The sequence below is a fragment of the Bradyrhizobium nanningense genome, assembly GCF_004114535.1.
Taxonomy (GTDB): domain Bacteria; phylum Pseudomonadota; class Alphaproteobacteria; order Rhizobiales; family Xanthobacteraceae; genus Bradyrhizobium; species Bradyrhizobium nanningense.
The window spans coordinates 113,370-167,922 of the sequence record NZ_LBJC01000032.1; the positions used below are offsets into that span (position 1 = coordinate 113,370).

The window sequence follows — 54,553 nt, forward strand, 5'->3', positions numbered from 1 at the left end:
ATGCTCTATGCTGTCCCATGGCTGAGTTGTCCCAAACCACATCGCCCGATCTCAGCGGCTTTCCGGTCGCACCTGGTGACATTCATGCTGCCGCCGACACCATTCGCGGCGCCGTCGTCGAGACCCCCTGCAGCTACAGCCGCACGCTGAGCAGCATCTGCGGCTGCGAGATCTGGCTCAAATTCGAGAACCTTCAGTTCACCTCCTCCTTCAAGGAGCGCGGCGCGCTCAACCGCCTCACCGCGCTGACACCGGAGGAGCGTGCGCGCGGCGTCATCGCCATGTCCGCCGGAAACCACGCGCAGGGCGTCGCCTACCACGCCAAGCGGCTCGGCATTCCCGCCACCATCGTCATGCCGGTTGGCACGCCCATGGTGAAGGTCGAAAACACCAGGCATCACGGTGCGGAAGTGGTCGTCACCGGCGCGACGCTGGAGGAGGCGGCCGCGTTCGCGCGTAGCCACGGCGAAGCCAAGGGCATGATCTTCGTCCACCCTTACGACGATCCGCTCGTGATTGCGGGGCAGGGCACCGTCGGCCTGGAGATGATGAGAGCGGTGCCGGAGCTCGATACGCTGGTCGTGCCGATCGGTGGCGGTGGCCTGATCAGCGGCATCGCCATCGCCGCGAAATCGATCAAGCCGTCACTGCGAATCCTCGGCGTCGAGGCCTGGCTCTATCCCTCGATGTACAACGCCATCCATGACGGCAACCTGCCGGCGCGCGGCGATACGCTCGCCGAAGGCATCGCGGTGAAATCGCCCGGCAAGATCACCACCGAGATCGTGCGCCGCCTCGTCGACGACATTGCGCTGGTGAACGAAGCCGAGCTCGAGCGCGCGGTCGCGACCCTGATCTCGATCGAGAAGACGGTGGTCGAGGGCGCCGGCGCCGCCGGCCTTGCCGCGCTGATGTCCGATCCGACCCGCTTTGCCGGCCAGAAGGTCGGTCTCGTCCTGAGCGGCGGCAACATCGACACGCGGCTGATCGCATCCGTCCTCACGCGCGAGCTCGCGCGCGAAGGGCGGCTGACCCAGCTCTCGCTCGATATCCCTGACAGACCCGGGCAGTTGGCGGCGGTGGCCGCACTGCTCGCCGAAGCCGGCGCCAACATCATCGAAGTTTCGCACCAGCGGACCTTTTCCGACCTGCCGGCCAAGGCGACGCTGCTGCAGCTCGTCATCGAGACCCGCGATGCCGCGCATCTCGACGAGGTGATGGCCAGGCTCAGCGCATCCGGATTGAGCGCGCGCTGCACGTGAGTGGCCCGCTGAAACGCCAGCGCTATTCCGGAAGGCCTGCAACGCGCAGGGCATCGCCAAGCGAGGAGGCGAGCGCCGGCGCGCAATTGACGCCCTGAAATTGGCGGCCATAGCGAAACGTCGGGTGTAGCTCCAGCACCCGCGCGGCTGCCGCCTTCGCCTCCTGCAGTCGTCCAAGCTTTGCCAGCGCCGCAGCCAATTGCACATAGGTGATGCTGTGGCGAGGATTGGCCTGAACCGAGCGGTAAGCGGCGCGGCACGCCTCCTCATATCGGCCGCGATGGAAGTGCCCGAGAGCCTGGGCGTCGAATGCGGCGAAAGCCCAGGGATCGAACGGGCTGAGCCGCAGGCCTTGTTCGCTCCATTCGATGGCGCGGTCGGAATCTCCGCCCCAGCCAAGCACGACGCTGCCGAGGATGTAGGTCAGCGCCGATGATGGGCTGATGGCGAGCGCAGCCTCGAACGCGGTGAATGCTGCGGAGCGATCGTGCCCGTCCATGCCGATCGAAAAACCCGCCAGCGTGAGGGCAAGCGCATCATCCTGGCCATGAGCGATCGCCGAGCGCGCGTGGCGGATCGAGGCCTCGCGATTGGCCTCATGCAAACCGGCTCGAAGAAACAAGCAATGATGGCACATCGCCGCATTGCCGTGCGCGAGCGCGTACGCAGGTTCGAGCGCGATCGCACGTTCGAGCAGCACGAGCGCCTGGGTGACTTGAGCCGGCATGCCGGAATCGACGTCCGGCTGAGCGCGCAGGACGAGATCATAGGCGTCCATGCTGTCCGGCCTCTTGCGCTTGACCCTGTTGATCTCGGCGCGCCGCAGGCTGGGCGCGATGGCGCCGACGGTCGACAATGCGATGTCATCCTGGAGGGCGAAGACGTCCTCGGACCGGCGGTCAAATCGCTCGGCCCATACGTGCACTCCAGTCGACGCGTCGATCAACTGGCCGGTGATGCGGACCATTGTGCCTGTCTTGCGGACGCTGCCTTCCAGCACGTAGCGTACGCCAAGCTCGCGGCCGACCTGCTTCACGTCCACCGCGCGGCCTTTGTAGGCGAAGGTGGAATTCCGCGCGATCACGAACAGCCAATTGATGCGTGAGAGTCCGGTGATGATGTCATCGACCATGCCGTCGGCAAAATAGTCCTGGTCCACATCGCCGCTCAGGTTCGTGAAGGGCAGCACTGCGATCGACGGCCTGTCGGGCAAAGTCAGCAACGGCGCTTGCAGTGTTGCAGTTGCGCGATCCGGATCGGACGTCGTCACGGTGGGGCCGACATAGCGATAGCCGCGGCGCGGCAGCGTTTCGATCCAATGCGCCTCGCCGGAGATGTCGGCCAGCATGCGCCGCACCGCCGCGATCTGGACGGTGAGATTGCTGTCCTCGATGGCCTGGGCGGGCCAGGCCGCCTCGATCAAGGCATCTTTCGAAACCGGCACACCAGCTTGCCGGACGAGGAGGGCCAGAAGCAGCACGGCGCGCTGGCCGAGCCCGGTCGGCTCAGCACCGTGGAACAGGATCCCCGCCTCGCCATCGAGCCGAAAGGGACCAAATTCAAGGATCGCGGCCATTGCCGAAGAAGGGCACATTTCGCAGGTTTTTTGCAATGTTTTCCGAGCCGTTTCACGACTTTCCAGCTGGACTGGACCACCATCGCGAGAGCGGTGAGGAGCGCTGCAACAAGCGATGGAGGGATACATGACCGCGAAACACGTCATCCGCAGGCCCGGCGAGACCAAGGGGGTCATGCTGCGCGGCGAGCCAATGGCCTTCCTGGTGACCGGCGGGGACACCAGGCATACCAGCATGTTCGACTGGACGATTCCGGCAGGATTCGCCACCGGCCGGCACGTTCATCGTGCGCAGGAAGAGACCTTCTACATGTTAGAGGGCGAATGTGAATGGCACGTCGGGGAGGAGGTTGTCCGAGCAACTCCAGGGACCTTCCTCTTCATTCCTCCGGGCGTAGCTCACAACATCACCAACGTGAGCGAGAAGCCCGCGCGCGTGCTTATGACCGTATCGCCGCCGGGACACGAGCATTACTTCGAGGAACTGGCCAAACTGACGGCAAGCGGACCGCCGGATGCGAAGGCCATCAGCGAGCTACGCGCCCGCTTTGATACCGACCAACTCTCGGCATTGACGACAACGGCTTGAGGCAGACGGCGCGATGGCGGACCGACTTCACGGTCGGTCCGGCGCGCCGGCTTGCGTTGGCTACCGCGGTGCCAAGCCCGCCAGATGCGCGATCAGCCGGTCGATCTCGGCTTCCGTATTGTAATAATGCGGTGATGCCCGCACGATATGCGGCAATGCGCGAAGCTCGGCATCGATGCGCGTGCTCGACGGATCTGAATCTCCGATCGCGATGCCGGCTGAAGCGGCGCTGGCGACAATCGCGTCCGCCTCGTGCCCGTCCATCGTGAAGCTGACAATGGCGCCCGGCGCGCGTCCGAGGTCGCGAATGGTGATGCCGGGAAGGGTCGCAAGGCCGCTGCGAAGGCGGCCGGCGAGCATGCGGCAGCGTTGTTCGATCGGGGCAATGCCGATCTCGAGCGCGTAGTCGACAGCCGCGCCCAACCCCAGCCGGGCCGCGTAATTGTTCTCCCAGGTCTCGAAGCGGCGGGCATCGTCCCGAAGTTGATAGGCGTCTCGCGAGACCCAGGGGGCGGCAAAATGGTCGATCATCGGCGGCTCGAGTTTCTGCAGCAGCGCCCGGCGGACGTAGAGAAAGCCGGTGCCGCGCGGGCCGCGCAGGAATTTGCGACCCGTGGCCGAGAGCATGTCGCAGCCGATGGCCTTGACGTCGACGTCCATCTGGCCGACCGCCTGGCAGGCGTCGAGCAGATAGGCAATGCCGTGCGCCCGCGCGATCTTGCCGATCGCCGCTGCCGGATTGACCAGCCCGCCATTGGTTGGAACCCAGGTGATCGCAATCAGTTTCACCCGCTCATCGATCATCCGTTCGATCGCGTCGACGTCGAGCTCGCCGCTGGCATCGCTCGGCACCACGTCGATGATCGCGCCGGTTCGTTTGGCGACCTGAAGGAAGGCGACATAATTGGCGGCGTATTCCGCCTCGGCGGTCAGGATCCGGTCGCCCTTGCGGAACGGCAGCGAATAGAAAGCCATCTGCCAGGCAACCGTCGCGTTCTCCACCAGCGCGATCTCGTCGGGCGCGGCATTCAGCAGACGCGCCACCGAGTCATAGACCGCGTCGAGCCGGTCGGCTTCGAGATCGGCGGCCGCATAGCCGCCGATCTCGCATTCCAGATCGATGTGCCCCTTCATCGCCGCGACAACCGGCGCCGGCATCAGGGCAGAGCCTGCGTTGTGGAGATATGCGAGCCGGGCGGCAGCTGGCGTGTCGGCGCGTATTCGGTCGAGGTCGATCACTGACGCCCTCCGCTTCTTGCGATCTGGTCCATGAATTAGGCGCATTGCCGAGCGCGAGCAAGATCGCCTGCTTGGCCTCAGATACAGAGGCTGAGCAGCTTGATGTGACAGCTGCTTGACTTTGGCTTGCTCGCGGGCGCGGCCTCGCGTTTCACGGCGACGACGGGCTCCTTGTCTTTCTTCTTGCCCTTGCCCTTCGGCTCGTAATCGCCCGCGATCACCATGGCCCAATAGGTGCGCTTGCCGCTGGCATTCTTGGCGCTGGCGATGCCGACGCGGGAGGCGTTGTGCAGCAACAGGTTCTTGCGGTGCCCGGACGAGTCGATCCACTGTCCGAGCGTCTTCTCGAAATTGTCGTAGCCGTAGGCGATGTTCTCGGCGGCGCGGCCCGCGCCGGCCGGCGCGACGCGGCGGTTGAAGGGGCCGAGTGCATCGTGGCTGAGGTCGTCCTTGGCGGCCATCGCGCGGGCCTGGTCCATGGCGATGCGGTCGAGAGTGGCATCGCGGACGACGCGGACTTCACCGTGCTTGAGGCGGAAGCTGGAGATCAGCTCGGCCGGCGAGTCCGCCATCGCAGGCGCAGCCATGAGCAGCAGGAAGCCCGCGACCAGGCCGCCCACGACACGACACATCATCATCCCCCGAATGCCCATGATCCCGCCACGCCCGAATGATCCGATCGCTTCTCTGTCGCCAATGTGGACGCTTCAAGGCGCTAGCTTGCCGGCAGGTCCGCCTCGAAGTTGAAGCGGTCGCGCAGGTTTTTCCGCTGTTCCAGGATGTCCTTGAGGAAGGCGCGGTCCTGGTCGTTCTTCATCATCGGCTCGATCAAGTCGAGTTGGTTCATGGCAACCAGTTGCAGGATCTCAGTCCGCGGCTTGCCGCTGGTGTCGCGCGGCAGCGCGTGCACGACCTGGATGTGTTCCGGCGGCTTCGGGCCCTTGGCGGCGGCGAGCTCGTTCCGCAGCTCGCCCTCGAGTGCGGTCTGATCGGCTTCGACGAAGGCGTAGAGCCCGACGCCGGAGCGGCGGTCGGCAAAGGCGACGATGGCGGTGTCGCGCACGGCCGGATTCTTGCGGATCAACGCGGTCAGCACCGGGGCATCATTGACCAGCCGGCGGCCGCCGCCTTCGCGATCGGTGAAGTTGAACAGGCCGCGCGTGATCGCTCGATAGACCTTCTTGCCGGTGGCGAGCCAGAGGCTCGCCGCGAACGACTTCTTGGCGAGGATCTTTCGCTCGCGGGGCGTCAGCGCTTCCGGAGCATAGGAGCGCTTGTGCTTGAGCAGGTGCCGAAGATCTTCGTACGCGAGGATGCGATAGAGCCGGCCGCGGCGGTCGAAGCAGGCCGCGAGCTGGAAGTCGGTCACATAGGCGCGGCCGTCGCGGCCGACCAGCCAGTTCTGCTCCTTGGCGAGATCGTTGTGGCAGATGCCGGCGCGGCGCAGCCGGCGTAGCATCGCTTTGGCCGAACGGAAATAAGCGAGGTCGTCATGGGGCTTTGCCAGATGCAGCGCCGCGCCGTCGACGAATCCGCGCACCAGCGCGCGCTGTCCGGCCCAGAGCAGCTCGGGGCCGACATCGAGGCCTTTGGCGCGCGCCAGAGCGTGCTTCTCGCGGGCGAACAGATGCCGCGCCAGCAGGAACGACCACCACGGCACTTCGTCGAGCCGGCGCAGCACGGCGTCGACCTCGCCGGTCCCGCTCCGAAAGCGGCCGCGCTCGACGGTCGAGAACACATCGCGCTTGAGCAGCACGCCCTCGGTCCAGCGCGCCGACAGCTCTGCCGCGTCGTCTTTCGGGAGGCTCATCGAAAGCTCACGCGGCCGCGGCAATGTGCAGGTGATCGGCGATCCAGCGATCGAGATCGGCGAGCGCCCGTGCGCTCAGCGCCTGCTTCTTGGCCACCGTTTTCTCGTTGCCGCGCAGGCGCGTGCCGTCGGGCTTCTTGGTCGGCACGGTCGCGAGCGGCGGGAATAGGCCGAAATTGATGTTCATCGGCTGGAACGAGCGTGTGCCCGGCTCGATGGTCTCGATATGGCCGCCGGTGATGTGGCCGAGCAGCGATCCGAGCGCCGTCGTGCCCGGCGGGCTGACAAGCATCTCGCCGCGCGCGTCCGCTGCGGCATAGAGACCGGCGATCAACCCGACGCTGGCCGATTCCACATAGCCCTCGCAGCCCGTCATCTGGCCGGCAAAGCGCAGCCGCGGCTGGGCACGCAGGCGCAACTGACTGTCGAGCAGTTTTGGCGAGTTCAGGAAGGTGTTGCGATGCAGGCCGCCGAGGCGGGCGAATTCGGCGTTCTCCAGTCCCGGAATGGTGCGGAAGATGCGCTGCTGCTCGCCGTATTTCAGCTTCGTCTGGAAGCCGACGATGTTGTAGAGCGTGCCGAGCTTGTTGTCCTGGCGCAGCTGCACGATCGCGTAGGCCTTGGTGACGGGATCATGCGGGTTGGTGAGACCGACCGGCTTCATGGGACCGTGGCGCAGCGTCTCCGGGCCGCGCTCCGCCATCACCTCGATCGGCAGGCAGCCGTCGAAATAGGGCGTGTTGGTCTCCCACTCCTTGAACTCGGTCTTCTCACCCGCGATCAGCGCGGCGACAAAGCCGTCATACTGCTCCTTGGTCATGGGACAGTTGATGTAGTCGGCGCCAGTGCCTCCAGGGCCGACCTTGTCGTAGCGCGACTGGAACCAGGCCACCGACATGTCGATGGACTCGCGGTGCACGATCGGTGCGATCGCGTCGAAGAAGGCGAGCGCGTTCTCGTCGGTCAGCGCGCGGATGGCCTCGGCCAATGGAGCGGAGGTGAGGGGACCGGTGGCAACGATCACGTTGCTCCACTCGGCGGGCGGCAGGCCTGAAACCTCGCCGCGGGCGATCTCGATCAGGGGATGGTCGTTGAGAGCCTTGGTCACCGCCGCCGAGAAGCCGTCGCGGTCGACTGCGAGCGCGCCGCCGGCAGGCACCTGGTTGGCGTCGGCCGCGCGCATGATCAGAGAATCGAGCCGGCGCATCTCCGCATGCAGCAGGCCGACGGCGTTGTTGGCGGCATCGTCCGAGCGGAACGAATTGGAGCAGACGAGCTCGGCGAGCCCGTCGGTGCGGTGCGCCTCTGTCATGCGGGTCGGCCGCATCTCATGCAGCACCACGGGCACGCCGGCTTTGGCCACCTGCCAGGCGGCTTCCGAGCCGGCGAGGCCGGCGCCGATTACGTGCACGATGTTCGATTGGGGTCCTGTCATGGGGCGGACAGGTAGCGCTTTTCGGTGAAGAGTGGAATCGCCGAGATCGAGTTTTCTGCCATCAGAAACGACAACGCCCGCACGGAGCGGGCGCTATCGGGTTCGTTCCGGTGGAGGGCTGAACGATATCAGCCCTGATACTGACCGGCGGCAACGCGCGGGATGTCCGAGCGATCGAGGCCGATATCGGCCAGTTCGCGATCGCTGAGCTGGGACAGCTCGGCAACATTGCGCTGATAGTCCCGGAAGGCCTGGATCATGCGGATGAGCGAGAGCAGCATAGGTAGTCTCCTGTAGTTCGATTCAGCCCTTGCCCGGGCCTCATCGTTGAAATGAATATAGTTGAGGGTGGTGCAGTGCGAAAGTTCCGATGTTGCGATGCAGCTAAGCGATGGACGCATAACGGAGGTAACGGACGATTAACCGGAAGGCGCTCCTGTCCGAAGCTTGCACCAAGGGATCGAAGTCTGTCGAGAAACATCCGTGAAATCACGGAGTTAAGGATGCTCCATTGATCTCGATCATCACGGAAATAAGTTGCCTGCAAGGACCCGGCCAGCCCAGTGAATAGCTTCCTGACCCAAGTCTTGCCTGCGTGAGTCGCATAGGTAAAATGAATCAATATTCAATTTATGAGATGAGTCGAGGCATGCCTCGGCTCAGGCCGGTCAGGCGCGCAGGTATTGGCAAGGGAAGCATGCGCAGTGGGCAGCCAGGATGATTCTGGACAGAACCCGGCCCGATAAGGCTTAAGGAGCGCGCGCGAGCTGGGTGGCGAAATAGGCGACGGTCTTGGAATAGACCTCGCTCTTGTTCCACTGCTTGAGCACCTCGAAATTCGGACTGCCAGGCTGCCAGTCCTTGCCCTTCTGCCAGCCATAGCCGGCGAGATAATTGGCGGTGGAGGCGAGCACATCGGGCGCGTTGTGCAGGAGATCGCGCTTACCGTTGCCGTCGAAGTCGACGGCGTATTTCATCCAGGATGACGGCATGAACTGGGTCTGGCCAAGCTCACCGGCCCAGGCGCCCTTCATCTCTGCTGGCGTAAGATCGCCGCGCTGGACGATGCGCAGCGCATCCATCAGCTCGGCGCGAAACTGCTCGGCGCGACGACAATCATAGGCCAGCGTCGCGAGCGAGCGGATCGTGGTGAACTTTCCGGTGTTGACGCCGAAATCCGTCTCCAGGCCCCAGATCGCGACCAGCACCTCGCCGGGAACGCCATAGGCCTGCTCGATGCGCGACAGCACGGAGCCGTATTGCTTCATCATGTTGGAGCCGCGCTGCAGGCGCGGCGGCACCATCCGGCCGGAAAACTCCTCAAAGGTCTGGGTGAAGACCTTTTGCGAGCGGTCGCGGTTGAGCACGCTCTGATCCAGCGTCACGCCGGCAAGACCCGACGCAATGGCCTGTTGTGAGATGCCCTTGGCCGCAGCGTCGGTTTTGAAGTCCGCGAGCCAGGCATCGAAATTACCCGAGCCGCAGGCAACCGCGGCGGACGCTGGCTGGGCGGAGAGGATTGACGCGGAGAGGGCGAAGGCTGCGAGAGCGAGACGAGAAATCGTCGAGGTCATTCGAGTCAATGAATTCCGTGAAGCGATCTGGCCGGCGCGCGCAATCTCGATCGGAACCGCGGCCAAAGCAAGGCGTGCGACAGGGGCGATCCTGCCCGAGCCGGGGCAGGATCGCATGTCACGATATCGTCAGGCGTCCGTCCTGTTCCGCCAGGGGAAGAGGTTGGCCGGGAAGTCAGCGGCCGGCTTGCGCGGACGATGCGGCGGGGGCGGCACCGGACGTGCGCCGGGCTCTGAGACGATCACCTTGCGGTAGAGATGCCAGGTGGCATGGCCGAGCAGGGGGATCACCACGGCGAGGCCGAGGAAGGCCGGAATGGTGCCGAGCGCGAGCAGCACCGCGACGATCAGGCCCCAGGCCGCCATCGGCACGGGGTTCCTCGCGACGACGCGCAGCGACGTGCTCATCGCTTCGAACGCACCGGCATGGCGGTCCAGCATCAGCGGGAATGATACGACACTGAGGCAGAGCGCGGCGAGCGCGAACAGGAAGCCGGTGCCGCAACCGACCACGATCAGCCACCAGCCTTGCTGCGTCGTCAGCACGCGCGTCACGAAGTCCGAAATGCCGGTCACGCCCTCATACCCGAACGCCGCGACGTAGATCGCCTGCGCGGTTGCAACCCAGGTCACGAACAGAGCGAGCAGCAAGGCGCCGAGGCCGAGCATCGCGCCGAACGAAGGTGAGCGCAGCACCTCCATGGCATCCCAGGCACTGGCTTCTTCATAGCGTTCGCGCCGGCTGGAAAGCTCGTAGAGACCGAGCGCCGCGAACGGGCCGATCAGCGCGAAGCCGGCGGCCAGCGGAAACAGCAGCGGCAGCACCGAATAGCCCATCACCACGCGGGCGAGCACGAGGCCGAGCACCGGGTAGATCACGCAGAGGATGATGGCGTGGCTCGGAACGGCCTTGAAATCTTCCCAGCCGCGCCGGAGCGCATCGTGCAGATCGGACAGTTGGATGGTTCGGATCACGGGTCCAGCCGCATCTGCGGTCCGGCCCATCGTGGGGACATTGCCCTGGTAGAGTGTGGCCATGGTCGCTAGCTCCCTTGCCGAGCGGCCGAATCCGGCGCCGGCAAACGGCGCGAGCGGCCGCCATTCTTGAGTTTCACGATTCCGACCAGGCGCGAATTCCGGAAGGCATCGCGAGCTGAACGCAAAGCGTACGCCCATTTCCGAGTCCTGTCCCTCACGCTTGGGTGAAATTCGATGCCGCAGCGCAACTTCGGTGGCGTCATTCGGTCGTCATTTCGCCGCAGATAAGCTGATGCTGCGTGTCGGCTCGCAGAACTTCGCGGGTGCTACGCAGTGACTTGGTCTATAAGTGCCACTCAAGGCCCTTCCAACGGATCCTTTTTCGGGGAGCAGATATGAGCATTTTCGGGAAAATCATGAGCGCGATCTTCGGTAGCCAGCCGGCTTCCGCCGCGCCCACCGGTGGCACAGCGCCGGGCAGCGCGCCCGCAGGGGCCGCGCCGGGCGCGTCATCCGCCCCCGCTGCGGCATCGATGGCGTCTGTTGACGTGGCCGCGATCGTCGACAAGGCGGTGGCCGCGCACAAGGGCGAGAAGCTGGAATGGCGCACCTCGATCGTCGACCTGATGAAGGCGCTCGACATCGATTCCAGCCTTGCCGCGCGCAAGGACCTTGCCAGGGAGCTCGGCTATACCGGGGACATGAACGACTCCGCCAGCATGAACGTCTGGCTGCACAAGCAGGTGATGTCCAAGCTCGCCGCCAATGGCGGCAAGCTGCCGCCCGAAATTAAGCACTGACCGAACGCCGGTCGTGCCGGAAGGGCCCGCGGTCTCGCGGGCCCTTTTGCTTTCAGGCGACCAGATCCGCATCCTCCGGATGCCGGTCGAGATAGTCGACGACGAAGCCGCAGCCGGCGATCACCTTCCTGCCGTCGCGCCGGATCAGATTCAATGCGCCCTTGACCAGCTCGGAACCGATGCCGCGGCCGCGCAGCGCGCGCGGCGTCTCGGTATGGGTGATGATGACTGCCGTCGGGGTCAGCCGGTAATTGGCGAAGGCGACGTCGCTGCCGACATCGAGCTCGAAGCGGCTCCTGTCCTTGTTGTCCCGTACCGATGCGGCCATGCAAGATCCTTCCGACGTGCTGCTTCTCTCTGATCTAGACGCCTGAACCGGTGCTTGCCAAGGTGCGACCAAGGGAGGTTGCCGCAGGGGAGATATCCGTAAAATGCGTGTCCCGCTCAGTCTCATGGCGTTGCTTGCTGCGCTGATCTCGACGGCGCCGGCTGCGGCCGAAGGCGGTCCCGCCTGGGATGCGTGCGTGGCGCTGACCAGCACGCCCGACCAGCGGGTCAAGGCCTGCTCCAGCGTCATCGATACGAAGAGCGAGAGCGGCCGCAGGCTCGCCGGCGCCTATTGCAACCGCGGCCATGGTCTTACCGAGAAGCGCGAGCTCGATGCCGCGCTGTCCGATCTCGACGAAGCGGTCAGGCTCGCTCCAGACTATGCCTGCCCCTACAACAATCGCGGCCGCGTCTATTCGTTCAAGCGCGACTACGACCGGGCCATTGCCGATTACGACCAGGCCATCAAGCTCGATCCATCGCTAGGACTGGTCTACAACAATCGCGGCGAATCCCGGTTCAACAAGGGCGACCTCGACGGCGCCTTGGCCGACTTCGATGCGGCGATCAAGCGTGACCCCAACTACGCCATGGCCTATGGCAATCGCGGCCTGGTGTCTTACCGCAAGCACGACATGGCGCATGCCATCACCGACTACACGATGCGGATCAAGCTTGCGCCCGATCTGCTCGCCTATATCGATCGCGGCAACGTCTACCGTGACAGCGAGCAGCTCGACCGTGCCGCCGCCGACTATGGCGAGGCCATCCGCCTCGCGCCGACCGACGCACGCGGCTGGCGCAATCGCGGTATGATCCGCCTCTTCCAGGGCGACAACAAGGGCGGCCTTTCGGACTACGACAAGGCGTTGCAATACGATCCCTCGGATGTGTTCTCGTGGAATAACCGCGGACAGGCCCGCTTGCGGCTCGGCGACAAGCAGGGCGCGATCGCCGATTTCAGGAAGGCGCTGGAGTTGAAGCCCGGCTTGTCGTCCGCGCAGGAATCGCTGCGGAAGCTCGGGGCGCTGTAGCCGCAGTGCGGTATGAGTTCACGACCCGCGAACATTGCGCGGACATCGAAATAATCCTCAATCCCGCTCTTGCGCGGCCGCCGGCGGTTCCCACGTCCTCTACAGGACACACGTCCGAATGCGGCCGGCAGGGTCGCGAGACATTCGGAAGTCGTGATTGCCAGCCGCCGACGTGTGCCTCTGTCATAGGAGGGTACGATGTCGGACTTTGGTTTCTTGAATACTCATCGAACATGGGAAGATTGGTGCGGGATGCTGCTCGGCGCGGCGATTGTGGCTTCGCCATGGTTTCCCATCCAGGATCCAGCGGTCAACGCGCACCAGACGATGATCTTGAATACGGTTGCAATCGGTCTGGTCGTCTTTGGCATCAGCCAGCTTGAATATGTCGCCTTGCAGCGTTGGCAGGAGGTGACGACGATCCTGATCGGGCTGTGGCTCATCGCCTCGCCCTACGTCATGGGCTATTCCGGTGACGGCTTTCTCCGCGTCTATCACACGGGCCTCGGCGCCGTGCTCGTGCTGCTCGGCGTGCTGCAACTGTGGCAGGACTGGGACCTGACCGACCAGGACATGCTCAGGCACGGGCAATAGGCCGTAGATATCGGCAGGCCCGCCGGCTGCATGCGGCGGGCCTGTGTTCCTATCTCGCCACGAGATCCTGATAGTCCGCGTGCTTCTCGACCCACGCTTTCACGAACGGACATTGCGGGATCAGCTTCAATCCGGCACTGCGGACCTGGTCGAGCGCGCCTTGCACCAGCTTCGAGCCGACGCCCTTGCCGCCGAGTTCTTTCGGCACGTCGGTGTGCTCGAAGGTGATCACGTTGCCGTCGAGCTTGTAATGTTCGGTCGCAAGATGGCCGTCGACCTCCAGCTCGAAGTGGCGATGGGCCTTGTTGTCGATAACGTCGCTCATGTCGTCGATCTTCCAGCCGTTGGCCTCGCGCACGACTTCGTAACGCACGATTGGGTCGGCAGGTTTCAGCTGTGACTGCGGTTCACGTCAATCGGCGGCTTTGGCCAGCCTGGAATCTTCGGGCTGTTGCGGCGGGCGCAGGCACCCCTGGCAGATGACCAGGGAGCGGTTGAGCCTGGCATCCTGCTCGGCCTCGCTGCCGTCCTGCGCCTGCCACCATTCCTTCGACTGGGACTGCAGCTCGACTTGCGACCTGTTGCGCTCGGATCGGGCCGCCGCGCGCGTTGGTTGCGAGGCCGCATGCGGCCGATTGGGATCCTCGCCGGCGCCATCCCAGGCATAACGTGCAGGCTTGAAGGCGGGATCGGGCGCCAGGTGCGCCTGAGGACCCACAGCACATCCGGCGAGCGCCAGCGACAACAGGAGGAAGGCGGACGCTTTGACCATGATGCGACACTCTGTACGCAAGAACTCAGCGAGGGTGCGCCGATCATGTTTAAAATTCCCTGAACGATTGCGGTTACAGAAGCGACCAACGCCCATGCGCCATCCGATGCTTCTGCTTGTTCTGGTCGCCTCCGCCGCGTGGGCCGAGGATGCGAAGCCGTTCAATCCGTCCGACTATCCCCCCGGCGTGCAGACGGCGCTGCGCTATGCCAATGAGGAATGCACCAGCCAGGACGGTGGCGAGGTGAGCTTCGCGCCCGATACGGTGCGCCAGATCGACCTGACCGGCGACGGCCGCGACGACTACATCGTCGATTTCAGCGAGACCAAATGCGGTGGCCGCGAGACCACCTATTGCGGAACCGGCGGCTGCGTCATGAACATCCTGGTGACGCTGCCGGACGGCAGCGTACGCAAGGTGTTCGACGGCTATGTCCGCAGCTACACGATCATGCCGCCGGCAGTGAAGCGCGGAGCCGCGCGCATTCGCTTCGATCTGCATGGCAGCTTTTGCGGCGGCTTTGGCCCGCAGGCCTGCGTCAAGCAGAAGACCATCACGGCGACGCCGTTTGCGTTCAAGCAGCCGTAGGGCAGGTGTGCGGCCGGCGGCCTTGCAGAGGCGCCGGCGATGGCGATAAATGGGTCGCAATGAGCGGGCGGCCAGCGCGCCGTTCGCCCTCGAAGAGGAAGCCCCATGCAGCCCTTGCGCATGTCCCGTCGCGTCATGAATCTCGCTCATATGCTGACCCAGAATGCGCGGCGGCATGGGTCACGTCCCGGCTTCATTTGGGGAGACAAATCCTGGACCTGGCGGCAGATCGATGCGCGGGTCTCGGCGCTGGCCGCAGCGCTCGCTGCGCGCGGCATTGCCAAGGGTGACCGCATCCTCGTCCATTCCAAGAATGGCGACGAGATGTTCTTTTCGATGTTCGCCGCGTTCCGGCTCGGCGCGGTCTGGGTGCCCACCAATTTCCGTCTGATGCCGGACGAGGTGACTTATCTCGCAGAAGCCTCCGGGGCGAAGGCGTTTCTGTGCCATGTCGATTTTCCCGAACACGCGGCGGCCGTGAAGGGCGGTGCGCTGGAGTTCACCTGGAGCCTCGACGGCAAGGGCGCGTTCGGCGAGACGTCCGTTGCTGAGGCCATCGCCTCGCGAGGCGGAGAGGAGGTCCAGAACGTCGCCGTCGAGCACGATGATCCCTGCTGGTTCTTCTTTACCTCGGGTACCACCGGTCGGTCCAAGGCCGCGGTGCTGACCCACGGCCAGATGGGATTTGTCGTCACCAACCATCTCGCCGATCTCACACCCGGCGTCACCGAGCACGACGCCTCGCTGGTGGTGGCGCCGCTCTCGCATGGCGCCGGCGTGCATCAGCTGGTGCAGACCGCGCGCGGCGTCTGCACCGTTTTGCTGCCGACGGAGAAGTTCGACATCGACGAGGCGTTCCGCCTGATCGAAAGGCATCGGGTCGCCAATCTCTTCACCGTGCCGACGATCCTCAAGATGATGGTCGAGCATCCCGCAATCGACAAATACGATCATTCCTCGCTGCGTCACGTGATCTATGCGGGTGCGCCGATGTATCGCGAGGACCAGAAGACCGCGCTGAAGAAGCTCGGCAAGGTCATCGTGCAGTATTTTGGCCTCGGCGAGGTCACCGGCAACATCACCGTGCTGCCGGCGGCGCTGCACGACGCTGAGGATAGTCCGCATGCCAGGATCGGCACCTGCGGCTTCGAGCGCACGGCCATGCAGGTCTCGATCCAGGACGACGAGGGCCGCGAGCTTGCGGCCAACCAGAGCGGCGAGATCTGCGTGATTGGGCCTGCGGTACTCGCGGGCTATTACGACAATCCCGAAGCCAATGCGAAGGCGTTCCGCAACGGCTGGTTTCGCACCGGCGATCTCGGCCACATGGACGAGGAGGGATTCGTCTACATCACGGGCCGCGCCTCCGACATGTACATCTCCGGCGGCTCCAACATCTATCCGCGCGAGATCGAGGAGAAGATTTTGACGCATCCCGCCGTTGGCGAGGTTGCCGTGCTCGGCGTACCCGATGCGACCTGGGGCGAGGTCGGCGTTGCCGTCTGCGTGGCGCGCGAAGGCGAGAAGCCGGTGAGCGAGGCCGAGATGGCGGCGTTCCTCGGCCCGAAGGTGCCGCGCTACAAGATGCCGAAGCGGTTCTTCTTCTGGGAGGCTTTGCCGAAATCCGGCTATGGCAAGGTGCCGAAACGCATGGTGCGCGACGAGCTCGAGGCCCGCGGCCTGCTCGATCTCGACAAGACGAAGGCAGGCTGAGCGCAGGTGATGCGGAATATCAAGCAGCCGGGCGTGCCGCTCGTAGAACGCATCCAATGGGTGGAGGCGAGGGGACGCGCTTTCTCCTTCACGCTTGAGGCAGGCGTACCGCTGCTCGAGGCCGCGCGACGCGGTTTTGCGGCCGTGGGTTTTACGAGCGGCGTGCTCAACTTCCGGCACGGCGCGCTCGGCCCGTTCGCCTATGTCATGCCGGCGCTGTCGAAGACCGGCGAGAACGCGGCGTTCTACAGCGAGACCTTCCGGCCCGCTGGCGTTACGCGCACAAAGCTCGGCAGCATGACGCTCGGCATGCGCGAGGGGGCGCCGTTCTTTCACTGCCATGGGCTGTGGACGGAGGCGGACGGCAAGGCCAGCGGCGGCCACATGCTGCCGGACGAGACTGTCGTCGCCGAACCGTTCGAGGTCGACGCATTCGGTATCGACGGTGCGGTGTTCACCGCCGAGCCCGATCCCGAGACCAATTTCAAGCTGTTTGGGCCGGTGGCGGCTGCGAGCACCGGCGCGCGCACCACGAGCCGCGCGTTTGCGCTGCGGCTGCGGCCGAACCAGGATTTTGCTGGCGCGCTCGAAGAGTTTTGCCGCGCGCACGGCATCGCGCGGGCGAAGATCCATGGCGGCGTCGGCTCGACCATCGGCGCCCGCTTCACTCACGGCGGGGTGACCGAGCCGTTTGCGACCGAGCTTGCGGCGACGGCCGGTCTGATCGCGCCCGGGCCCTCCGGCACGCTCGAAGCTGCGCTCGATGTCGCGCTGATCGACTACACCGGCGGCCTCGCCGAGGGGCGCCTCGTCCGCGGCGACAATCCAGTGCTGATGACCATGGAGCTGGTGTTGGAGGTTTTGGGTTAGGGGGCGACCGGGGCTTGCGCCGGGAGCTACCTGCCGCTTGCGTGGCATCATTGTTCTCGCTACGTTCCGGTCTGGAATGCCGGTGGCGAAACGGACGGAGAGGCGGCTATGGGCCGGCGGGGTCATCGCACGATCAACCTGCCGGCGCCGTATCTGAAGCGGGTCTGGCTCGACCCGTTGCAGGTGGGTGATCGCGAGGCCTATCCGTTTTGCCTGCCCATCTTCCCGGATGATTTCGAGCTGAGCTTCGACGCCGCCATCACGATCATCGTCGGAGAGAACGGCACCGGGAAGTCGACGATCCTCGAAGGCATCGCAGCGCTCGCCGGCTACGACGATGCTGGCGGCGGCAAGGGCTACATGCCAGTCGATCACTCCGAGGCGCGCGAGAAGATGGGCGGCCAACTCGCCAAGGCACTGCGCGCAAGCTGGCTGCCGAAGATCACCCATGGCTGGTTTTTTCGCGCCGAGAGCTTCTTCTCGGTCGCACGGTATCTTGACAAGGCCGCGCGCGACGCCGGCCAGGTCGGTCCGGACTTCCTGTCGCACTCCCACGGCGAAGGCTTCCTGCGCTTCTTCGAGGAGCGCTGTCAGCGCCAGGGCATCTTCATCTTCGACGAGCCGGAATCGGCGCTGTCGCCGGCACGCCAGATCGAGTTCTTGAAGCTGCTGCGGCGCATGGAAGACTCCCGCATCTGCCAGGTGATCATGGCGACCCATGCGCCTCTGCTGATGGCTTACCCGAATGCGCGGCTGCTGCGGCTCGGGAAATACGGCCTGGAGCCTGTTACGGTGGAGCAGACCGATCATTACCGGGTGATGCGGGAGTTCTGCGACGATCCGCGTGGGTTCGTGGAGGCGACGCTGGGGGAGTGATCGAAGGCGCGACCGACTCTCGCGCTTTCCGTCGTCATTGCGAGCGCAGCGAAGCAATCCAGAATCTTTTCGCGGCGACAGTCTGGATTGCCTCGCTGCGCTCGCAATGACGGAGTACGAAGCGGCACCGTCTTCCGCTCTCGTGTCCCGGACAAGCTGCAACGCGCATAGCGCGTCGAAGACGCGCGTAAACGCGCTTATGGCGTTGCGGCGCAGAGCCGGGACCCAGCGGCCGAGCAACGCGCTGCTGCATGGGCCCCGGCTCTGCAGCGCATCGCCGAAGGGGCGCTGCACTGCGTCCGGGGCACGAGAGCGAATTCATCTTTCCGCTCGAAACTCAATCGCACGCGCGGTTTCGCGTTCTCGCGGCATGATCTGCCCGAGCTTTTGCTTCAGTTGCGGCCCTCAAAAGTGCCGAGGGCGCAGGGAAGGCCGGGTGCCGGCTGGCACCCGCGGTCCACTGTGCGAAAGCGTGTGCTTAAGGAAGCTGCACAGCGGCATACAGGTGAAGCCAAACATCCGGCCTTCCCTGCGCAGTGGGTTTACGGCTTGCTCTCCCCGGGGAGCGATGCACTATTGCCCCCGTCGCCCCTGCGGATGGCTGATGCGCGCGCCCGGTTGGGCCGCAGCATCACCGCCAGACTTGGCGCACAGACCCCGGGCGCCAGGACCACACGATTTTGCCGTACGCAGGCTGCACCGGTCGTGTCCGCGCAGGGAGCTGCTCACGGTGTGACCCGCCCTGCAGTCACCGTCGCGGCAACGCAGCCTGCGTCCACCACGTCCCACCCCGCATGTCGTGACGATCGCGATACGCCCCTCGGCCGGGCTGGGATGGGTGTCATATACGATAATCCGAACTTCTGATAAAGAGAAATATTTTGGCCCGATGGCGTTGACCTGCACCTGGGGTGTTTTGCCCGCCGGGCCCCGCAACAGGTTGTGGGTCGTGCCGCGTGCCGCCGCAACGGCGCCACGAACCGGTCTCCCCTCGGCCCCAAAATGCGCTAGGATGGCCGGGAGCGCGCGTCCCAAGTCGCGCGCCATCAACGAGACGCATGAGGAAACGAGATGAGGGTGACGATTGGACGGCGCACGGCTGTGGCTGCGGTGCTGACTGCCGCAGGAGCGGCGGCTTTGACGGTGGCTTTTGCGCCGGCTTTTTCACCGGCCTGGGCGCATGGGCCGACCCGGCAGAAGGTGCGGGAATCCATCGAGATCAACGCGCCGCAGGACAAGGTCTGGGCCGCGATCCGCAACTTTCAGGACATGAGCTGGCTTCCGCCCGTCACCAAGACCACGGGCGAGAAGGGCAACGAGGTCGGCGCGACGCGGCAGCTGACGCTGACGGGCGGGGCGACGGTCGACGAGGAGCTCTACAAATACGAGCCCGACATGATGAGCTATTCGTACCGGATCACCAAGGTCGACGTGAAGGTGTTGCCGGTGACCAATTATTCCTCGACCTTGACGGTGTCGCCGGCTCCCGACGGCAAGTCGAAGCTGGAATGGGCCGGCGCGTTCTACCGCGGCTTTCCCAACAACGATCCGCCGCCGGAGCTGAGCGACGAGGCCGCCAAGACCGCGGTGAGCGGTCTCTACAAGACCGGCCTCGAGGCGCTGAAGAAGAAGATCGAGAGCGGTAGCTGATCGTGCGGATGCTGGTTCTGGCGGCGCTCGCCGCCAGCCTTTGTCATGCCAGCCTCGGCAGCGCCGCTGCCGAGGAGGCGTTCGTCACCAACCAGCTCAGCGACGATCTGATGGTGGTGGATCTCGCGACCTCGCGGAGCGTCGCGACCATTCCGATCGGCGGCAAGCCGGCGGGCGTGGCCGTCAGCGCGGACGGCCGCTTTGCCTATGTGACGAGCCCGGACGCCAAGGCGGTGACGGTGGTGGACGCCGCCACGCGCCAGGTCGCAGGCCGCATCGAGGTCGGCGGCGGGCCGCTCGGTATTGCCGTCGCCCCCGATGGCAAGACGGTCTATGTCGCGGACTGGTACGCGGCGGCGGTGCGGGTGATCGATGCAGCCTCGCGCAGCGTCACCGCCAGCATCGCGGTCGGCGCCTCGCCATCGGGCCTTGCGGTGACGCCTGACGGCAAGCTGCTGCTCTCGGCGGACCGCGACGACGACAGCGTCTCGGTCGTCGACACCGCAACACACCAGCGCAAGGTGACGATCAAGGTCGGCACCCGCCCATTCGGCGTCACCATCGACGCCAAGGGCAAGCGCGCCTATACCGCCAATGTCGGCTCCGACGACGTCTCGGTGATCGACATTGCAGAAGGGCGCGAGATCGGCCGCGTGAAGGTCGGCATGCGGCCCTATGCGGTGGCGCTGACACAAGGCCGCGGCTTCGTCACCGACCAATATGGCGGCACCGTCAGCGTGTTCGATATTGCGAGCCTGAAGCCGATCAAGCGCATCAATGTCGGCGACTATCCGGAAGGGATCAACGCCACCGCCGACGGCAAGCGCGTCATCGTCGCGTGCTGGGAGAGCAACACGCTCGATATCATCGATGCGGTGGAGCTGAAGGTGATCGGCGAGGTCAAGACCGGCGACGGCCCAAGGGCGTTCGGGATGTTTTTGCGCAGGACGGAGTAGGGGATGTGTAGGGTGGGTTAGCGAAGCGTAACCCACCACTTCTCTGTCTGCGTGGAAAGCAAAGAGGCGGGTTACGCCGAGCAGATGCGCGCTTTGCGCATCTGCAGGGCTAACCCACCCTACGATTACGGCACACCGCGTCCGCAATCTCATCCATCCGCTCGAACACATGCTCCGGCGCCCGCGCCCGCAGCGCCGCCGGCGCCGCATAACCCCAGCATACAGCGCCGCAGGCAATTCCCACCGCGCGCGCCGCCTCGATGTCGCGGACCTCGTCGCCGATGGCGATGACCTGGCCCGGCTCCACGCCGGCGCGGCGGACGACACGGCGGAATTTCGCGGGCTTGCCGAACAGCGATGCCGCGCAGTCGAAATGCGCAAACAGCGCGGTCGCCTCGCCAAGCTTCTCGCGCGCATTGGCCTCGCTGTCGGACGTCACCAGCGCCAGCTGCACGCCGTTCTCCGCGAGCGTCCGCAGCATCGCCTCGACGCCCGCAAACAGCGAGATCTCAGCTGCTGCCTCCGCCTTCAGCCGCCGCGCATGCCGCGCGATCGCCGGCAGCTTCCACAAGGGCACTTCGAGCTGGCTCAGGATCTCGCGCGTCGACGCATGCCGCAGGCCCTCGATGTCCTCATCAGCGACGCGACGAAAGTCGAAGCGATCGGCGATGTCGTTGACGGTGCGCAGGAACCACGGAAAGCTGTCGGCCAGCGTGCCGTCGAGGTCGAAGATGGCGAGGGCGTAGGGCATGGAGCCGGTTGCAGTTCGCTGACAAGCGGGATGTGGCGTGCTATCATTGGGCAGAATTCGAGGAGAGCCATGCGGCACGAGCGGATTGAAATCAACCCGGCGATCATGGACGGCAAGCCCGTGATCCGCGGGACGCGCGTGCCGGTCGAATTGGTGTTGCGCGAACTGGGCGCGGGTATGACCACCGAGGCCATCATCGCTGAGCACCCGCGGCTTACGCCCGATGATATTCGGGCGGCGCAAGCGTTCGCGGCCGACTATTTGGCCGACGAAGACATCATTTATCGCTGAATCGAGTTCTGGCTCGCGGACGAGTGCGTCACAGCCTCCTTGGTGCGGTAACTGCGCGGCGCTGGTCATGACGTGCTCTACATCGCCGAATTTGCGGCGAGCCTGAGTGACGTGGAAGTCATGGCTCTGGCGTCCCGGGAAGGACGGCTTCTCCTCACAGCTGATAAGGATTTCGGCGAGCTTGTCTTTCGTCGCAGCCAAACCGTTCCAGGCCTGATCTTACTTCGTATCGATCCGGACAACGCGCAACTGGTGCGGGTGCGGCTTCTGGAGGCCGTTGGTCAGTTCGGTCAGGGACTCTTCGGCCGCTACGTCGTAATTGACGAGGTTCGCTTCCGGTCCCGCCCTTTGTAGGGTCGCATCTGCACCAGGAAGCGAGTCACCGCAACTTGCGGACGTGAACATTGACGTCGATATCGATGCTGCTGACGCAAGTCTGAGTGGTCCGGTGGGACGCGCCCTCGTGCCAGCGGCCGCCCCGCGCGCGGGCGTCGCTGACGTTCGCCAGCCTTAGGCATCGCCATTGTGGCAGACAGCCACTGCTATCGCCAGCGAACTGCCAGGCCAGCACGGCCTCCTCGCCGCGCTTGTTGGTGCCGATGATATGCGGACAGAGCTCGCGATAACGACCCTCGTAAACACAGATCACCTGCTGCTCGGCGAGAATGGCGTTGCGGAAGAGTGTGTAGTTTCGGCTGGGCATCGCGGACACTCAAAGGCTTGTTCCCCCAAAACCCCCGCAGATGAGATGGATGAATCTCTACTCCGCCGCCTCGCTCGTGCTCCGTCGCTTCGGCTTCCGCGCCTTCTTCAGCACCGGCTCCAGGAACTTGCCCGTGTAGCTCCTTGGCGCTTTCGCAATATCCTCCGGCGGGCCCCACGCCACGATCTCGCCGCCGCCGTCGCCGCCTTCGGGGCCGAGGTCGATGACCCAGTCGGCGGTCTTGATGACTTCGAGATTGTGCTCGATGACGACCACGGTGTTGCCCTGCGCCACCAGCTCGTGCAGCACCTCTAGCAGCTTCTTGACGTCGTGGAAGTGCAGGCCGGTGGTCGGCTCGTCCAGGATATAGAGCGTGCGACCGGTGGCGCGCTTGGACAGCTCCTTGGCCAGCTTGACGCGCTGGGCTTCGCCGCCCGAGAGCGTGGTGGCCTGCTGGCCGACATGGATGTAGTCGAGCCCGACGCGGTGCAGGGTCTGGAAGGTTTCGCGCACGCGCGGCACCGCCTTGAAGAAGTCGGCGGCTTCCTCGACCGTCATGTCGAGCACGTCGGCGATGCTCTTGCCCTTGAACAGCACCTCCAGCGTCTCGCGGTTGTAGCGCTTGCCCTTGCAGACGTCGCAGGTGACGTAGACGTCGGGTAGGAAGTGCATCTCGATCTTGATGACGCCGTCGCCCTGGCAGGCCTCGCAGCGGCCGCCCTTGACGTTGAAGGAGAAGCGGCCGGGCTCGTAGCCGCGCGCCTTGGACTCGGGCAGGCCGGCGAACCATTCCCGGATCGGCGTGAAGGCGCCGGTATAGGTCGCTGGATTCGAGCGCGGGGTGCGGCCGATCGGCGACTGGTCGATGTCGATGATCTTGTCGATGTGCTCGAGGCCCTCGATGCGGTCGTGCGGGGCGGCGCCTTCGCTGGCATTGTTCAGCTTGCGCGCGATGGCGCGGTACAGGGTGTCGATCAAGAGCGTCGACTTGCCGCCGCCGGAGACGCCGGTGACGCAGGTGAACAGGCCGAGCGGAATTTCCGCCGTGACGTTCTTGAGGTTATTGCCGCGCGCGTTGACCACCTTGATGGTGCGGCGATGGTTCGGTGGACGCCGCTCCGGCACCTCGACCTCGAGCTCGCCGGTGAGATATTTGCCGGTCAGCGATTTCGGGTTGCGCATGATCTCGGCGGGCGTGCCTTCGGCGACGATGTGGCCGCCATGCATGCCGGCGCCGGGGCCGATATCGAGTACGTAGTCGGCAAGCCGAATGGCGTCCTCGTCATGCTCGACCACGACCACGGTGTTGCCGAGGTCGCGTAGCCGCTTGAGGGTGTCGAGCAGGCGGGCGTTGTCGCGCTGGTGTAGGCCGATCGAGGGCTCGTCCAGCACGTAGAGCACGCCCGTCAGGCCCGAGCCGATCTGGGAGGCCAGGCGGATGCGCTGGCTCTCGCCGCCGGACAGCGTGCCGGAGGAGCGGGAGAGGGTGAGGTAGTTGAGGCCGACGTCGAGCAGGAAGGTGAGGCGCTCGCGGATCTCTTTCAGGATGCGGCCGGCGATCTCGTTCTGCTGCGCGTTGAGCGCGTCGGGCACGGTCTCAAACCATTCGCCGGCCTTCCTGACCGACAGCTCCGAGATCTCGCCGATATGCTTGGCCCCGATCTTGACGCAGAGCGCCTCGGGCTTGAGGCGGAAGCCCTTGCACGCCTCGCAGGGCACGTCGTGGAAGTATTTCGCCAGCTCCTCGCGGGCCCACTCGCTTTCGGTCTCGCGGTAGCGGCGGTTGATGTTGGTGATGACGCCTTCGAACGGCTTCTTGGTATCGTAGGAGCGCACCCCGTCCTCGTAGGAGAACTTGATTTCGTCCTCGCCGGAGCCATGCAGGATCGCGTCTTTCGTCTTCTTGGGCAGGTCCTTCCACTTGGTGGTCAGCGTGAACTTGTAGTGCTTGCCGAGCGCGGTCAGCGTCTGCACGTAATAGGGTGAGGACGACTTGGCCCAGGGCGCGATGGCGCCCTTGCCGATGGCGAGCTCCTTGTCGGGAATGACGAGGTCCTCGTCGACATGCTGCTCGACGCCGAGGCCGCCGCAGGCGGGGCAGGCGCCGTAGGGGTTGTTGAAGGAGAACAGGCGCGGCTCGACCTCGGGGATCGTGAAGCCGGAGACCGGGCAGGCGAACTTTTCCGAGAACAGCATGCGCTCGGGGCCGCTCTTGTCGTGGATCTTGGCGGTCTTCTTCTTCTCTTCAGTAGGAGCTGCCGCGGGCGCATCGGCGAATTCGACGACGGCGAGGCCTTCGGCGAGCTTCAGCGCGGTCTCGAAGCTTTCGGCGAGGCGCTGGCCGATGTCGGCGCGCACGACGATGCGGTCGACGACGACGTCGATGTCATGCGGGAATTTCTTGTCCAGTGTCGGCGCTTCCGCGAGCTCGTGGAAGGTGCCGTCGATCTTGACGCGCTGAAAGCCCTTCTTGAGCCATTCGGCGAGCTCCTTGCGGTACTCGCCCTTGCGGCCGCGCACGACAGGGGCGAGCAGATAGAGGCGGGTGCCTTCGGGCAGCGCCAGCACGCGGTCGACCATCTGCGAGACGGTCTGGCTCTCGATCGGCAGGCCCGTGGCCGGCGAATAGGGCACGCCGACGCGCGCCCAGAGCAGGCGCATGTAGTCGTAGATCTCGGTGACGGTGCCGACGGTCGAGCGCGGATTCTTCGACGTCGTCTTCTGCTCGATCGAGATCGCCGGCGACAGGCCGTCGATCTGGTCGACGTCGGGCTTCTGCATCATCTCCAGGAACTGGCGCGCATAGGCCGACAGCGATTCGACGTAGCGGCGCTGGCCCTCGGCGTAGATGGTGTCGAAGGCGAGCGAGGATTTGCCGGAGCCGGAGAGGCCGGTGAACACCACGAGCTTGTCGCGGGGAATCTCGACGTCGATGTTCTTGAGGTTGTGCTCGCGCGCGCCACGGATCGTAATTGCGCGCAGGCTGGAGCCCGCGTTCTGTTGTTGGCGCTTCGCCTTGATCACTTCATCCATCCGAGTTGCCCTCAAGGAAGCCCATGGGTGCGCGACCGCGCCAGCAAAACAGGCGCGCTTCGCCCGGGACCGGATCGGCGCCAATGGGTATGGCAGCGAACGTAGGAAGAACGGAGACGGATTTCCAGAGGGAGTTGCGAATCGTCAACGGAATGTTGGCGCGCTGGCGGCATCTGGCAGCAGCAGGACGGAACTGCATGGAACGCGCATGGCCCAACAAGCAGGGCCAAACAAAAAGGCCGGCACGAGGCCGGCCTTTCGTAACGCGGAGAGTTGGGAGGCGAAGCTCAGTACTTCGCAACCACCGGGCCGCCGAAGGTGTAGTTGAGGCGGACCGTGCCCATATCGACGTCCTGCTTGATCCGATCGATACGGTCGTTGACGCCGAGAATCGTGAACGAGTTGTTGCGCTTGCCCATGAACAGATGGTCGTACTCGATCGCCACGGACCAGTTCGGCGCGAAACCAAATTCGAGGCCGGTGCCGACCGCGCCACCCCAGCGCGTCTCGCTTGCGCTATCAAGGACGACGCCGGCCAGCAGGCCGTTATATTTGGCGTGCGTGACGGCCGCGCCACCCTTCACGTACCAGAGCACGTTGTTCCAGGCATAGCCGACCTGACCGGTGAAGAGGCCAAGTGCGTCGATCTTGGTCTGGTTGACCAGGGGCCCAAGAACCAGGCTCGTGTTCGAGCCTTTCAGGTTGGCCCAGTCGCCTTGGGCTTCGAGACCGAACACCCAGTTGGTCGACTGCCAGCGATAGCCGAGCTGACCACCGACCACGCCGCCGGTTGCATTGTGGCAGCCCTCAGCCGTGTCCGGACCCGGCACGCCGAAGATGTTGTTGACGTCCCAGCAGTTGCGGCTCGATGCGCCGCCGCCGTTGATACCGAGGTAGAAACCGCTCCAATTGTACATCGCGATCGGCGCGACCGGAGCCTTGGTGTAGGGGCGGGCCGCCAAGTCGGCCGCCGAGGCCGGTGTCAACGCGCTCAATGCGAACAAACCAGCCGAAGCCAGCAAAACCTTCTTCATATCCATGTCCCCAGTATCCGGTTTCTCTTTCTTGCCTTCCGGAAGCGGAAGAGCAGCGGACCCCTATGACCCGACTGATGCCACAGCTTTACACCATTGAAGCCAAAGGTTGTGTCACCCTCGGGTCACATCTCTCCAAAAACGTGAGCTGCGGCTTGGCACCAGCCAAACAAAAAGGCCGGCGCAAGGCCGGCCTTTCGTAACGCGAGTAGCGTTTGAATCGTGGCTTAGTACTTGGCGACGACCGGGGCGCCGAAGTGATAGTTCACGCCGACCTGCACGGTGTGGAGGTTGAGCGTACCGGTGGGAATGGCGCCCGAGAAGTAGGTCTCGCCGCCGAGGCTGCGATAGAGGTACTCGCCCTTGACCGACCACTGCGGAGCGAAGAACGCCTCGACGCCCGCACCGACGGTCCAGCCGGAGTGGAACTTGCTGTCGGAGACCGAGAGGCCGCCCAGGGTGGCGGTGAGCTTGTTGTCGATCCAGGCGTAACCACCGGTGCCGTACAGCAGCACGTTGTTGACGGCCCAGCCGATGCGGCCGCGCACGGTGCCCATTGCATCGGTCTTGGAGCTCAGCGAGGCGGGGATGCCACCGACGCCGGCGACAGCAACCGTGCCAGCTGCCGAGGCGCTGACGTCAGCCCAGGCGCCATCGGCCTCGACACCGAACACGACGTTGCCGGTCTGCCAGTTGTAGCCGGCGGTCCCGCCGACGAAGCCACCCTGCATCTTCGGGTCGCCCGAAGAGGCTTCCCAGGCGCCGCCGCCGACGATACCGAGGTAGAAACCGGTCCAGTTGTAGACCGAAGCCATCGGAGCGACCGGAGCCTTGGTGTAGGGGCGAGCCGCGAGATCAGCAGCCGAAGCGGGGGCGGCCAGAGCGAACAAACAGGCCGAAGCCAACAAAACTTTCTTCATTTTCAACTTAATCCCAGTCCCAGTTTCTGTTGTTGCCTTCCGCGGGCGGAAGGGCAGCGGACTCAACGGCCCAACTGAGGCGGTGCTTACACCACTGAAGCTGCAAGTTGTGTCTCCGAAAAGCCACAGTGGTCGAAAAGGTGATGGTTACTGACTCATTGCACCAGCGGTCTATTTGAAAAGAAAAAGGCCGGCACTGAGGCCGGCCCTTCCGTTCTTCTGCGATATCCGAGGATATCAATACCTGGCGATCAGCGGGCCGCCGAAGCGATAATTCAGCCGAACCAGACCCATGTCGACGTCCTGGCCAATACGATCGCTTCCGAACGCAGCGCCCCCAGGGGTCGTGAAACCGATCGTGCGGTGGCCGAGGAAGATGTGGTCGTACTCGATTCCGAGCGACCAGTTCGGTGCAAATCCAAATTCCAAGCCGGCGCCAACGGTACCGCCCCAGCGGGTCTCGCGCGCCGATGCCAGCAGCGCGCCAGCGCCTGGCGTGCCTGCAGCGGCATAAACGTCGTACTTGTCGCCGACAACCGCGCCGCCGCCCTTCACATAGAACAACACGTTGTTCCAGGCGTAACCGACCTGACCCGTGATCAAGCCAAAAGCATCGATCCGGGAGCGGTTACGATCACCCGTGACCAAAGCGCTTCCAGGGAAGAGGGTGCTGACGTTGTCGCCCGAGAAGTCAGCCCAGTTACCCTGTCCTTCGAAGCCGAACACCCAATTGGCGGACTGCCAGCGATAGCCAATTTGGCCACCGACCGTGCCGCCTGTCGCATTGTGGCAACCCTCAGGCACAAGGGTGCCCGTCACCGGCGTCACGAAATCCCAGCACTTGTGGGACGAGCCGCCGCCACCGTTGATGCCGATGTAGAAGCCGCTCCAGTCGTAGATCGCGGCGACCGCCGGCGCGGGGGCCTTGGTGTAGGGACGCGCAGCGAGATCCGCCGCGCTTGCAGGGGCCGACAGCCCCAACGCTATTGCACTGATTGCACCAAACAAAATCTTATTCATTGCAGTCTCCCCAAGTTCGTCCGCTTCTCGATGTCCTCGAAGCGGTTGATCAGATGCGACGCCCAGATGAACAATTCCGAGGCAATCGTAGCTTAGCGAAAGAGCAGAGTCCGTCTCCGGAATGCCACACTTGGCGGGCGACTTGCGGGTTCCAACTTGATGAATGTTAAGTGTTTTTTCCCGTTATGTGGAACCGGGGAAAGTTCCATCTCGGATTGGTTTTTCGCCGCGGCCGAGTCAGCGGGCAACGGGTCCCAAGCAGCGAAGAACAAATCTGGAACATGGCGGCGGTCGATGCTATATGTGGGGATAACCCCGGGGGTGCTGGGCTGAGCGGCGCCCGCGAGCGTATAGGGTCGCCTCAACAGGGCGCAGAGGAACGCGGGCAGCGCGCTCGGCCTTTTGAAATCAGTGGCATTCGGAGTGGAGAGCGGCGATGGCGGGAAGCGTCAACAAGGTCATTCTGGTTGGAAACCTCGGCAAGGATCCTGAAATCCGCCGCACCCAGGACGGGCGGCCGATTGCGAATTTGAGCATCGCCACCTCGGAAACCTGGCGCGACAAGAATACCGGCGAGCGCAAGGAAAAGACCGAGTGGCATCGCGTCGTGATCTTCAACGAAGGGCTCTGCAAGGTCGCCGAGCAGTACCTGAAGAAGGGCGCGAAGGTTTACATCGAGGGGGCGCTCCAGACCCGCAAATGGACCGACCAGAGCGGCGTCGAGAAGTACTCGACCGAGGTCGTGCTCCAGGGCTTCAACTCGACCCTGACGATGCTCGATGGCCGCGGCGGTGGCGGAGGGGGCGGCAGCTTCGGTGACGAACCGGGCGGCGATTTCGGCTCCTCCGGCCCGGTCAGCAGCGCGCCGCGCCGTCCCGTTGCCGCCGGCGGCGGTGGCCGCAACAGCGACATGGACGACGATATCCCGTTCTGAGAACGGATCGGACGATGGAGGGCGCTGGCCGGGCTCAGGGGCGCCTTCCACGTCGTGTCAGCGAACCTTGCTAATCGGCAGAAAGGGCTCGGGATTTCCGGGCCCGTTTCATGTTCGGCTTGAACGCGGCTTGCGCGGGGGCAAAACGAGCCGATGGGGCGCTCTCGCGGCATGATGGACCCTGTGGCAGGGGCGATTTTGGAAGACCGGTTCCAGGTTCATTCCAGGCGCTCCTTCCAACGCCGTAAGTCATTGGAAAAATAAGCGGAAAAAGCGCTTCCCAGCCTTCGCCAAGGGTGGTTATCAGGGGCACGATGCGCTATATGATTCCCAGACAAAAACTCACCGGATTCCCCCTTGGCTGACGACGACAACAAGCCCGGCGACCAGCCGGCGCAACCCTCGGACATTCGCCCCGTCTCCATCCTCGACGAGATGAAGAAGTCCTATCTCGACTACGCCATGAGCGTGATCGTGTCGCGTGCGCTGCCCGATGCGCGCGACGGTCTGAAGCCGGTGCACCGCCGCATCCTGTTCTCGATGAACGAGGAAGGCTATACGCCCGACAAGAAGCACAAGAAGTCGGCCGGTATCGTCGGCGACGTCATGGGCCAATACCATCCGCATGGCGACCAGGCGATCTACGACTCGCTGGTGCGCATGGCGCAGCCCTTCTCGATGCGCGAATTGCTGGTGGACGGGCAGGGCAATTTCGGCTCGGTCGACGGCGATCCGCCCGCGGCGATGCGCTACACCGAATCGCGCCTCACCAAGATCGCGCTGAAGCTTTTGGAAGACATCGACAACGAGACCGTCGACTTTCAGGACAATTATGACGGTTCGACCAGGGAGCCGGTGGTTCTGCCGGCGCGCTTCCCGAATTTGCTGGTCAACGGCGCCGGCGGCATTGCCGTCGGCATGGCCACCAACATCCCGCCTCACAATCTCGGCGAGGTCATCGACGCCTGCCTGGCATTGATCGACAATCCGTCGCTGACCATCGACGAGCTCAATAACATCATCCCGGGCCCGGATTTTCCGACCGGCGGCATCATCCTCGGACGCCAGGGCATCCGCAGCGCCTACCATCTCGGCCGCGGCTCCATCGTGATGCGCGGCAAGGTCGCGTTCGAGACCATCCGCAAGGATCGCGAGGCGATCGTCATCACCGAGATTCCGTATCAGGTGAACAAGGCGACGATGGTCGAGCGCATTGCCGAACTGTACAAGGAAAAGAAGATCGAGGGCATTTCCGATCTGCGCGACGAGTCCGACCGCGACGGCTACCGCGTCGTCGTCGAGCTCAAGCGCGACGCCATGCCCGACGTCGTGCTGAACCAGCTCTACAAGTTCACGCCGTTGCAAACCAGTTTTGGCGTCAACGCCGTCGCGCTCGATTCCGGCCGTCCGCAGACGATGAACCTGAAGGACTTGCTGACGATCTTCGTCGGCTTCCGTGAGCAGGTCGTCACCCGCCGCACCAAGTACAAGCTGCGCAAGGCGCGCGAACGCGCGCACGAGCAGGTTGGCCTTGCCATCGCGGTTGCCAATATCGACGAGATCATTCGCGTCATCCGCACCTCGCCGACACCGGCTGTCGCGCGCGACACCCTGATGACGCGCGACTGGCCGGCGCGCGATGTCGAGGACATCATCACGCTGATCGATGATCCCCGCCACCGCATCAACGAGGACGGCACCATCCGCCTGTCGCTGGATCAGGCCAAAGCCATCCTCGAGCTGCGGCTGGCGCGCCTCACCGCGCTCGGCCGCGACGAGATCGGCGGCGAGCTGGCAAAACTCGCCGGCGAGATCGGAGACTATCTTGCGATCCTGCGCTCGCGCGCCCGCATCCTCGACATCATCAAGACCGAGCTCGCCGAAGTGAAGGCCGAGTTCGCCACGCCGCGCCGCACCGTGATCATGGAGCAGGAGGGCGAGGTCGAGGATGAGGACCTGATCCAGCGCGAGGACATGGTCGTCACCGTCTCGCACGCCGGCTACGTCAAGCGCGTGCCATTGTCGGCCTACCGGGCGCAGCGCCGCGGCGGCAAGGGCCGCTCCGGCATGCAGACCCGCGACGAGGATTTCGTCAGCCGCCTGTTCGTGGCTTCCACGCACACGCCGGTGCTGTTCTTCTCCTCGCGCGGCCAGGTCTACAAGGAGAAGGTCTGGCGTCTGCCGGTGGCGGCGCCGAACGCGCGCGGCAAGGCGCTGATCAACATCCTGCCGCTGGAGCAGGGTGAGCGCATCACCACCATCATGCCGCTGCCGGAGGACGAATCCACCTGGGCCAACCTCGACGTGATGTTCGCCACGACGGGCGGCAACGTCCGGCGCAACAAGCTGTCGGACTTCGTCGACGTCCGCCGCTCCGGCATCATCGCGATGAAGCTCGACGACAACGAGGCGATCGTCGACGTGCAGATCTGCACCGAGCGCGACGACGTGCTGCTGACCGCCGCCGGCGGTCAGTGCATCCGCTTCCCCGTCACCGACGTGCGCGTGTTCACCGGGCGCACCTCGATGGGCGTGCGCGGCATCGCGCTCGCCGACGGCGACAAGGTGATCTCGCTGGCGATCCTGCGCCACGTCGAGACCACGTCCGACGAGCGCTCGGCCTACCTGAAGATGCGCCGCGCGGTCGCCGGCGAAGCCGCGGCGGAAGAGGCGCCAGTGGATGCCGAGGCCGAGGAGGCGTCCGGCAGCTTCCAGCTCGCGCAGGAACGTTACGCCGAGATGTCGGCCCAGGAGCAGGTCGTGCTCACCGTCTCCGTCAACGGCTACGGCAAGCGGACCTCGTCCTACGAGTACCGGACCACGGGACGCGGCGGCAAAGGCATCGTCGCCATGAGCGTCAACAACCGCAACGGCAATCTGGTCGCCTCGTTCCCGGTGGAGGACGCCGATCAGATCATGCTGGTCACCGACAACGGCCAGCTGATCCGCTGCCCGGTCGAAGGCATCCGCATCGCGGGCCGCTCGACCCAAGGTGTCATCGTATTCGACACCGCCGAGGACGAGCATGTGGTGTCGGTCGAGCACATCACGGAAGAGGCGGAGAGCGGGAATGGGGCGAATGGGGAGTCAAGCGGGGAGTGATGTGTCACCCCTCGTAGCCCGCGCCCCAATCTCCACTGTCGTCCCGGATAAGCGAAGCGCAGATCCGGGACCTCAGCGCGAGCGCTTGCGCTCGTCGCGATAGCCAAGGGAGACGTTCGGCGAAGACTCGGAGTTGCCGGTCTCGCGCGGCAACTCCTCCCTGTGGTTATGGGTCCCCGCGTCCACGGGGACGACCCCGAAGATGTCGTGCGGTCATCGCCCTAAATCTCCAGCTCGGTGCCGAACTCCACGACCTGCTTGGTCGGCACGCCGAAGAAGGCGGCCGAGCGCTCGGCGTTGCGCTGCAGGAAGGCGAACACGCCTTCGCGCCAGACCCACATGCCCGGCACGTCCTCGCGCGGAATGATGGTCTCGCGGCCGACGTAATAGGTGATCTCGGACAGGTCGATGCCGGCCAGCTTGCCCTGGCGGCAGACCAGCTGCAGCCCTTCATAGATCGTCGGATTCTGCATGAAGCCGTAATGCAGGATGATGCGGGTGATGCCGGGGATGATCTCGATCACCTCGGCGCGCTCCTCGTCCGCGATGTGCGGCGATTCCTCGATCAGCACGGTGACCAGCAACACGCGCTCATGCAGCACGCGGTTGTGCCTGACGAACTGGGTGAGCGCGAGCGGCACGCCGCGCGGCGCGGAGGCCAGGTACACGGCGGTCCCGGGCAGCCTCGCATGGCATTTGTTGACGGCGGTCTCGATCAGATCCTCCTCGGGCTGGCGCAGCCGGGCGCGTGCCGCTTCGACCAGCTTCACGCCGGCCCGCCAGGTCAGCATCAGGAAGGCGACGAGGCCGGCGAGCAGCAGCGGAAACCAGCCGCCCTCGAACAGCTTGATCGAGTTCGCCGAGAAGAAGATCAGATCGATGACGAAGAAGAAACCGTTCACGGCAACGACGAGCCAGGGCGAAAAGCCCCACTGGATCGCGACCAACGCGGCCAGCAGCGTGGTGATCGCCATCAGCAGCGAGACCGCGATGCCATAGGCGCCGGCAAGCGCGTCCGAGGAGCCGAAGCTCAGGACGGCGCCCAGCGTCGCGGCGGCGAGCAGCCAGTTCACCAGCGGCACGTAGATCTGGCCGATCGCATCGCTGGTGGTGTGGCGGATCTGCATGCGCGGCAGGAAGCCGAGCTGGATCGATTGCTGCGTCAGCGAGAACACGCCGGAGATGATCGCCTGCGAGGCGATCACGGTCGCGACCGTCGAGAAGGCGACGAGCAGATAATGCAGGGCGTCGGGGCAGAGCTGGAAGAACGGGTTCTCGATCATCGTGGGATCGGTGATCAGCAGCGCGGCCTGGCCGAAATAGTTCAGCACCAGGGCGGGTAGGCAGATCGCGAACCAGGCCAGCCGGATTGGCAGCCGGCCGAAATGTCCCATGTCGGCATACATGGCCTCGCCGCCGGTCACCGCGAGAAAGGCCGCGCCGAGGATTCCGAACGAGATGTGGAAATCCTGGTGGATCAGGAATTCGAAGGCATAGAGCGGGCTGAGGGCCGCCAGCACCCCCGGCGCCTTGACGATGCCGTGGATGCCGAGCGCGGCGAGCACGACGAACCAGGCCAGCATCACCGGTCCGAAGATGCGGCCGATGAAGCCGGTGCCCCGCTTCTGCATCATGAACAGGCCGATCAGGATGGCGACGGTCAGGGGCACCACGACGGGCGCGAGCGAGGGGGCGTCGACCTTGAGGCCCTCGATGGCGCTGAGCACGGAGATTGCCGGCGTGATCGCGCCATCGCCATAGAGCAGCGCGGCTCCGATCAGGCCGACCACCAGGAGATGGGCACGCCAGGTGCCGGGTTGGGCGTGGCGGGCATGCAGCAGCGCCAGCAGCGCGACGATGCCGCCTTCGCCGCGGTTGTCCGCGCGCAGGATCAACAGCGCATATTTCAGCGAGATGATCAGCAGCAGCGCCCAGAGGATTAGCGAGGCAACCCCGAGGACCGCGTCGTGACTGAGTGTACCGCCATGGGCGGCCGCCTTGGCGGCTTCCTTCAGGGCGTAGAGGGGGCTGGTGCCAATATCGCCATAGACCACCCCGAGGGCGCCCATGGTCATGGCAAGCGGCAGCGGATCGGGATGATGGCCGGAAGCGGCGGCTTGTGTGCTGGACAACGGCGCCCCCAATGGGATCGCGCCCGACGGGCCATTCCGACGGGCGCGAGCGTCACGCAGTGTGCGACGAGACGCCGCAAAACTCCACGGGGTTTATATGACGCGAAGCTGACAGACCGGCTACGGCGTGCGGTTGGCGGTTACGAGGCGCGCCTCGCGAATCGTCGCCTTGGTGCCGGCCTTGCGCAGGCACGAGGTCTCGAAATTCGGCCAGGCCTGCTGCGAGCAGTCCTTGCCGATGGCGCGGATATCGAGCCGGTCGCTCTTGGCCAGCGGCTGCGGCACGCTGGCTTCGACCGTCGGGGCAAAGCCGGGCAGGAGGGTCAGAGCGGCAGCAACGCACGCGGAGATCATAATCGCCGAGAGAGCCTTGATCATTGACAGTCCCCTGTGATGCGGCCGCCTACGCCCAGTGTGCGGCCCGTCGTTCGTTGGCCGGATTAGTAACCATGGCCAGTTTCCGGACGTCTTCGCCGGCGCGGGAAATGGTTTCGTGTCCGCCCCGGTTTGTTTCGTGACCGCTCTCAGGACGAAACAAACCGGCCATCGCCGACACGGCCGGCGGGATATTTTGCCGGAAACGACCAAGGAAAGGCCAAGGAACCTGCCCGGCTTGCCGGGCCGGGCCGGGCGCGGTAGGAGGGGACATGCCGCGTATTGCCTTCTATCCCGGTTCCTTCGACCCCATCACCAACGGCCATCTGGACGTGGTCCGGCACAGCGTGTCGCTGTGCGACAAGCTCGTGGTCGCGATCGGGGTCCACCCTGGCAAGAAGCCGCTGTTCTCGACCGAGGAGCGGTTGAAGATGCTCTATGACGTCTGCGGGCCGGTGGCGGCCAAGGCCGGCTGCGTGCTCGAAGCCGTGACGTTTGACGATCTGTCGGTGACGTCGGCGCGCAAGCACGGTGCGACGATCATGATTCGGGGCCTGCGCGACGGCAGTGACCTCGACTACGAGATGCAACTCGCCGGCATGAACGAGGCGATGGCGCCGGAGGTGCACACGGTCTTCCTGCCGGCCTCGCCGATGGTCCGCCCGATCACCGCCACTTTGGTGCGCCAGATCGCCGGCATGGGTGGGGACGTCTCGGCCTTCGTCCCGCCGATTGTCGCGGCCCAGCTCAAGACAAAATTCGCCGAATAACGGCGCGCTTCATCTTCCTTCTGATCCGGAGTTGTCATGATCCGAATTCTCGCAGTCCTTGCCGCGCTTCTGTTCGCGGTGCCGGCGGTGGCGCAGCAATTGCCGGCCAACCTCGACAAGGCCAACGCCATCGTCATCGACAGCACCAAGGGCCGTATCGTCATCAAGCTGCGCACCGATATCGCGCCCCAGCACGCCGAGCGCATCAAGCAGCTCGCGCGCGAGGGTTACTACAACAACGTGCCGTTCCATCGCGTCATGGACGGCTTCATGGCGCAGACCGGCGACGGCCAGAACTTCAACGGCACCGGCGGATCGAAATATCCGAACCTGAAGCAGGAATTCTCCAAGGTGCATTTTGCCCGCGGCATTGTCGGCATGGCCCGGCGCGGCGACAGCGTCGACAGCGCCAACTCGCAGTTCTTCATCATGTTCGCCGACGGCGGCAGCCTCGATGGCCAGTACACCGTGGTCGGTGAGGTCGTGCAGGGCATGGACGTCGTCGACAAGCTGAAGAAGGCTCCGCCGGGCTCCGCCGGCGGCGCCGTGACCGATCCCGACAAGATGGTGAAGGTGCAGGTCGCCTCCGACATCAAATAGGAGAGACGATGGCGCGCCGTGGCAAAAAGCTTATCGTAGCTGCTGCGGCGCTCCTGCTTGGCCTCTCCAGCGCGGCCGCCGAGGACGCGCAGGTCAACACCATCCAGGACATCTTCCGGCATCTGCGCACGTGCTGGAGACCGCCGCCGCCGAACAAGGCTCGCCCACTCGACATCACCGTCGTCGTGAGCTTTAACCGGGCCGGAAACATTCTGGGCCATCCGAGGATTACCTATGAATCCGCGGAGGCCACCGACAATGACCGGCTGCAATACCGGATCGCGGTCATGGAGGCGTTGCAACGCTGCACGCCGGTGCCATTTACCGATGCAATGGCCGGCGCCGCCGCGGGACGTCCATTCGCGATCCAGTTCCGTAACCGCAAAACGTCACCTGACAAGACCTCACCCCCAACGCAAGAGAGACGAGCATGAGCGTCACCGAAAACACCCTGATCCTCGAGACCACGCAGGGCCCCGTCACCATCGAAATGCGGCCCGACCTCGCGCCCGGCCATGTCGCCCGCATCAAGGAACTGGTCCGCGAGGGCTTTTACGACGGCATCGTGTTCCACCGCGTGATCGAGGGCTTCATGGCGCAGACAGGCTGCCCGCAGGGTACCGGCACCGGCGGCTCGGGCAAGAAGCTGAAGGCCGAGTTCAGCAAGGAGCCGCATGTGCGCGGCACCGCCTCGATGGCGCGCGCCGCCAATCCCGATTCCGGCGACAGCCAGTTCTTCATCTGCTTCGACGACGCCCGCTTCCTCGACAACCAGTACACGGTGTGGGGCAAGGTCACCGAGGGCATGGAGAACGTCGACAAGATCAAGCGCGGCGAGCCGGTGCAGAACCCCGACAAGATCGTCAAGGCGCGGATGGCCGCGGATAAGGAATAGGCCGATTGGTCGGTGTCATGCCCCGCGCAGGCGGGGCATCCAGTAACCACCAGCGGCGGTTACGACCAAGATCGTGAGTACTGGATCGCCCGCCTGCGCGGGCGATGACAAGTTCCGGGACATGCGTACCGATCTCTTCGACTTCGACCTGCCAGCCGAGCGCATCGCGTTGCGCCCGGCGAGCCCGCGCGACTCCGCGAAAATGCTGGTCGTGGAGAACGGCGCGTTGCGCGACCAGACCATCGCGGACCTGCCGTCATGGCTGAAGGCGGGCGACCAGCTCGTCGTCAACGACACCAAGGTGATCGCGGCCCAATTGAAGGGCCGCCGCATCGGCCGCGAGACCGAGCCCAGAATCGAGGCGACGCTGATCAAACGGCTCGACGGCTCGCGCTGGCAGGCGCTGGTGAAACCCGCCAAGAAGCTTGTCGCCGGCGACCGCATCCGCTTCGGCAACGAAGGCAAGGTCTGCCTGCTCGGCCATCTCGACGCCGAGGTCGAGGCCAAGGGCAGCGAGGGCGAGGTGACGCTGTCGTTCTCATTCCACGGCCCCGCGCTGGACCAGGCCATCGCCGATCTCGGCAGCCCGCCGCTGCCGCCCTACATCGCCTCGAAGCGTACGCCCGACGATCAGGACCTCACCGACTACCAGACCATGTTCGCCGTGAACGAAGGCGCGGTCGCTGCGCCCACCGCGGGGCTGCATTTCACGCCGGTGCTGGAGCACGCGCTGCTCGCGCGCGGCGTCGGCATCAACCAGGTCACGCTGCATGTCGGGGCAGGGACGTTCCTTCCCGTGAAGGTCGACGACACCGAAGGCCACAAGATGCATGCCGAGTGGGGCACGATCCCGGCTGAGACGGCGGAACGTCTCAACAGCGCCCGAAAGAACGGCGGCCGCATCATCGCCGTCGGCACCACGTCATTGCGGCTGCTCGAGAGCGCAGCGCGCGAGGACGGCACGATCCAGCCCTTCGCGGCCGAGACCGCGATCTTCATCACCCCAGGCTATCGCTTCCGCGCCGTCGATGTCCTGATGACCAATTTCCACTTGCCGAAGTCGACGCTGTTCATGCTGGTGTCGGCATTCTCGGGGCTTGAGACGATGAAGGCGGCGTACGCGCACGCGATTGCGAATGGGTACCGGTTTTACTCGTATGGCGATGCGTGCTTGTTGTTTCGGGCAACAAGCGCAGCTCCATCACCGTCACCCTGAGGTGCTCGCCTCTTCAGCGAGCCTCGAAGGGCGACGGCCCGGATGTCGCACCTCGGCCGCGCATCCTTCGAGGCTCCCGGCGCGATGCTTAACGCATCGCGCCACTCGCGCCTCAGGATGACGGGTCGAGACTGCGTTACGCCATCACCCGCTGCGGCAGGAGCTCGGCGATTTGTACCGCGTTCAGCGCTGCGCCCTTGAGCAGCTGATCGGCCGCCACGAACATCGAGATCGAATGCCCGCTGGCGTCGCTGAGATCCTTGCGGATGCGGCCGACCAGGACGTCGTCCTGACCCGAGGCGTCGATCGGCATCGGGAAGTAGTTCTTGGCGCGGTCGTCGACCACCTTCACGCCGGGCGCCTGCGCCATGATGGCGCGGACCTGATCCTCGCTGATCGGCTTCTCGCATTCGAAGGTGATGGCCTCGCAATGGGCGCGCAGCACCGGCACGCGGACGCAGGTGACGCCGATCGCGATCTTGTCGTCCTCGAAGATCTTGCGGGTCTCCTTGATGACCTTGGTCTCTTCGTCGTTGTAGCCGGTCTCGGGGTCGACGGCCGTGTTGTGGTTGAAGAGGTTGAAGGCGTAGGGGTGCGGCATCACCTTCGGCGTATAGACCTGCCCGTTGAGATTGGCGCGGGTGGATTCGACCAGCTCCTCCATCGCGGCGGCACCGGCGCCGCTAGCGGCCTGGTAGGTCGAGATGATGACGCGCTTGATGCGGTTCTTCTGATGGATCGGCCACAGCGGCACCAGCGCCGTGATCGCCGCGCAGTTCGGATTGGCAATGATGCCCTTGTGGTCGCGGATGCGGTTTGCGTTGATCTCGGGGATCACCAGCGGCACGTTCGGGTCCATGCGGAAGGCGGAGGAATTGTCGACCACGACCGCACCGGCCTTGACCGCGATCGGCGCATACTTCCTGGAGATGCTGCCGCCGGCGGAGAACAGGGCGATATCGACACCTTCGAAGGACCGCTCGGTCAGCTCCTCGATCACGACCGGCTGGCCGCGGAACGACACCGTCTTGCCCGCCGAGCGGGCGCTGGCGAGCGCCTTGAGCTTGCCGACGCGAAAGCCGCGCTTGTCCATGGTGGCGATGAATTCGGCGCCCACCGCACCGGTGACGCCGACAATCGCGACGACGGGATCGTTACTCACTTTGTCCTCCATTGAGATTTGCGAATAAGACAACAAAAAAGCCCCGGACCATCGAGGGCGGGGCTTGCCGTAGAGTTGATGCGTTTAAGTCGACGACCTACGCGCGCACGCCTCCCCGGGCCCCTGGGGCCGTGGTGGTTTTGGTCGTGCGTTTGGTGGTCGTGAACATGGCGGCGACTTATGCGGGAGAGTCTTGCGCCCGTCAATGGCTTTTCGCCCCGGTTAGTGCCGGGGGCGAACCTGCCGCTATTTCGCAGCCGCTATTTCCTGGCGCCCGGGGGCTGCAGGATGACCTCCTTGAGGTCATCGCCGCTGATCACGACGATCGCAAAATTGAGTCGGCCGCGTTCGCGCACTAATCCGCCGCTGATCGCCTTGCCCGAGGCCGCACGTTCGGCGACGCGGACGGCGTCGGCGAGACGGTGCCTGATCGCACCGAGGGCAGCGAGATTGTCGCGGTCCTCGTGATCGAGCTCGGCGAGGGGCAGGGCGGCCTCCCCACCGACGAGCTCGCCGGTCGCAGCATTGATGGTGTGGCGCCAGATCCGGTCGTTGTGCAGAGTCTTCACCCGATACACCGGCACGCGGGCGGCTCCGTCGAAACTCACGTCCGCCGTGGTGGCCCCGGCGTGGCGGGCTTCGGCGATCGCCATGGCCTGGCTGATCGAGATCGACGAGCTGCGGAAGCGCTCGATCTCGCGGCTGACGGCCTGGCGGTCAGCTTCGGCATCGTTATCTGTATCGCTGTGAAGGGCCGTGGGCGTGCCCGTGGTCACGATCGCCCGGGCAGGCGCGGCGAGGAGGAGAGCGGATAGGCTGATCGCCAGTAGCGGCAAGATCCAGTGGTTGGTCGTCTTCATGCTCGAAACCTCTGACCGGCGAGTAGGGCCTGATCATCCGAAAGAAGACGCGGCCGACCTTGGGCGTCGGTCGGCCGCGGAGCGACGTGACGGGCTGTACCCGTCGCGGCGATCGAAGCGGTACGGACCTCTTTGGGGCTGGTGAAAAAGCGGTCCGCATCGCCTTATAACGAAACCATACCGTATCGTTTTATTTCGGTCAACGCGCCGGCGGTGTCCGTGTGGGGATAGATCGGGCGTTCACGGAATTGTCAGCGGGAGGGACGGCGGCGTTGCGTGCCCTTGGCATCCTGGACGCGGCCGGCGGGCCCCAGCGCGCCGGCCAGGAACAGCTTGATCGCCGCGCGCATGCGCTTTTCGGCGGCTTTCATCTCGAGGGCCGTTCCGAAGGTCGCCATGCGGTGGGTGTGACCGACGACCACGTCGAGAAACACCTCGGCTGCAATGGTGGTGTCCTCGACGTCGAGCGCGCCCTGCGCCACCAGATGGTCGAAGAAGCGCGCGGTGGTGGCAACCGCCTTGAGCCAGCCTTCCTCCTTGCCGAGCTTGGCGACGTCGGGGAAATTGATCGCCTGCGACGTCATCATGCGGCTGAAGGCGACGGCGTCGGGGCCGCAGGTGAATGTCAGCATCTCGCGTCCGATCTCGATCAGCCGCTGCTCGACCGAGATGTCCGCAAGGCTGCTGAGCTGCGTTTCCGCGGCGGCGGACAGTGGCGCAAGCCAGCGCGCGATCTCGCGCCTCAGCACGGCGGCAAACAGGCCGCGCTTGTCGCCGTAGCGGGAATAGACGGTGGGCTTGCTCACCCGGGCCGCTTCCGCGACCGCGTCAAGCGAGGTCGCATCGAAGCCGCGGTCCAGGAACAGGCGGGTGGCGACCTCGATCAGCCGCTGGTCGCGCTCGATGGCGGCGGTCTTCGTCGGCCGGCCACCGCGGGATTTCGGCACCTCGCGCCGCGGCGCTGCCGCTCTCGTCTTGGTCGCAGTCAATCCCATGCCCACTGATTCCTGCGCGTTTCGGACAGTCGTCATTCGCTCTATATCGCGCAGGAGCCGAGGCGTCATCGCGAATCTGGCCGAATTGGCCGTATCGTCAACGGTTTCGGCACAGCCTCGTTCCGCCACCGGTTCTCACGGCACCGTCGAGCTCCAGGCCTGACCGGAAGCGGCCTTGTCATATCCGTATTGATAGAGCGCCCGCATATAGGCGGTGTCGAACCCTTCCGACGGCGGCGCCGGATATTCGCGCGCGATGTAGGAGAGATGAAAGCCGAGACGGTTGCGCCTCGCGAAATCATAGGTCGAGAAGATGATCGAGCGCGTCTGTGACTGGGTGATCGCCGACAAGCTGCGCGAGGCGACGTCGATGGTGCCGTTGGAGACGAGCTCGAAATTGCGTTCGATCTTTTTGTTGACGAGGATGTAGATGTCCATCTTCGCGCTGCCCGGCAGTCGGCTGCCCTGGAATAGCAGGGCTTCCGGCAGCGTCAGCACCGGCGCGGTCACGCCGCCGTCGACATGCATCTCCTGAAACTTGCGGCCCTGGCCCTCGGCGTCGATCATGATTGGCGGAAACACCAGGGGAATGCTGGCGGAGGCCGCCATCACGTCGCGAAACAGCTTGAGCGCCTCGGGCGTGCCGACGGCGGCGATCTTGCCCATGTCCCAGATCGCGGTGCGCTGGGTGTCGAGGTCGGTCGTCACGATCAGCAGCTTTCGCCCCTTGGCGTTTTCGCGCGCGACCTGCGCCAGGATCTCCGGCCCGACATACCGGGCCACCAGCTCGCGCAGCCGCGTGTTGCCGAACAGGCCGGATCCGAACAGCACGCGCATGATGCTGGGATCGTTCAACAGGCTTTCCGCGATGCCGCTGGTGTAGACCTCCTTCAGCGTGTCGTCGTATTGCGAGCCGAGAAACGCGAACGGCGCGATCAGGCCGCCGGTACTGACGCCCGAGACGACGGAGAAAGTGGGTCGGGTTCTCGCCGCGGTCCAGCCGTTGAGCACGCCGACGCCGTAGGCGCCATCGGCGCCGCCGCCGGAGAGCGCCAGATAGGTCTTCGCCGCGGTGCTGGTGTCCTTCTCGAAGCTGAATTTCGTGATGGGTTCGTCGGCGTAGCGCCTGAGGCCATCGATCTCGAGCACGCGCGATGTGCTGGCTTCAGTGGCCGTGTAGGGCGTGCGGGGCAGGGAGGTGCAGGCGGCGAGCGCCAGGCTGCACGTCAGGACCAGGAATCCGGTCAGGCGGCCGCCTGTCTGCCTGATCCAGTCATGGGAGCGGCCGGAGAGGTCAGTCGAACACGAAGGAAGGGGCATTGTCGGTGGCTGGCGATCACACATTTGGCGCCGCCGGCAAGTCTCGCCGCGGCACCTCGTCCAGCCCCGTAGTAAAACTATACGGTATCGTTTTGTTTAACAAGGCCGGCGGCGGGAATAATCACGTCCATTGTGTCCCAGTCTGAGGCACCGACCGGCCGCTGCGTGGTTTGGCTGGGTTGATCGGCCTCCTCCGACACGCAATAAGCACCGCCATGAATCCCGACAATGATCTTCCCAATCACTTTGAGTTGCTCGCAACCGATGGCGCCGCGCGCACTGGACGCCTGACCACGCCTCACGGCGTGGTGCGGACGCCGGCCTTCATGCCGGTCGGCACCGCCGGTGCCATGAAGGGCATGCACTGGCGCGAGGTGCGCGATGCCGGCGCCGACATCGTGCTCGGCAACACCTATCACCTGATGCTGCGTCCGAGCGCCGAGCGGATCGCGGCGCTCGGCGGCTTGCAGAAGTTCACCGGCTGGAACGGGCCGATGCTGACGGATTCCGGCGGCTTCCAGGTGATGTCGCTGTCGGATTTGCGGAAGGTTACCGAGAACGCCGTCACCTTCCGCTCCCATATCGACGGTGCCAAGGTCGAGCTGTCCCCGGAGCGCTCGATCGAGGTGCAGCGCTTGCTCGGCTCCGACATCGCCATGCAGATGGACGAGTGCGTGCGGCTGCCGGCCGAGCGCGCCGACATCGAGCGCGCGATGCAATTGTCGCTGCGCTGGGCCGAGCGAAGCAAGCGTGCCTTCGAGAGCGCGCCCGACGGCTACATGCTGTTCGGCATCGTGCAGGGCGGCGACATCCCCCAGCTTCGTCATGCGAGCGCCGAAGGTCTCGTCGCGATCGGTTTCCACGGCTATGCGATCGGCGGCCTTGCCGTCGGCGAGCCGCAGGCGGTGATGCTGGCGATGATCGACGAGACCGCGCCGCGACTGCCGAAAGAGCGCCCGCGCTATCTGATGGGCGTCGGCACGCCCGACGACATCCTCGAAGCCGTGAAGCGCGGCATCGACATGTTCGATTGCGTGATGCCGACGCGCAATGGCCGCCACGGCGTCGCTTTCACGCGCTTCGGCCAGGTGAATTTGCGCAACGCGCGCCACGCCGACGATCCGCGTCCGCTGGATGAGGAGAGCTCATGGCCGTCGGCGCGCAACTGCGCGCGCGCCTATCTGCATCATCTCGTCAAGGCCGGCGAGACGCTGGGGGCGATGCTGCTGTCCGAGATCAATATCGCCTACTACCAGTTCCTGATGCAGGGCATCAGGAACGCGATCGCACAGGGAACGTTCGAGGAGTTCTATCAGCGTACGCGCGAGGATTGGGCGAGGGGCGACATCGCCCCGCGCTAGGCCACGACAGAACGTCAGTTACACAGGAAGCGCTGCTTCACGGCGTGCTTGGTGACGAAACCATAGCCGCAATTGTCGCAGGTCCAGAGATAGCTGATCATGTGGTCCGAGACGTAGGCGGATGCTTCGGCGGCGACCATGGAATCGGCGCAGACGGGACAGGTAGGCAATTCGCTGCAACGCGGATCGCGGTTCGGCGCGACGGTCGACAACACTTCAGCAACTGCTGACATCGTGGTGACCTCCCTGCTTTAAGACGTAAGTCTAACATAAGCAGAATCAGTTGACGAGGCCGCAACACAAATGCGTTGGTTTTCTGCTAATTAAAGCTCACGCGATTTTGCGATGCAGCGTATTTAACATGTGCCGCATTGTCGCTTGCGTGTCGTCGCAGGCTATCCGTAACTGCGCAAGAGCTGCGTAAGAAGCGCAAATTGTCGCCACAGGGAGTTCATCATGGACGCATCGTCCACCACGGGTGCAGCGCACCAACCCGGCCGCGGCCGGATCTATGACTCGATCGTCGAGGCCTTCGGCAATACGCCGATCGTGCGCTTGCGCCGGCTGCCCGGCATGCACGGCGTGAATGCGACGATTTTGGCAAAACTTGAATATTTCAATCCTGCCGCAAGCGTGAAGGATCGCATCGGCGCGGCCATGATCATCGCGATGGAGAAGGCGGGCATCGTCAAGCCCGACACCGTGCTGATCGAGCCGACCTCCGGTAACACCGGCATTGCGCTTGCTTTCGTGGCGGCTTCGCGCGGCTACCGCCTCAAGCTGGTGATGCCGGAATCGATGTCGATCGAGCGGCGCAAGATGCTGGCCTTTCTCGGTGCCGAACTGGTGCTGACGCCGGCGGCGCAAGGCATGAAGGGCGCGATCGCCGCTGCCGAGGAGCTGTTGAAGACGACGCCGAACTCGGTGATGCCGCAGCAGTTCAAGAATCTCGCCAATCCCGAGGTGCACCGCCGCACCACCGCCGAGGAGATCTGGAACGACACCGGCGGCAATATCGATTTCTTCGTGGCCGGCGTCGGCACCGGCGGCACGATCACCGGCGTCGGTCAGGTGCTCAAGCCGCGCAAGGCCTCCCTTCGCGTGGTCGCGGTTGAGCCGGAGGAGAGCCCGGTGCTGTCGGGAGGACAACATACCCCGCACAAGATCCAGGGCATCGGCGCCGGATTCGTCCCCGACATCCTCGACCGCGCGGTGATCGACGAGATCGTGAAGATCAACTCGACGACCGCAATCGAGACCGCGCGCGCGCTGGCGCGGCATGAAGGCATTCCGGGCGGCATCTCCTCGGGTGCGGCGATCGCGGCTGCGCTGCAGATTGGCAAGCGGCCGGACGCTGCGGGAAAAACCATTCTGGCGATCGTGCCGTCCTTCTCCGAACGGTATCTTTCGACGCCTTTGTTTGAAGGAATCTAGGACATGGCAGATCAACCACCGAGGCGGCCGCGCACGCTTGGCGATGCCAGGACCGAAGCGGAGGCAGCGTTCAAGAAGGTGACAGCCAAGGTCGCCGCGGCGCCGCCCAAGCAAACTGCCGTTCCCGGCATCAAGGAGCAGGTCACACTGCGCATCGATCAGGACGTGCTGGAGTTCTTCCAGCAGAGCGGCCCCGGCTGGCAGGATCGCATCAACGAGGCGCTGCGAAAGGCCGCGGGGAAGTAACGGACCTCATTGCGGGTCGGGACCAGAATCCTTCCGTCCGTGTCCCGGACAAGCCGCAACGCACACGCGTTGCGGCGCAGAGCCGGGACCCAGAAGCCGCGAACTCCTCTGCGATATGGGCCCCCGGCAGTGCAGTGCTGAAGGAGCGCTGCACTGCGTCCGGGGCACGAGGAGAGACTAGGCACTGCTCCCACACCGTCATGCTGCGACACCGTCGTACCAACAAAAAAGCCCGGCGCGAGCCGGGCCTTTCTATTTCAATCTCGCTTCGGCTCAGCGGCGGAACATGCCGCCCATCATGCCGCCGACGACGCCGCCCACGAAGGCCGCACCTGCCGCATCGCCGGGGCTGCTGCGTTGAGGAGCCGGCGCCGGCTGGCTGCTCTGAGCCGGGGCACTGGCCGCGCGCCGGGCCGCCTTCTGGCTGTTGTCGCTCGCGGTCGCCGGGGCAGCCACGATCTCCGAGAGCAGGGCCTTGTGCTGCAGCTTGTTGAGGTAGCCCGATGAGGGATAGCCGCGCGCTGTCTGCCAGCGCTTGAGCACGGACCGCGTCTCGTCGTTGAATGCGCCGGTCTGCTTGGTGTCGAAGCCGAGCGCCGTGAGGCGACGTTGCACGTCGCGGCGTTTGTTCTTGTCGAGGCCGATCTGGTCTTCGGTGAGCTGGGTGGCCTCATCGGTGAAGGTTGCGGGATCGATGCCGGCGTTGAGCGTGCGGGTCGCGGTCGAGGGGCCGCTCTTGATCGCCGCGAGGCGTGCCAGCGCCAGCGCCTTGAACTGACCGTTTGGATAGGCGGAGAGATAAGCGTTGAGCTCTTCCGGCTTGTTGGACTCCTTCACCGAGCGCCAGTATTCGAGCTCGACGCCGTCCGAGCTCCCGGTCGCCGCCGGCACCATGCCCGCAGCGGTCGGGGCTGCATTGGCGACCTGGGCAGCCGGGGCCTGATTGAGATAGACGGAGCCGGTCAGGTTGGTGTGGCCCCAGGGCAGCTGGCCCTTGCGGGTCTCTTCGTTGACCTGGGCGCGCACCGACGTCATCGCCTGCTGGATCTCGACGCCGGGCTTGGTGATGTTGTCGATCAGCGCACGCGTGAACGGGCTGTTGTTGCCCTCCTGACCATCGAGCGCGGTCTGGCCGGGGCCGGTGGCGAATGCGATGAGGGTACCTTCGCCGGATTTCATCTCGGCGAGACCGCTCTGCACGTTGACGCTGCGGGTCGCGGAGTTCGACTTGATCTTGGCGGCGAACGGATTGTCGCGGCAGGCATCGAGGAAGACGAGCTTGACCTTGGCATCGCCCATAGTCTGCTCGAGCGTCAGGTCGATGTTGATGGCAGCCCCTAACTTGACGTCCATTTCTGATTTGATGTCGGCATCGACGGGCAGCAGGTAGTTGGTGCCACTCACGGCGATGCCGTGGCCGGCATAATAGAACAATGCGATGTCGGAGCCCTGCGCCTTGCGTCCGAAGTCGAGCAGCTTCTCCGTCATCTGGTCGCGGCTGAGATTGGACCCTTCGATCACCTCGAAGCCGACATTGCGCAGCGTCGCCGCCATCGCCTTGGCGTCGATCGGCGGGTTCGGCAATTGCGCGACGTTCTTGTAGGAACCGTTGCCGACGACGAAGGCGACGCGGCGGTCAGCCTTAGCGGCACTGACCGACAGCGCCATGCACATCAGCGAGGCGAGGAGGGTGAGATAGCGCATTCTGAAATCCCCAGAATCGAATTGCAGGCAGCAACAAATTGGCAACGAACCTACACGAAGTGCCCGACTTCGTGCCATCAAAACGGCGGTCCGCTGCGTTCAACCCGCTGCTGTGTGGCCGAATGTGCACGGTGGAGCGCCGCTCCAACGTGATCTAAATCACACGGCTACTTCGTTTTGTCGCGCGAGGCGGCGCGAGGTTCACGGTGTCCCGGCGGGATCGCTGGCCCCGGCTTCAAATTCAGGAGATTGCCGCACAGGATCAACGCCGCGCCGAGCACGGTCCAGCCGTCGAGCCGCTCCGAATAGAGCAGCCAGCCGGCTGTCGCGGTCAGTGGAACCCGTAGGAAGTCCATGGGAACCACGATGGTCGCATCCGCGTACCGGAGCGCACTGGCGAGGCAATAGTGCGAGAAAGTGCCGCAGACCCCAATGACAAACAACCATCCCCATAAACGAGGCGACGGCCAGATCCACACCGCGAGCGTCGGCAGCAAGCCCACGACGGCCTGCACCACGATCATCCAGAACAGGATGGACAAGGCGCTTTCGGTCCGCGTCAGCGACTTCGCCAAAATCATGGAAATGCTGAAGCCGATTGCAGCCCCGAGCGCGATCAATTGCCCTGGATTGATCTCGCTGGTGGCGGGCCGCACGATCATGACGACGCCGACGATGCCGAGCGCGACGGCGGCGATCTTCCAGAGCGTCATGCGTTCAGACAGGAACGTCGCGGCCAGCACGGCGGTCCAGATCGGCATGGTGAATTCAATCGCGACGACCTGTCCAATTCCGATCAGTGTCAGTGCGTAGAACCAGCCGAGCTGGGCAAAGTAGTGAACCCCATTGCGTGCGAGGTGCTGGGGCAGGCGCTTGGTCGCGACCGCCTTGAAGCCACCGGCGCGGTAGATGATCGGGAGAAGGAACGTGAACCCGATCACCGAGCGTACTTCCATGATTTGGAAGACGTTCAGCTCGCGCGTGGCCTCGCGCCCGGCAACCGCCATGACCAGCATCAGCGACAGCCAGCCGGCCATCCACAGTGCAGCCATCGTTTTGGACGGTGTCGTGCTCATTGGTGGCGATGGCTGGAGGTGGAATGTGGAAGGACGGTCGGTATCGGCGACATCGCCGCCGTTTGCAACGTCCAAATCTGCGGATGCAGCGATGCAGCGGGTCGTGCTAGGCATCATCGAACAATGACAAAATCGGGAGAGCTTCGCTCATGCGCATCTTGCAGCCGGCCGAATGGAAGAAACCGCGTGGCTTTTCCCATGGCGTCGCGTTCGAGGGGCCGGGTCGCTGGGTGGTCCTGGCTGGCCAGACCGGCGGCGACGAGGCCGGCAATTATGCGCCCGACATGGCGGCGCAGGTCGAGGTGGCGCTGAAGCGCATCATCAAGCTCCTGAGCGAAGCCGGCGCAGGTCCCGAGCACATCGTCCGCCTGACCTGGTACCTGACCAGCCGCAGCGAATATGAAGCAGCCGGTGTAGGCATTGGTGCGGCCTGGAAGGAAACGCTCGGACGCAATTTCCCGCCTTCGACGCTGCTCTATATCGGCGGCCTCGTGGACGACCGTGCCAAGGTCGAGATCGAGGTCACGGCGTTCGTGCCGGACGCATAAAAAAATCGATCCGGCGCGGGCGCCGGATCGATTGTCATGTGGCTCTATCGGCTTATCGCGACATCGAGATGTTGGCGCCGCGGAACTGGCTGTCGGCGCGCATGGTGACGGTCTGCTTGTTGCCGCTCGTCCGCAGCGCGATGTTGGCGTTGAAGCTGGCGGCGGAGGCCACCACCTCGAAGTTTCCGCCGCTGCCGCGGCCCTGGAGCGAGCCGGAGATATTGCGGCTGGCCTCGGACCAGCTGCCGGTGATGGCATTACCCGCCGACTGAACGCTCGCGGAGAGGATGAATTTGTAGGCGTCGCTGGCGCAAGTCAGCGTCATTTCCATCGTGGGGCCGATGGGGGCGTATTTGGCCCGACAACGGATGCGTTCCGTCGATCCGTCCTCGAGGCTGACGGTGCCGCCGCCGCTCCAGCTGCCCGCCATCGGGGCGAACGGGCCGGACTGGGCCTTGCTTTCGGAGGTGACGATTCCCGCCGCAAACAAAACGGCGGCCGCGATCAGCAGCCGCCGGCTCCGGGCGCAAGCCTCAATTGGTTTATTGGCGCGATGCTTCCCATCGCCCGCTGCACGGTATGCCTGCAGATGCTCCATTCCACTTCCCCGATCCGGCGTTGCCGTTGAGTTGACCGTTGGCATATGCACCATTGATCGAAACTTTCACAAGTCCCCCGCTACCGATGGTGCCGGAAACGTTAGCGCCGGGGGCGGTAATCCTGCCGTCGGCAACCGTCAGCATGGAGCTCGCGGTCGGCTCGCAGGAGCCGCTCTTGGTCACGATCGTGACCTGCCAGTTGCCGTCATAGGGCGTCTGGGCAAAGGCGGAAGCGGCGAGGGTGCCGGTGAAAACTGAAGCGGCACAGAACACCGCAATGCGAGCAAAACGCATAAATTCCGTCCTTCAATGTGTCTGATATGCTGTCGCTTATCTGGACCAAATGTGACGGAAATTTGTTGCAATGCCAAATCGAAAATTGTTCCTGTGGAAACAATGGTTTATTTGTGTTTCCGAGGGCAATTTTCGAAGCAGAATCAATGCTGCTTCAAGTTAAGAGTAAACGCCGGGAGAGGCCCCTTCAGGACAGGCTTGGCGCGGAGGTCGCGAACTGCTCGTCCTGAGTCTTGGCGGGCAGCGCCTTGTGGACCTTGGCGTAGTCGATCACATCGGCGAGCAGCTTGAGGCCGAGGGGTGCCAGCGCGCGCTCCCAGAGTTCCCGCGCCGTCTCGCCCCTCTTGACGAAGCACCAGTCCTGGGCGGCGATGGCGCCGGCGTCCATGCGATCGGCGAGGTGGTAGATCGTGCCGCCGGCGATCGGATCGCCTTCCTTGATGGTCCATTCCACGGCGGCCTTGCCGCGATGGCGCGGCAGCAGCGAGGGGTGATAGCCGATCCCGCCGAACTTGGCGGCGGCGAGCGCGTCCTTGCCGATGCGGGCGTGGCTGTGCGCCGTGATGATCAGATCGGTATCGGGGCCAATCTCGGAGGCGACGACCAGCTTCGGGTTAGCCTGCACCACGACCTCGATGCCGGCCGCCTTGGCGGTCGCGGCGAGGCGATCCTCGGCATCGGCGACCACGACCCGGACGATCGAGACGCCGTGCTCCCGGAGCATGTTCAGGGTGGTCACGCCGAAATGGCGGGAGCCGACGAGGGTAATGCGCATGGGTATCCGATCCGGTCTCGCAACTGCGTCATCCCCCGATAACACGTCCGGACGCCCTGTCACCACCCGCGCAGCGTTTGCGCGGGTTATCAACAATGCACCGAGGCGCGGGCTGCGATGGAGGTCATGATGCGCAGCCTGCCGTTCCGGTGCTTCCATGGCGGGCGCAGATTGCCGCGCACTTAACCCGCGTCACCGATGAGCATTGCCGCGCGGCCACGGTGGGGCGGCAAGCGGACGATAAGTCGGTTCCTGTGTTTCGTTTTTAACAGAGGGAGGCTGAGCGGGCTGATAAGAGTGCGTGGACCGGGGCTGGCGACATTTCAACCCGCATCCGTTTTTAAAACCCGGTTTGGGCCGCTGGCGCAATCGTCAGCGGCCTTTTCAATGCCGCGTACCACGAAATCACCTGACGGTAACGCGATCTCAACCAGCCGGGCGTATCGACGAATCCGTCGCGGATTTGTATTGCGTACCGCGACACCGAAAATGTCCCGCCGGCGTGGGTGCGCCGCGCGGGCCTTTTCGCCGGGACAAATTTCATGCCGCGCGCCATTGAGCAGATCGTCGACAGCTATGTGCGGCTGAAGAACCGCCGTGGGCTCGACGAGCTGATGATGCACCGGCAGCGGCTCGCGGTCGAGCTGAAGGGCAGGTCCGGATATGATTTCAGCCTGCCGATCGGCCAGATCGACGAGGAGATCGCGATCATCGAGGCCGGCCTTAGCCGGCTCAAGGCAAAGAATTCCACGACGATCTAGCGGGGCCTGCGAGGTAAGCTCTCGCGAGGATTCGGCGACGACGCATCGTCGCCGGGTCGACACGCTTGTCGCTCAATCGCGCCGGCCGCCGTCGATCACGGTGAACAGCGGCCGCGCCGGGGTCGGCTCGACCAGTAATTCCTCGACCAGCGCGGTTGCCGCGTCGACATATTTGCGTGTCGGCTTGTCGAGAGGGCGCTTGGCCTCGTCGTCGAGCGCGACCTTTGCGGCCTCGACCAGCTTGCGCATGCGCGCCGCGTGGTCGTCGCCCGCCGTCAGCGTCGCGCGTGCCAGCGACCGCAGCACGAACAGCTCGCCCTCGAGGCGGAGCAGGCGGTCGTTGAGCCTGGTAAGGACGGCGTTGAGGTCGGCCATGATTGCTGGTTCGGCGCGAAGGATCCGTTCTGATCTAGCGGCGATCGGTGAACGGAGTCCAAACGGCGCCGCTGCAATTCGGCCGATCCTCCGGTCGGTCTCGGACGGCCGTGCGGTGCAATCAGAGATGCGCGCGTGGTGGATGGCCTACCATTCGACGTCCGCCCAGCGCCTCCCGAACACGGGTGGCCGTGTCTTCACGGCTTGCCAGCCGAAGAAATGATGCTTGCCGGACCAGGCGTGCACCACGCCGCTGCAGATGCTGCACTTGAAGCTGCCGACGTGGGCTTCGCTATGTTCCTCCCTGGTCGCGGTGTAGTTCATCCCGCAACCCCCACAGGTGAATTCTTCGATCGTCCAGATGCTGTTGGCCATTGCACGGAATGCTTTTTGTTGACCCCGCTTGCACGGTAGTCACGGTCGTTTGCAGCGGCGTAAACCGGCGCGGGGAAATCCGGTTAATGGGCGTTAGCCAAGGCGGGAGGGCGTGCTATCGTCTTTCGAATGCGGAATGGCCCGATGTAATCCTCATCGCGGGGCCGGCCAGTTCCCAGTCGTCTTGACGCCGGATGCGTTGCTGGCAATAAGGGCTGGGCCTCGCAAGCACCGGAAGTTGCGTTCATGCCGCAAGGAAAGCAGTGCCCGTGAAAAGTCTCCGTCAGCTTCTGACGGGAGAGGACGTCATCCAGCTCGTGATCCGGCTCGGCCTGCTCGCCCTGTTGATCATCTGGACCTTCCTGATCATCCGCCCGTTCGTGCCGATCCTGGCCTGGAGCGGCGTGCTCGCGGTTGCGTTCTATCCGGCCTTCAGCTGGGTCGCCAAGGTCCTCGGTGGCCGGCCCAAGACCGCAGCGGCGATCCTGACCATGATCACGCTCGGCATCGTCATCGGCCCGGCGACCTGGCTCGGCATCAGCGCGGTCGACGGCGTGCGCGAGCTGGCGCGCCAGCTCGGCACCGGCGATCTGGCGCTTCAGAGCGCCCCCGAGCAGCTCAAGTCGTGGCCGCTCGTCGGCCCCTGGCTCTACGACCTCTGGGACCAGGCCTACACCAACGTCCGCGCGGTGGTGCGCGAGGTGGCGCCGTATCTCCAGCCGCTGGCGGGCCCGCTGCTTTCGCTTGCCGGCGATGCCGGCGTCGGCACGCTCCAGTTCCTGGTCTCGGTGTTCGTGGCCGGCTTCCTGTTTCCGCATGGGCCGCGGCTGGTCGCGGCCGGCCGCGGCTTCCTGTTCCGCATCGTGCCGGAGCAGAGCGAGCATTTCTTGTCGCTCGCGGGCGCGACCATCCGCGCCGTGGCGCAGGGCGTGATCGGCGTGGCGATCGTGCAGGCGCTGCTCGCCGGCATCGGCTTCAAGCTCGCCGCCGTGCCGAGCGCCGGCCTTCTCGCCTTCATCGTGCTGCTGCTCTCGATCGTGCAGATCGGCGCGTTCCTCGTGCTGCTGCCGGTGATCATCTGGATCTGGACTGCCAAGGACGTCACCACGGCGCTGCTGCTCACCGTGTTTCTCGTCCTCGTCGGCTTCCTCGACACCATGTTGAAGCCGCTCGTCATGGGGCGTGGCCTGACCACCCCGACCATCGTGATCTTCGTCGGCGTGATCGGCGGCACGCTCGCCCACGGCATCGTCGGCCTGTTCATCGGGCCGATCATCCTGTCGGTGGCCTGGGAGATGATGATGGCCTGGATCAGAACGGAAGACCGGGCAGGGGCGGGCAAGAACTGATCTCGCCGCGAGCGGCGCGATCCGCCCGCGGTGCCGCGCCAGGACGTCCGACGCCTTGCGGCCCGTGATCAAGGCATGCCGCGAACTTGTCTGTTCGACTAGACAAGTTACGATTGGGACGATTCTGTTTCAACGACGGCAGCGATGGCGAAATCTTCCAAGCTGGTTGCCGCGAGGCGCGGCAAGGTATTGTTGGTCCGACGCCGGTCGGACGGCCTGTGGATGTTTCCGGGCGGCCGCAAGCGTGCGCGCGAGTCCGCGAAGGATTGCCTGCGGCGGGAGATCAGGGAGGAGCTTCCCAAGCTGAAGCTCGGCAGGATCAGTCTCTGGAAAGAAGTGAAAGCGAGGAACAAGCGCTCCGGCCGCAAGATGAGCGACGCGATCTTCATTGCCAAGACGGCCAAAGGCAGGCTGGCGATTGGCGACAAGAAGGAGATCGACCGCGCCGCCTGGCAGAAGCCGCGCGGTATCCGTCTGACAGCGACCTCGCGCTACATCCGCGACCGCCTGTTTCCGAGGAAGCAGAAGCGGAGGTGAGCTAGTCCTCGCGTCCCGCCGATCGCGTCCGTCCGGCGAACGATCTCGACTGAGCCGCGCGCGGCTCTGGAGCGGCCAGTCCGGCCGCACCGGCCTCCCGCATCTCCTTGCGGGCTTTGCGCGCATTGCGCATCGCGCGCTTGATGAAGGGATGCTGGGAATCCTCGGCGAAGAACAGCACCACTTCGCAACTCGGACACTGCCTGGAATAGCCGTCCTGCAACCGCCCGGCGCGATCGCGAAACACGTTCTTGCACCGCGTGCACTGAATCTGGACCGAACCCATGCGCGGACGACAATGATTTTGAGAAATGGATCTTCAGCTGATCCCAAATGTCTGAAGAAAGCTTGAATGCGCTCGC

Annotated in this window: 59 protein-coding genes; 27 read left to right on the top strand and 32 right to left on the bottom strand. The window is 64.6% G+C overall.

Features of this window, described 5'->3' with window-relative positions:
- Positions 1 to 17 precede the first annotated feature (17 nt).
- On the top strand, positions 18 to 1,262 hold the full coding sequence (locus XH84_RS28395) for a threonine ammonia-lyase (protein ID WP_128919436.1): 1,245 nt from the start codon (positions 18 to 20) through the stop codon (positions 1,260 to 1,262).
- Positions 1,263 to 1,284: 22 nt separating this feature from the next.
- Here XH84_RS28395 and XH84_RS28400 read toward each other — a convergent pair whose 3' ends face one another.
- Entirely contained in the window at positions 1,285 to 2,838 is a 1,554-nt protein-coding gene (locus tag XH84_RS28400) for a winged helix-turn-helix domain-containing protein (protein WP_128919437.1), read from the bottom strand.
- A 127-nt stretch (positions 2,839 to 2,965) separates the two neighbouring features.
- Between XH84_RS28400 and XH84_RS28405 the strand changes: the two genes are divergently transcribed.
- Positions 2,966 to 3,427: a cupin domain-containing protein gene (locus XH84_RS28405; protein ID WP_128919438.1), complete on the top strand. Its 462-nt coding sequence runs from the start codon at positions 2,966 to 2,968 to the stop codon at positions 3,425 to 3,427.
- Positions 3,428 to 3,487: 60 nt separating this feature from the next.
- On the opposite strand, the gene XH84_RS28410 is transcribed toward XH84_RS28405, so the two are convergent.
- The 7 genes from XH84_RS28410 to XH84_RS28440 all read right to left on the bottom strand — a co-directional run bounded on the left by XH84_RS28410 (position 3,488) and on the right by XH84_RS28440 (position 10,523).
- Positions 3,488 to 4,666, bottom strand: a complete 1,179-nt coding sequence (locus XH84_RS28410; RefSeq protein WP_128919439.1) for an aminotransferase class V-fold PLP-dependent enzyme — start codon at positions 4,664 to 4,666, stop codon at positions 3,488 to 3,490.
- 77 nt (positions 4,667 to 4,743) lie between these two features.
- A complete protein-coding gene (locus XH84_RS28415; protein WP_128919502.1) occupies positions 4,744 to 5,298 on the bottom strand; it encodes a CAP domain-containing protein in 555 nt (184 codons plus the stop codon).
- An 83-nt stretch (positions 5,299 to 5,381) separates the two neighbouring features.
- Complete coding sequence (locus tag XH84_RS28420; protein WP_128919440.1) at positions 5,382 to 6,476, bottom strand: AMP-binding enzyme; 1,095 nt, start codon at positions 6,474 to 6,476, stop codon at positions 5,382 to 5,384.
- Between the two features lie 7 nt (positions 6,477 to 6,483).
- Positions 6,484 to 7,911, bottom strand: coding sequence for a methylenetetrahydrofolate--tRNA-(uracil(54)-C(5))-methyltransferase (FADH(2)-oxidizing) TrmFO (gene trmFO / locus XH84_RS28425; protein ID WP_128919441.1), 1,428 nt, complete (start codon positions 7,909 to 7,911; stop codon positions 6,484 to 6,486).
- A gap of 128 nt (positions 7,912 to 8,039) precedes the next feature.
- On the bottom strand, positions 8,040 to 8,192 hold the full coding sequence (locus XH84_RS28430) for a DUF1127 domain-containing protein (protein WP_007590701.1): 153 nt from the start codon (positions 8,190 to 8,192) through the stop codon (positions 8,040 to 8,042).
- Positions 8,193 to 8,660: 468 nt separating this feature from the next.
- On the bottom strand, positions 8,661 to 9,485 hold the full coding sequence (locus XH84_RS28435) for a lytic murein transglycosylase (RefSeq protein WP_128919442.1): 825 nt from the start codon (positions 9,483 to 9,485) through the stop codon (positions 8,661 to 8,663).
- Between the two features lie 129 nt (positions 9,486 to 9,614).
- Complete coding sequence (locus tag XH84_RS28440; protein WP_128919443.1) at positions 9,615 to 10,523, bottom strand: DUF2189 domain-containing protein; 909 nt, start codon at positions 10,521 to 10,523, stop codon at positions 9,615 to 9,617.
- A gap of 335 nt (positions 10,524 to 10,858) precedes the next feature.
- Here XH84_RS28440 and XH84_RS28445 point away from each other — a divergent pair, with 335 nt between their 5' ends.
- Complete coding sequence (locus XH84_RS28445; protein WP_128919444.1) at positions 10,859 to 11,263, top strand: DUF3597 domain-containing protein; 405 nt, start codon at positions 10,859 to 10,861, stop codon at positions 11,261 to 11,263.
- 52 nt (positions 11,264 to 11,315) lie between these two features.
- On the opposite strand, the gene XH84_RS28450 is transcribed toward XH84_RS28445, so the two are convergent.
- Positions 11,316 to 11,591, bottom strand: coding sequence for a GNAT family N-acetyltransferase (locus tag XH84_RS28450; RefSeq protein ID WP_128919445.1), 276 nt, complete (start codon positions 11,589 to 11,591; stop codon positions 11,316 to 11,318).
- Positions 11,592 to 11,694: 103 nt separating this feature from the next.
- On the opposite strand from XH84_RS28450, the gene XH84_RS28455 reads away from it, so the two are divergent.
- Both XH84_RS28455 and XH84_RS28460 read left to right on the top strand, forming a co-directional pair.
- A complete protein-coding gene (locus XH84_RS28455) occupies positions 11,695 to 12,624 on the top strand; it encodes a tetratricopeptide repeat protein (protein WP_128919446.1) in 930 nt (309 codons plus the stop codon).
- A 198-nt stretch (positions 12,625 to 12,822) separates the two neighbouring features.
- Complete coding sequence (locus tag XH84_RS28460; RefSeq protein ID WP_128919447.1) at positions 12,823 to 13,218, top strand: SPW repeat domain-containing protein; 396 nt, start codon at positions 12,823 to 12,825, stop codon at positions 13,216 to 13,218.
- 49 nt (positions 13,219 to 13,267) lie between these two features.
- On the opposite strand, the gene XH84_RS28465 is transcribed toward XH84_RS28460, so the two are convergent.
- Positions 13,268 to 13,543 carry a GNAT family N-acetyltransferase gene (locus XH84_RS28465; RefSeq protein ID WP_128919503.1) on the bottom strand — a complete coding sequence of 92 codons (276 nt, stop codon included), beginning with the start codon at positions 13,541 to 13,543 and terminating at the stop codon, positions 13,268 to 13,270.
- 87 nt (positions 13,544 to 13,630) lie between these two features.
- Entirely contained in the window at positions 13,631 to 13,990 is a 360-nt protein-coding gene (locus XH84_RS28470; protein ID WP_128919448.1) for a hypothetical protein, read from the bottom strand.
- A 106-nt stretch (positions 13,991 to 14,096) separates the two neighbouring features.
- Here XH84_RS28470 and XH84_RS28475 point away from each other — a divergent pair, with 106 nt between their 5' ends.
- From XH84_RS28475 to XH84_RS28505, 6 genes are all read left to right on the top strand, one after another.
- On the top strand, positions 14,097 to 14,579 hold the full coding sequence (locus XH84_RS28475) for a hypothetical protein (protein WP_245471880.1): 483 nt from the start codon (positions 14,097 to 14,099) through the stop codon (positions 14,577 to 14,579).
- 105 nt (positions 14,580 to 14,684) lie between these two features.
- Positions 14,685 to 16,292, top strand: a complete 1,608-nt coding sequence (locus XH84_RS28480; RefSeq protein ID WP_128919450.1) for an acyl-CoA synthetase — start codon at positions 14,685 to 14,687, stop codon at positions 16,290 to 16,292.
- 9 nt (positions 16,293 to 16,301) lie between these two features.
- Positions 16,302 to 17,162, top strand: coding sequence for a PCC domain-containing protein (locus XH84_RS28485; protein WP_128919451.1), 861 nt, complete (start codon positions 16,302 to 16,304; stop codon positions 17,160 to 17,162).
- Positions 17,163 to 17,270: 108 nt separating this feature from the next.
- Positions 17,271 to 18,038: an AAA family ATPase gene (locus XH84_RS28490; protein WP_128919452.1), complete on the top strand. Its 768-nt coding sequence runs from the start codon at positions 17,271 to 17,273 to the stop codon at positions 18,036 to 18,038.
- A 1,071-nt stretch (positions 18,039 to 19,109) separates the two neighbouring features.
- Complete coding sequence (locus XH84_RS28500) at positions 19,110 to 19,688, top strand: SRPBCC family protein (protein ID WP_128919453.1); 579 nt, start codon at positions 19,110 to 19,112, stop codon at positions 19,686 to 19,688.
- Between the two features lie 2 nt (positions 19,689 to 19,690).
- The gene (locus XH84_RS28505) at positions 19,691 to 20,644 is read left to right on the top strand and encodes a YVTN family beta-propeller repeat protein (protein WP_128919454.1); all 954 of its coding nucleotides are present in this window, start codon (positions 19,691 to 19,693) and stop codon (positions 20,642 to 20,644) included.
- Between the two features lie 109 nt (positions 20,645 to 20,753).
- Here XH84_RS28505 and XH84_RS28510 read toward each other — a convergent pair whose 3' ends face one another.
- Positions 20,754 to 21,395 (bottom strand): HAD-IA family hydrolase, encoded by a 642-nt coding sequence (locus XH84_RS28510; RefSeq protein ID WP_128919455.1) that lies wholly within the window; start codon positions 21,393 to 21,395, stop codon positions 20,754 to 20,756.
- A 69-nt stretch (positions 21,396 to 21,464) separates the two neighbouring features.
- Here XH84_RS28510 and XH84_RS28515 point away from each other — a divergent pair, with 69 nt between their 5' ends.
- Both XH84_RS28515 and XH84_RS28520 read left to right on the top strand, forming a co-directional pair.
- A complete protein-coding gene (locus tag XH84_RS28515) occupies positions 21,465 to 21,686 on the top strand; it encodes a DUF433 domain-containing protein (RefSeq protein ID WP_128919456.1) in 222 nt (73 codons plus the stop codon).
- A gap of 51 nt (positions 21,687 to 21,737) precedes the next feature.
- Entirely contained in the window at positions 21,738 to 22,040 is a 303-nt protein-coding gene (locus tag XH84_RS28520) for a DUF5615 family PIN-like protein (protein ID WP_283811974.1), read from the top strand.
- A 25-nt stretch (positions 22,041 to 22,065) separates the two neighbouring features.
- Here XH84_RS28520 and XH84_RS28525 read toward each other — a convergent pair whose 3' ends face one another.
- From XH84_RS28525 to XH84_RS28545, 5 genes are all read right to left on the bottom strand, one after another.
- Positions 22,066 to 22,389 carry a hypothetical protein gene (locus XH84_RS28525; protein WP_128919457.1) on the bottom strand — a complete coding sequence of 108 codons (324 nt, stop codon included), beginning with the start codon at positions 22,387 to 22,389 and terminating at the stop codon, positions 22,066 to 22,068.
- 57 nt (positions 22,390 to 22,446) lie between these two features.
- Positions 22,447 to 25,422 (bottom strand): excinuclease ABC subunit UvrA, encoded by a 2,976-nt coding sequence (gene uvrA, locus XH84_RS28530; protein ID WP_128919458.1) that lies wholly within the window; start codon positions 25,420 to 25,422, stop codon positions 22,447 to 22,449.
- A gap of 287 nt (positions 25,423 to 25,709) precedes the next feature.
- Positions 25,710 to 26,456, bottom strand: coding sequence for an outer membrane protein (locus XH84_RS28535; RefSeq protein WP_128919459.1), 747 nt, complete (start codon positions 26,454 to 26,456; stop codon positions 25,710 to 25,712).
- A gap of 227 nt (positions 26,457 to 26,683) precedes the next feature.
- A complete protein-coding gene (locus XH84_RS28540) occupies positions 26,684 to 27,376 on the bottom strand; it encodes an outer membrane protein (RefSeq protein ID WP_128919460.1) in 693 nt (230 codons plus the stop codon).
- Positions 27,377 to 27,613: 237 nt separating this feature from the next.
- Positions 27,614 to 28,396 carry an outer membrane protein gene (locus tag XH84_RS28545; RefSeq protein ID WP_128919461.1) on the bottom strand — a complete coding sequence of 261 codons (783 nt, stop codon included), beginning with the start codon at positions 28,394 to 28,396 and terminating at the stop codon, positions 27,614 to 27,616.
- A 436-nt stretch (positions 28,397 to 28,832) separates the two neighbouring features.
- On the opposite strand from XH84_RS28545, the gene XH84_RS28550 reads away from it, so the two are divergent.
- On the top strand, positions 28,833 to 29,330 hold the full coding sequence (locus XH84_RS28550) for a single-stranded DNA-binding protein (protein WP_100174836.1): 498 nt from the start codon (positions 28,833 to 28,835) through the stop codon (positions 29,328 to 29,330).
- 357 nt (positions 29,331 to 29,687) lie between these two features.
- Positions 29,688 to 32,432, top strand: a complete 2,745-nt coding sequence (gene gyrA, locus XH84_RS28555; RefSeq protein WP_128919462.1) for a DNA gyrase subunit A — start codon at positions 29,688 to 29,690, stop codon at positions 32,430 to 32,432.
- Positions 32,433 to 32,653: 221 nt separating this feature from the next.
- Here gyrA and XH84_RS28560 read toward each other — a convergent pair whose 3' ends face one another.
- Together XH84_RS28560 and XH84_RS28565 are read right to left on the bottom strand one after the other, a co-directional pair.
- Complete coding sequence (locus XH84_RS28560; protein WP_128919504.1) at positions 32,654 to 34,507, bottom strand: potassium transporter Kup; 1,854 nt, start codon at positions 34,505 to 34,507, stop codon at positions 32,654 to 32,656.
- Positions 34,508 to 34,684: 177 nt separating this feature from the next.
- Positions 34,685 to 34,942, bottom strand: coding sequence for a hypothetical protein (locus tag XH84_RS28565; RefSeq protein WP_128919463.1), 258 nt, complete (start codon positions 34,940 to 34,942; stop codon positions 34,685 to 34,687).
- Between the two features lie 269 nt (positions 34,943 to 35,211).
- Here XH84_RS28565 and coaD point away from each other — a divergent pair, with 269 nt between their 5' ends.
- From coaD to queA, 5 genes are all read left to right on the top strand, one after another.
- Positions 35,212 to 35,709 (top strand): pantetheine-phosphate adenylyltransferase, encoded by a 498-nt coding sequence (coaD, locus tag XH84_RS28570; RefSeq protein WP_128919464.1) that lies wholly within the window; start codon positions 35,212 to 35,214, stop codon positions 35,707 to 35,709.
- A 36-nt stretch (positions 35,710 to 35,745) separates the two neighbouring features.
- On the top strand, positions 35,746 to 36,309 hold the full coding sequence (locus XH84_RS28575; RefSeq protein WP_128919465.1) for a peptidylprolyl isomerase: 564 nt from the start codon (positions 35,746 to 35,748) through the stop codon (positions 36,307 to 36,309).
- Positions 36,310 to 36,317: 8 nt separating this feature from the next.
- Positions 36,318 to 36,743: a hypothetical protein gene (locus tag XH84_RS28580; RefSeq protein WP_128919466.1), complete on the top strand. Its 426-nt coding sequence runs from the start codon at positions 36,318 to 36,320 to the stop codon at positions 36,741 to 36,743.
- On the top strand, positions 36,740 to 37,204 hold the full coding sequence (locus XH84_RS28585; protein WP_128919467.1) for a peptidylprolyl isomerase: 465 nt from the start codon (positions 36,740 to 36,742) through the stop codon (positions 37,202 to 37,204). The genes XH84_RS28580 and XH84_RS28585 overlap by 4 nt, the downstream gene beginning before the upstream one ends.
- A 121-nt stretch (positions 37,205 to 37,325) precedes the next feature.
- Positions 37,326 to 38,420, top strand: a complete 1,095-nt coding sequence (queA, locus tag XH84_RS28590; RefSeq protein WP_128919468.1) for a tRNA preQ1(34) S-adenosylmethionine ribosyltransferase-isomerase QueA — start codon at positions 37,326 to 37,328, stop codon at positions 38,418 to 38,420.
- A 136-nt stretch (positions 38,421 to 38,556) separates the two neighbouring features.
- On the opposite strand, the gene XH84_RS28600 is transcribed toward queA, so the two are convergent.
- From XH84_RS28600 to XH84_RS28615, 4 genes are all read right to left on the bottom strand, one after another.
- Positions 38,557 to 39,594: an aspartate-semialdehyde dehydrogenase gene (locus XH84_RS28600; protein WP_128919469.1), complete on the bottom strand. Its 1,038-nt coding sequence runs from the start codon at positions 39,592 to 39,594 to the stop codon at positions 38,557 to 38,559.
- A gap of 248 nt (positions 39,595 to 39,842) precedes the next feature.
- A complete protein-coding gene (locus XH84_RS28605) occupies positions 39,843 to 40,442 on the bottom strand; it encodes a PepSY domain-containing protein (protein WP_128919470.1) in 600 nt (199 codons plus the stop codon).
- A 251-nt stretch (positions 40,443 to 40,693) separates the two neighbouring features.
- Positions 40,694 to 41,437, bottom strand: a complete 744-nt coding sequence (locus XH84_RS28610) for a TetR/AcrR family transcriptional regulator (RefSeq protein WP_128919471.1) — start codon at positions 41,435 to 41,437, stop codon at positions 40,694 to 40,696.
- A 135-nt stretch (positions 41,438 to 41,572) separates the two neighbouring features.
- Positions 41,573 to 42,781, bottom strand: a complete 1,209-nt coding sequence (locus tag XH84_RS28615; protein ID WP_128919472.1) for a patatin-like phospholipase family protein — start codon at positions 42,779 to 42,781, stop codon at positions 41,573 to 41,575.
- A gap of 191 nt (positions 42,782 to 42,972) precedes the next feature.
- On the opposite strand from XH84_RS28615, the gene tgt reads away from it, so the two are divergent.
- Positions 42,973 to 44,118, top strand: a complete 1,146-nt coding sequence (gene tgt / locus XH84_RS28620; RefSeq protein WP_128919473.1) for a tRNA guanosine(34) transglycosylase Tgt — start codon at positions 42,973 to 42,975, stop codon at positions 44,116 to 44,118.
- Positions 44,119 to 44,132: 14 nt separating this feature from the next.
- Here the strand turns inward: tgt and XH84_RS28625 are convergent, their stop codons facing one another.
- Positions 44,133 to 44,351: a hypothetical protein gene (locus tag XH84_RS28625; protein WP_128919474.1), complete on the bottom strand. Its 219-nt coding sequence runs from the start codon at positions 44,349 to 44,351 to the stop codon at positions 44,133 to 44,135.
- A 223-nt stretch (positions 44,352 to 44,574) separates the two neighbouring features.
- Here XH84_RS28625 and cysK point away from each other — a divergent pair, with 223 nt between their 5' ends.
- A complete protein-coding gene (gene cysK / locus XH84_RS28630) occupies positions 44,575 to 45,552 on the top strand; it encodes a cysteine synthase A (RefSeq protein WP_128919475.1) in 978 nt (325 codons plus the stop codon).
- Positions 45,553 to 45,555: 3 nt separating this feature from the next.
- Positions 45,556 to 45,798, top strand: a complete 243-nt coding sequence (locus XH84_RS28635; protein ID WP_128919476.1) for a BrnA antitoxin family protein — start codon at positions 45,556 to 45,558, stop codon at positions 45,796 to 45,798.
- A gap of 273 nt (positions 45,799 to 46,071) precedes the next feature.
- On the opposite strand, the gene XH84_RS28640 is transcribed toward XH84_RS28635, so the two are convergent.
- Positions 46,072 to 47,502: a caspase family protein gene (locus XH84_RS28640; RefSeq protein WP_128919477.1), complete on the bottom strand. Its 1,431-nt coding sequence runs from the start codon at positions 47,500 to 47,502 to the stop codon at positions 46,072 to 46,074.
- A 167-nt stretch (positions 47,503 to 47,669) separates the two neighbouring features.
- Positions 47,670 to 48,578 carry a DMT family transporter gene (locus XH84_RS28645; RefSeq protein WP_128919478.1) on the bottom strand — a complete coding sequence of 303 codons (909 nt, stop codon included), beginning with the start codon at positions 48,576 to 48,578 and terminating at the stop codon, positions 47,670 to 47,672.
- 149 nt (positions 48,579 to 48,727) lie between these two features.
- Between XH84_RS28645 and XH84_RS28650 the strand changes: the two genes are divergently transcribed.
- Positions 48,728 to 49,126, top strand: a complete 399-nt coding sequence (locus XH84_RS28650; RefSeq protein WP_128919479.1) for a RidA family protein — start codon at positions 48,728 to 48,730, stop codon at positions 49,124 to 49,126.
- 52 nt (positions 49,127 to 49,178) lie between these two features.
- On the opposite strand, the gene XH84_RS28655 is transcribed toward XH84_RS28650, so the two are convergent.
- The 3 genes from XH84_RS28655 to XH84_RS28665 form a co-directional block, all read right to left on the bottom strand.
- The gene (locus XH84_RS28655; RefSeq protein ID WP_164936256.1) at positions 49,179 to 49,724 is read right to left on the bottom strand and encodes a hypothetical protein; all 546 of its coding nucleotides are present in this window, start codon (positions 49,722 to 49,724) and stop codon (positions 49,179 to 49,181) included.
- The gene (locus XH84_RS28660) at positions 49,669 to 50,019 is read right to left on the bottom strand and encodes a hypothetical protein (RefSeq protein ID WP_128919481.1); all 351 of its coding nucleotides are present in this window, start codon (positions 50,017 to 50,019) and stop codon (positions 49,669 to 49,671) included. The genes XH84_RS28655 and XH84_RS28660 overlap by 56 nt, the downstream gene beginning before the upstream one ends.
- 187 nt (positions 50,020 to 50,206) lie before the next feature.
- On the bottom strand, positions 50,207 to 50,794 hold the full coding sequence (locus XH84_RS28665) for a formyltransferase family protein (RefSeq protein ID WP_128919482.1): 588 nt from the start codon (positions 50,792 to 50,794) through the stop codon (positions 50,207 to 50,209).
- 542 nt (positions 50,795 to 51,336) lie between these two features.
- Between XH84_RS28665 and XH84_RS28670 the strand changes: the two genes are divergently transcribed.
- Complete coding sequence (locus XH84_RS28670) at positions 51,337 to 51,555, top strand: hypothetical protein (RefSeq protein WP_128919483.1); 219 nt, start codon at positions 51,337 to 51,339, stop codon at positions 51,553 to 51,555.
- Positions 51,556 to 51,627: 72 nt separating this feature from the next.
- Here XH84_RS28670 and XH84_RS28675 read toward each other — a convergent pair whose 3' ends face one another.
- Positions 51,628 to 51,930 (bottom strand): hypothetical protein, encoded by a 303-nt coding sequence (locus XH84_RS28675; protein ID WP_027575377.1) that lies wholly within the window; start codon positions 51,928 to 51,930, stop codon positions 51,628 to 51,630.
- Positions 51,931 to 52,077: 147 nt separating this feature from the next.
- Positions 52,078 to 52,305, bottom strand: a complete 228-nt coding sequence (locus XH84_RS28680) for a hypothetical protein (protein WP_128919484.1) — start codon at positions 52,303 to 52,305, stop codon at positions 52,078 to 52,080.
- A 263-nt stretch (positions 52,306 to 52,568) separates the two neighbouring features.
- On the opposite strand from XH84_RS28680, the gene XH84_RS28685 reads away from it, so the two are divergent.
- Both XH84_RS28685 and XH84_RS28690 read left to right on the top strand, forming a co-directional pair.
- Entirely contained in the window at positions 52,569 to 53,654 is a 1,086-nt protein-coding gene (locus XH84_RS28685) for an AI-2E family transporter (protein ID WP_128919485.1), read from the top strand.
- A gap of 144 nt (positions 53,655 to 53,798) precedes the next feature.
- Complete coding sequence (locus XH84_RS28690; RefSeq protein WP_128919486.1) at positions 53,799 to 54,191, top strand: NUDIX hydrolase; 393 nt, start codon at positions 53,799 to 53,801, stop codon at positions 54,189 to 54,191.
- A 1-nt stretch (position 54,192) separates the two neighbouring features.
- On the opposite strand, the gene XH84_RS28695 is transcribed toward XH84_RS28690, so the two are convergent.
- Entirely contained in the window at positions 54,193 to 54,438 is a 246-nt protein-coding gene (locus tag XH84_RS28695; protein WP_430641974.1) for a hypothetical protein, read from the bottom strand.
- Between the last annotated feature and the right edge of the window lie 115 nt (positions 54,439 to 54,553).

Bases quoted from the DNA above. Each gene is read 5' to 3' on its own strand.
- XH84_RS28585 (WP_128919467.1), top strand. From the start codon at position 36,740: ATGAGCGTCACCGAAAACACCCTGATCCTCGAGACCACGCAGGGCCCC.
- XH84_RS28665 (WP_128919482.1), bottom strand. From the start codon at position 50,794: ATGCGCATTACCCTCGTCGGCTCCCGCCATTTCGGCGTGACCACCCTG.
- XH84_RS28445 (WP_128919444.1), top strand. From the start codon at position 10,859: ATGAGCATTTTCGGGAAAATCATGAGCGCGATCTTCGGTAGCCAGCCG.
- XH84_RS28610 (WP_128919471.1), bottom strand. From the start codon at position 41,437: ATGGGATTGACTGCGACCAAGACGAGAGCGGCAGCGCCGCGGCGCGAG.
- uvrA (WP_128919458.1), bottom strand. From the start codon at position 25,422: ATGGATGAAGTGATCAAGGCGAAGCGCCAACAACAGAACGCGGGCTCC.
- XH84_RS28615 (WP_128919472.1), bottom strand. From the start codon at position 42,781: ATGTGTGATCGCCAGCCACCGACAATGCCCCTTCCTTCGTGTTCGACT.
- XH84_RS28650 (WP_128919479.1), top strand. From the start codon at position 48,728: ATGCGCATCTTGCAGCCGGCCGAATGGAAGAAACCGCGTGGCTTTTCC.
- XH84_RS28655 (WP_164936256.1), bottom strand. From the start codon at position 49,724: ATGGAGCATCTGCAGGCATACCGTGCAGCGGGCGATGGGAAGCATCGC.
- XH84_RS28455 (WP_128919446.1), top strand. From the start codon at position 11,695: ATGCGTGTCCCGCTCAGTCTCATGGCGTTGCTTGCTGCGCTGATCTCG.
- XH84_RS28420 (WP_128919440.1), bottom strand. From the start codon at position 6,476: ATGAGCCTCCCGAAAGACGACGCGGCAGAGCTGTCGGCGCGCTGGACC.
- XH84_RS28605 (WP_128919470.1), bottom strand. From the start codon at position 40,442: ATGAAGACGACCAACCACTGGATCTTGCCGCTACTGGCGATCAGCCTA.
- XH84_RS28435 (WP_128919442.1), bottom strand. From the start codon at position 9,485: ATGACCTCGACGATTTCTCGTCTCGCTCTCGCAGCCTTCGCCCTCTCC.
- XH84_RS28625 (WP_128919474.1), bottom strand. From the start codon at position 44,351: ATGTCAGCAGTTGCTGAAGTGTTGTCGACCGTCGCGCCGAACCGCGAT.
- XH84_RS28490 (WP_128919452.1), top strand. From the start codon at position 17,271: ATGGGCCGGCGGGGTCATCGCACGATCAACCTGCCGGCGCCGTATCTG.
- XH84_RS28475 (WP_245471880.1), top strand. From the start codon at position 14,097: ATGCTTCTGCTTGTTCTGGTCGCCTCCGCCGCGTGGGCCGAGGATGCG.
- XH84_RS28405 (WP_128919438.1), top strand. From the start codon at position 2,966: ATGACCGCGAAACACGTCATCCGCAGGCCCGGCGAGACCAAGGGGGTC.
- trmFO (WP_128919441.1), bottom strand. From the start codon at position 7,911: ATGACAGGACCCCAATCGAACATCGTGCACGTAATCGGCGCCGGCCTC.
- XH84_RS28480 (WP_128919450.1), top strand. From the start codon at position 14,685: ATGCAGCCCTTGCGCATGTCCCGTCGCGTCATGAATCTCGCTCATATG.
- queA (WP_128919468.1), top strand. From the start codon at position 37,326: ATGCGTACCGATCTCTTCGACTTCGACCTGCCAGCCGAGCGCATCGCG.
- XH84_RS28635 (WP_128919476.1), top strand. From the start codon at position 45,556: ATGGCAGATCAACCACCGAGGCGGCCGCGCACGCTTGGCGATGCCAGG.
- XH84_RS28415 (WP_128919502.1), bottom strand. From the start codon at position 5,298: ATGTGTCGTGTCGTGGGCGGCCTGGTCGCGGGCTTCCTGCTGCTCATG.
- XH84_RS28395 (WP_128919436.1), top strand. From the start codon at position 18: ATGGCTGAGTTGTCCCAAACCACATCGCCCGATCTCAGCGGCTTTCCG.
- XH84_RS28560 (WP_128919504.1), bottom strand. From the start codon at position 34,507: ATGACCATGGGCGCCCTCGGGGTGGTCTATGGCGATATTGGCACCAGC.
- XH84_RS28400 (WP_128919437.1), bottom strand. From the start codon at position 2,838: ATGGCCGCGATCCTTGAATTTGGTCCCTTTCGGCTCGATGGCGAGGCG.
- XH84_RS28440 (WP_128919443.1), bottom strand. From the start codon at position 10,523: ATGGCCACACTCTACCAGGGCAATGTCCCCACGATGGGCCGGACCGCA.
- coaD (WP_128919464.1), top strand. From the start codon at position 35,212: ATGCCGCGTATTGCCTTCTATCCCGGTTCCTTCGACCCCATCACCAAC.
- XH84_RS28540 (WP_128919460.1), bottom strand. From the start codon at position 27,376: ATGAAGAAAGTTTTGTTGGCTTCGGCCTGTTTGTTCGCTCTGGCCGCC.
- XH84_RS28680 (WP_128919484.1), bottom strand. From the start codon at position 52,305: ATGGCCAACAGCATCTGGACGATCGAAGAATTCACCTGTGGGGGTTGC.
- cysK (WP_128919475.1), top strand. From the start codon at position 44,575: ATGGACGCATCGTCCACCACGGGTGCAGCGCACCAACCCGGCCGCGGC.
- XH84_RS28670 (WP_128919483.1), top strand. From the start codon at position 51,337: ATGCCGCGCGCCATTGAGCAGATCGTCGACAGCTATGTGCGGCTGAAG.
- XH84_RS28580 (WP_128919466.1), top strand. From the start codon at position 36,318: ATGGCGCGCCGTGGCAAAAAGCTTATCGTAGCTGCTGCGGCGCTCCTG.
- XH84_RS28470 (WP_128919448.1), bottom strand. From the start codon at position 13,990: ATGGTCAAAGCGTCCGCCTTCCTCCTGTTGTCGCTGGCGCTCGCCGGA.
- XH84_RS28660 (WP_128919481.1), bottom strand. From the start codon at position 50,019: ATGCGTTTTGCTCGCATTGCGGTGTTCTGTGCCGCTTCAGTTTTCACC.
- XH84_RS28640 (WP_128919477.1), bottom strand. From the start codon at position 47,502: ATGCGCTATCTCACCCTCCTCGCCTCGCTGATGTGCATGGCGCTGTCG.
- XH84_RS28465 (WP_128919503.1), bottom strand. From the start codon at position 13,543: ATGAGCGACGTTATCGACAACAAGGCCCATCGCCACTTCGAGCTGGAG.
- XH84_RS28460 (WP_128919447.1), top strand. From the start codon at position 12,823: ATGTCGGACTTTGGTTTCTTGAATACTCATCGAACATGGGAAGATTGG.
- XH84_RS28575 (WP_128919465.1), top strand. From the start codon at position 35,746: ATGATCCGAATTCTCGCAGTCCTTGCCGCGCTTCTGTTCGCGGTGCCG.
- XH84_RS28500 (WP_128919453.1), top strand. From the start codon at position 19,110: ATGAGGGTGACGATTGGACGGCGCACGGCTGTGGCTGCGGTGCTGACT.
- XH84_RS28550 (WP_100174836.1), top strand. From the start codon at position 28,833: ATGGCGGGAAGCGTCAACAAGGTCATTCTGGTTGGAAACCTCGGCAAG.
- XH84_RS28565 (WP_128919463.1), bottom strand. From the start codon at position 34,942: ATGATCAAGGCTCTCTCGGCGATTATGATCTCCGCGTGCGTTGCTGCC.
- XH84_RS28535 (WP_128919459.1), bottom strand. From the start codon at position 26,456: ATGAAGAAGGTTTTGCTGGCTTCGGCTGGTTTGTTCGCATTGAGCGCG.
- XH84_RS28485 (WP_128919451.1), top strand. From the start codon at position 16,302: ATGCGGAATATCAAGCAGCCGGGCGTGCCGCTCGTAGAACGCATCCAA.
- XH84_RS28675 (WP_027575377.1), bottom strand. From the start codon at position 51,930: ATGGCCGACCTCAACGCCGTCCTTACCAGGCTCAACGACCGCCTGCTC.
- XH84_RS28515 (WP_128919456.1), top strand. From the start codon at position 21,465: ATGCGGCACGAGCGGATTGAAATCAACCCGGCGATCATGGACGGCAAG.
- XH84_RS28690 (WP_128919486.1), top strand. From the start codon at position 53,799: ATGGCGAAATCTTCCAAGCTGGTTGCCGCGAGGCGCGGCAAGGTATTG.
- XH84_RS28450 (WP_128919445.1), bottom strand. From the start codon at position 11,591: ATGGCCGCATCGGTACGGGACAACAAGGACAGGAGCCGCTTCGAGCTC.
- XH84_RS28510 (WP_128919455.1), bottom strand. From the start codon at position 21,395: ATGCCCTACGCCCTCGCCATCTTCGACCTCGACGGCACGCTGGCCGAC.
- XH84_RS28430 (WP_007590701.1), bottom strand. From the start codon at position 8,192: ATGCTGCTCTCGCTCATCCGCATGATCCAGGCCTTCCGGGACTATCAG.
- XH84_RS28545 (WP_128919461.1), bottom strand. From the start codon at position 28,396: ATGAATAAGATTTTGTTTGGTGCAATCAGTGCAATAGCGTTGGGGCTG.
- XH84_RS28600 (WP_128919469.1), bottom strand. From the start codon at position 39,594: ATGGAGGACAAAGTGAGTAACGATCCCGTCGTCGCGATTGTCGGCGTC.
- tgt (WP_128919473.1), top strand. From the start codon at position 42,973: ATGAATCCCGACAATGATCTTCCCAATCACTTTGAGTTGCTCGCAACC.
- XH84_RS28645 (WP_128919478.1), bottom strand. From the start codon at position 48,578: ATGAGCACGACACCGTCCAAAACGATGGCTGCACTGTGGATGGCCGGC.
- XH84_RS28525 (WP_128919457.1), bottom strand. From the start codon at position 22,389: ATGCCCAGCCGAAACTACACACTCTTCCGCAACGCCATTCTCGCCGAG.